Source organism: Mariniflexile gromovii (genome assembly GCF_017814435.1).
GTDB classification, from domain to species: domain Bacteria; phylum Bacteroidota; class Bacteroidia; order Flavobacteriales; family Flavobacteriaceae; genus Mariniflexile; species Mariniflexile gromovii.
Map to the genome: position 1 here is coordinate 1 of NZ_JAGJCB010000008.1, position 57,671 is coordinate 57,671.

The following is a 57,671-nucleotide window of genomic DNA, read 5'->3' on the forward strand; positions in this document are numbered from 1 at the left end:
AAGTCTTAAAGAACAATCAAAACTCATAAAGAGTGTTCCAGGTGTTGGTAAGGTTCTATCTTGGTATATGCTAGCTAAAACCGAAGGGTTTACCAAAATAACAGAACCAAGAAAAATGGCCTGTTTCTCTGGGGTAGTCCCTTTTGAGCACCAATCGGGAAGCTCGATTTACAGAAAACCAAAAGTGTCATTCTATGCTGATAAATCAATTAAATGCATTCTGCATTTAGGGGCTTTGAGTGCTATAAGGCTTAAAAATGATTTGGGCAATTATTACCGTAGAAAAGTAAGTGAGGGCAAAAATAAAATGTCTGTGTTAAACGCCGTGAGAAATAAAATCATTCACCGTATTTTTGCTGTAATAAAAAACCAAACTATTTATAAAAATAATTTGGTTTTATCATAGAAATCAACTTGACAAAGTAACTATAATACACTTTTCAGACAGTCTCTTTTATTCAAAGAAAATCAAACGGTATGCACCCATTTTTTCTGCTCATCTTGGGTTAAAAAAGTCCAAGCCACTATTCGAGACAGTTTGTTTCCTTGCCCCATATTAATGGTTTTAATTTCTGTTGCCCCTAACTTTTTTAATGACGCATGCATGCCTTTTACCAATTCTTTTTTAGAAACTAAGGTTGTAAACCAAAAGCACTGTTTCTTAAATAAAGAGCTTTCATATAAATAATTATGAAGAAAAGCCTTTTCGCCGCCTTTATAAATCAATTCATTATGTGTTCCTGAAAAATTCCGAACCACTTCAGTTTTTAAACTCTTCACCCCCTGAAGCTTTCTGGTTGTAGCATTGAAAGCTTCTTCTTCCGATTTGTAAAAAGGCGGATTACACATGGCTGCTGAAAACTTATCGGAACTATTTAAAACATCTTTGAAAATGAATGCTTTATCTTTTTGATGTACTAAAGAAATGGAATTGGTCAGTCCATTTTTAGTTATAATTTGCTGTGCATGCTCTGATGAGTTTTTATCAATATCTACACCTGTGAATTTCCATTGATATTCGGCATATCCTAAAATGGGATAAATACAACTTGCCCCGGTGCCTATATCTAAAACTGAAATATCCCCGGTTATTTTTGAAGCATCAAACAAGTCTGAAAGATGATGAATATAATCTACCCTTCCTGGAATGGGTGGACATAAATTGGTTTCAGGAAATTCCCAAAAATTAATACCATAGTGTTTTATCAACAAAGCCGTATTTAGTGTTTTAACTGCCTTAGGGTTTGCAAAATCTATAGTTTTGGTTGTAAAAGAATTTTCGAATACATAAGATGACAAATCAGGATAAGCTTCACATAAAGCAACGATATCGTAACCAGACTTATGCTTGTTTTTAGAATGAAAATTAGAATTGTTTTTGATAACTGAATTTTTTATGCTCCAATTTACAACCTTTTAATCACACTTTCACGGTTTTCCAATTTCCTTTTTTAAACCAAACAATGGCTATAATAGCAATTAAAACTTCAGCTAAGGTAATGGCCCAAAACACACCCGAAGGACCAAAATTTAAAGTCAGTGCCATAAAATATGCAAAAGGCAATTGCAATAACCAGAAACACACAAAATTTATATAGGTTGGTGTTTTAGTATCTCCCGCGCCATTAAAAGCATTAATTACTACCATACCATAGCCATAAAAAATGTAACCCGAAGCTAAAACACGTAAACATAGACTACCATATTTAACAACATCGGGCGTGGTATTAAATAGGATGATGATTTGATTTGCAAACACCAAGTAAATTAAAGAAACCCCTGCCATAAAAATTGCACAGTACTTTCCTGTTTTCCATACAGATTGCTCTGCGCGGTCTGGTTTTTGAGCTCCTAAATTTTGACCCACTAACGTTGCAGCGGCATTACTCATACCCCAAGCTGGCATTAAAGTAAACATCATAACCCGAATGGCAATGGTATAGCCTGCCAATACTTCACTGCCAAATTCACTCATGATTCGCATTAAAAACACCCAACTAGAAGTACCAATTAAAAACTGACCAATGCCACCCAACGATACCTTGATTAAATTCAGCATCACCTCAATTCGTAAGACTAAATCTTTAAACCCAATTTTTATCTTACTAAACCCATAAAACAAAACTGCCAACTGAAATAATACCCCAATACCACGACCAATAGTAGTTGCAATAGCAGCACCTTCTAACCCATAAGCAGGAACGGGTCCGAAACCAAAAATAAATATGGGATCTAAAACAATATTAATGCCATTGGACAAAATAAGTGTCCACATAGCCACTGATGCATTACCAGCACCTCTAAAAATAGCGTTAATTAAAAACAATAACATAATGGTTACGTTCCCTCCCAAAAGTATTTGGGTATACCCATAACCTTCGGCTATTAAATCGGGTTCAGCTCCCATAAGAGCTAAAATTTCCTTGGGATACATTATACCTATCACACTAATAATAAATGCTACAAATATTCCAAGAAAAATAACCTGCACCGCCGCTTTTGATGCTCCATCCAAATCGTTTTCCCCTACCCGTCTTGCCACTACAGCTGTTGCCGCCATACTTAAGCCTATAGCTACGGCATACACCAATGTAATAACAGATTCCGTTAAACCTATGGTTGCCACCGCATTTACACTCACTTTAGATACATACAAAATATCAACCAAAGCAAAAATGGATTCCATGAGCATTTCCAAAATCATGGGAATGGCAAGCATGAATACAGCACGACGAATACTTCCAGATGTAAACTCCTGTTCTTTACCGGTAACTGCTATCTTAAAATATTGAAAGAATTGTTTTAAAGAAATTTTATTTGATTGCATTTGAAAAACTTTTAATAATAAAACATAGATAAACACCTTAGGTATTTACCTTCCTTTTATCGCTAGAAGTTGCGATAGACTCTTGAATATTATTACTTATACAATCATAGTACAGCAAATATGAAAAATTTATTTATAACTACAAAATAGATTTTTAGGCAGTTACTTTCTATTAATATATCTTCGCAAAAAAATTTTTTTATGTTAAAAGCTGTTATTTTTGATATGGATGGGGTTATCATAGATAGTGAACCTATGCACCACAAAGCCTATCATGACATGTTTAACGAGGTTAACATTTCTGTTTCCAGCGAACTTTACGAGTCGTTTACAGGGCAATCTACACTTAATATTTGCAAACGTTTATGCGCTATTTTTAATCTTGCTGAATCTCCAGAACATCTGGTTTCATTAAAACGAAAACACTATAAACGATTTTTTGAAACTAATTCCGATTTATCACTTATTGATGGTGTTGAAGATTTGATAAAGGATTACCACTGCAATGGTTTAAAATTGGTTTTAGGTTCATCGGCAGCTATGACGAGCATTAACCAAATATTTGATCGGTTTGATTTAAACCAATACTTTGTAGCAAAATTGAGTGGCGCCGATTTAAAAGAATCAAAACCACATCCTGAAATTTTTATCAATGCTGTAAAAGCATCCGGATTTCATGCTCATGAATGTATTGTTATAGAAGATTCAACCAACGGTATTGAAGCTGCAAAAGGTGCAGGTGTTTTTTGTGTAGGTTTTGATAGTTTTCATTCTAAAAACCAAGATTATAGTAAAGCCGATTTAGTGATTAAAAAGTTTGAAGAAATTAACTTCAACAATATAAAACACCTGGTTTAACCAATAGCTTTTAAAAAATCATCTTTTCTGCGCGTTGAAACCTCTATGGTTGAGTTGTCAATTAATGTTACATAACCACCTTTACCTTTGGTGTATTTTTTTATGTAATCTAAATTTATTAAGTGCGAATTGTGTACCCTAAAAAAGTTGCAATTGGCAAGTAAGGCTTCAAAAGATTTTAAGGTTTTTGAAACTAAGATTTTTTTAGCATCTTTAGTGAATATGGTGGTGTAATTTACATCGGCTTCACATCTGATAATATCTGAAACTTCTAAAAACTCCAAGCCCTCAACTGTTGGAATGGTTATTTTTTTATGAACATCGGTTTTTGAAATGTTATTCAATAAAGCATCTACTTTTTTTGAAAAATCCTTGGCTTCAATTTTAGAATTCAGTTTATCAATTGCCAATTTAAAATCATCTTCATCAATAGGTTTTAAAAGATAATCTACAGCACTAAACTTAAAGGCTTGTATCGCAAAAGCTTCAAAAGCAGTGGTAAAAATAACTTCAAAAGCATGATGGTTTACAGATTTTAAAACATCAAAACCTGTTCTATCATGTATTTGTACATCTAAGAAAACAACATCTGGCTTTAAGTTTTCAATGCCTTTGATGCCTGAGTCTACCGTAGAAAAATCACCGATTAGTGTGATGGTATCCTTATACGGTTTCAATAGGTTTTTAATTCTATCTGTACAATGTTGCTCGTCGTCAATTATAATGGCTGTAATCATATTAAAACGCTAATTGTAATGGAAGCATAACCTCTACACGAACACCTTGTTCTTTGTCTATCATTTTCACATCGCCGTTGGTGTTCTTTTTCTTGTTTAGAATATCGATGCGGCTTTTGGTAATACTAATCCCTAACGACTTGTTTTCAGTAGAACCAGTAGCAGCATTTAGTGTTCTTCCTACCCCATTATCATCTACGGTACATACAAGCATATTACCTTCCTTTTTGATACCAATATCTATATGACCTTCCGACTCTTTTTTTGATATACCATGCCAAATACTATTTTCTATAAAAGGTTGTAAAATAAGTGGTGGTACCAGAGTGTTTTCTGTATCAATAGCATCATCTACCTTAATTTTGTAGGTGAATTTGTTTTTTAAACGCATACTTTCAATCTGAAGGTATAAGTCTAAAACCTTTAAATCGTCTTCTAAAGAAATTTCATTTTGATTAGAGTTTTCTAAAGTCTGCCGCATTATTTTGGCAAACTTAGTTAAATACGTGCTGGCAGATTCTACATCGTTTTTTGAAATATAATCGTTCACAGAATTTAGTGAATTGAATATAAAATGTGGATTCATTTGCGCCCGCAACGCCTTAAGTTCGGTATTCGCCACTTTGGTATTAAACTCTGCTTCTTGCTTTTGGGTTACGGCATCGCGTTTTCTTTTATATAAGAACAATCCTGAAATGGCCAATAAAAATAAAACCACACCGCTTATTATTGAGCCTTTTTTTATTAACTTTTGGCGTTCAATTTCTGCATTTGCTAGTGCTTGGTTTTTATCATGTTCAGCCTTAACTAAATCTGCTTTTTTATCGTATTCGTACTTAACTTCTAATCTGGTTATTTCGTCTTTTAGGTCTTGGGATGCCATACTATCTTTTAAAACAGTTGCCACGGTTTTAAATTCTAATGCATTTTTATAATCTCCTCTTAAACCAAATAATTTTGAAAGTGTGTTATTGGCATCTGCTTGAATTTGTAAATTCCCTGTTTCTTTTGAAATTTTATATGCTTGCATTAAATGGTACTCAGCTTTCAGTAAATTACTTTTTGAAGATGGCATTTCTAAAAAAGTTTCCCCTAAATAATACTCAACAATACTGAGGTTATACTTATTACCCAGTTCATTGTAAATAGGTAATGCTTGTTTTAAATAATGAATAGCTTTTTCGTTATCTGGAACTGATGTATAGGCAATCCCTATATTGGTAAGTGCACTTGCCATTCCTGCTTTATAACCAACCTCTTTGCATATATTATATGATTCTTGCTGTAACTCAATAGCTTTAAGTGGCTGCTTCAAATTATCGTATGTATTGGCTAAATTATTAAGCGAATTTGATAATCCTATTTTATAACCAGTTTTTTTAAGAACTTCTACCGCCTGTTCATTATACTTTAAAGCTAGGTTTAATTTATTTCCCATACGGTTATAAATAATACCAATATTGGTTAGCACAATACCATATTCTGTAGTTTCTGTATAATTTTCAGTTTCATAATAACGTAACGCTTTTATAAAAGTTTCAATAGCTTTTGAATATTCATTCGAATACATCTGACAAATACCTATACCGTTTAGCATTTTAGCCATTTTCAAATTATCTTGCTTTAATTCAAAAATTTGAAAACCTTTATTGTAATATAAAATCGCTGTATTATAATCTGCCCAATTTTGGTGAATTCTTGCAATGCCATAAAAAACCTTGGCGCTTCCTTCTAAACTGTTTTTAGAATTAAAAATATCTAACGTCTTGTAATATAATTTTAAAGCTAAAGAATCTTTACCTGCAGAAATATAATTGTTAGCCTTATTTATATAAGCTCTAGCTAACTGCTCTTTATAGTTAAGTTTTTGGGCTAATGCTATGGCTTGGTCCGATACGACTAAACCGTGTTCAGTATTAACAGATTCATAATGATACGATAAACTGTTCAATATATTTAACCTGATAGTATCTAGTTCTTTATGCTTTTTCAATAATTCGTTTAAAGAATCAATCTCCTTTTGCTGCGCACATACAAAAACAGAAAGAAATAGCAACATTACGGTTGGTAGAAGCCTTTTCATAATTACAATTTAATTATGCTATTAATCAAAACTGTAAGAATTGTTTTTTAAAAATAAGTTTTTTTAAAATACAATTTAACTTTTTGAATCAAAAAATAAGTGAACCGTGGCAGAAAATAAGTGTATGTAGTTTTTAAAAGTATGTAGATGTAGTTTTATATATAGCTATTAATCCAGAAAACTTAAAAAAATGAAAAATATCAAACTTCAACTTTTCCTAATTTTTAACATAATACTGGCATCTTGTTCTAGTGATGGAAACGATAATGATAATGAACTTCATAACGGTGAATATTACATCTCATATGAAATAAATGACAATAAAATTGAATATACCACTAGCATATCGGCATACAATTATGATAGCCCATCTATAGGATTATACGGTGTTGGCATGTCTGGGGCATATTCTAATAATGCTTTATTGATTTATCTCTACGACACAGCTAAAATAAGTACAGGTAATTATACAGGTGAATTAATTCCTGGTAAATATGTTTCAGGAGCTATCATAAGTCATGGCACATCTAGTGAGGGATATACATCGGCAGCACCTAATATAAGTAGTGTAGCTTATGCCAATGTAAATGTAACCGAGATAAACGAAACCTATATAGCTGGAAATTTTAATGCAGCTCTAGTTTCAAACTCCGATTATAACACGGTTACACACATCATTAAAAATGGAAAATTCAAATTAAAATTCTTAATACAATAATTATGAAACTATTGTACAAATCTATAATACTGATTATTCCATTCATCTTCTTCGGGTGTTTTGAAAGTGGTCTTTCAGGAACTTACGTTGGGCAAGAAGGTGCTTTTTTCGAAAAATTAACCTTTGTCTCTAACGATAAAGTAGAGCTTACTTTTTTGGGAACAACAACCGAAGCCACTTACACCAAAGAAGGCAAGAAAGTGAAAATTGATAATGCAGGTGAAAACCAAATACTAACCATTACCGAAAACGGCTGTTTAGATGGCGGCGGGTTTATTGGCAAATATTGTAAAGAATAATTTTAAAATAATAATCATTAACACTAAAAATTAAAAAATTATGGGACTATTATTTATTATCATCGGTGGGCTGCTATTCTATTTCGGATACAAATCAAAAACAGGGGATAAAAAACTTAGCGAAATGACACCGAAAGATGCCATTAAAGTCTATCTAAAGTATGCAATGATGTTTGCTGGGGTTGTCTTTTTTATGGGCGGATTTATGATGTCGTGTGTAGGTTGTTAACTCTGTAAAAAATATTAATATAATATATTGTTTATCAAATAATTAAATATCAATTCACCTTCAACTATAAAAGTGAAACAATAACATTACAGTAGGATAAATGCAATTTAAACCAACTAATAGTAATTGATTTTCTAATGAAAAACCATATCATTCTATTCATTAATATTGTTCTACTTTTTGGATGTAAAAAACCAATAAGTGAGCCTCGACAAATATCAACGGATATCGATTCGGTCACTATACATGTTAACAATATTCAAAAGCAGGATGCAAAAGAAATTGTGGAAGACACTACCCGTAATGAAATAACTGAAACATTAAAAAATATAGAACTTTCAATTAATGACAGAATAGAAATCACAACAGAAAAACAGTTAAAAGCGGTTTTAGCTTTCAAAAATTTTCTATTAGCCAAAGAAGGAAAATTAGACCTTGACAGATTAAACAATGTACTTTTTTTTGATATCAATAATGATGGAATTGAAGAAGTTATTTTTGAATATTCAATAATATTATTTCCAGGAACCAATACTTGGGGGTTGAATTTTTTAATTGGAAACATTAAAGACACCAAAATCGCACCTATTATAAACGCAAATATCGGTGGGAAAAATTGGCGACAAATTTGGTTTAAATCCATAGACAATGAAGGTTTATTTTGGTTTGAGACATTATCTTATGATGACGATGATGCCATGTGCTGTCCTTCCATAAAAGGAACTGCAACATATAGAATTATAAATAACACATTTAATGAAATTAAAAATTAACTATTTTGAAAAAAAAGAAAAGTAAATATATTTTGTATGCTACCTTAGTTCTTATTATAGTAATAATTTTATTGTTCCTTTTTAATAAGTGTTGCAACAAAGTAATAGTAGAAAATGATGGCTCTAAACCCTCCATAGCTGTATTAGATACTAAAATTATAAGTCAAGACAATGAAGAAATACGTTTTGCCATTCGTTTTGTAGTTTTTAGGGATTCCAAACACAGTGAAGATAGACTTAAAAGGAAAGACGTACGTATTGACAGTTTAAAACGACCTTCTGTTTTCTTTGAACAAAAACAGTTTAACAAAAAGAGCAAAAAAACAAAAGAACCATTTTCTGCCATATTACTTTTAGATCAAAGTGGTAGTATGACAAGTAATGACCGCGATAAAAAAAGGTTTGTTGCAACTAATATATTCAATGAAAACTTTGGACAAGACAATTATTTAATGCTATGGTCTTTTGGATTAAGGGGTAATGCATTTCAATCATATAGTGACGGTTTTGTAAAAGACACCTTTCTTTTTAAAAAACAGATAAAAGAACTTGAAGCAACAAAAGCCTCTGGAAGCAGTCCTTTGTTCAAAGCTCAAGATTCTACTTCAAAATATTTAAATAAGTATGCACCAACAAAAATTAAAGCTTTGGTATCTTTTACAGATGGTGTAGCTGGAGGAAAAGCAGCATATGAAAATACAATTGCTACATCGCTTGAAAATGAAATACCCCTATACAATATATGTTTATTAAGCAAATCTAAATTACTTAAACAACAGGCATTTGATACACATGGAGCCTATATACAAGTTGATAATTTAAAGCAATTATTGAGTGTTTTTGGAAATCTGGGAGGAATTATTAACGGAACATCAACCACATACTATACGGAGTGGACAGCTAAAAATCTAAAAGGAAAATTCGCTAAAAAAGGCAGATTTAATCATGAAATGATCATACAGTTACCATATCGTGACAAAACGGAAATAAAACTTACGTTTGAGTTGGAATGGTAAATAAAACTTAAAGCACAAATCATGAAAACAAAACATTCAATAAGCATCCCTATATCAGCAATTGTTATCTTAGTTCTTTGCATCTCTCTATGGTCATTCAACACTAAAGATGCAACTCAAACTTCTACAAAGCAGTACTGTGAACTTATATTTGACGAGAGAGTAGATCCTAAAACAGCCTTTAATAATAAACATGAGTACCTCAAATCGAGTTGGGCTAATTATAGTAATTATCCATATGCAGAAACCGAAAACAATATATTAAAAACATTTACCCGTAGAATAGACGCTTTAAATTACCTCAGTGCTAATGGCTGGAAACTAATTGACCATTATCATTTAACTTTTAGTAATGGTTATACTACCCAAGATTTTTATTTAATGGAAAAGTAAATACATAATTACTTTAATACCGCATACCCAAAATTTACCGAGAAAGGCACACACCAAACTATAACATGGTTGTATTTAGTTAAATCTACATTTGCAGGTAAGGCATAATTATAGTTGCCGTCAACCCCTTTTATAGCACCTAATGTTATATAATCTGAACCAGAAGTATTTGTCGCCAAATATATTTCTAATGAAGGACCACTATCGGTTTTAAAATTTGTTAACGATAAAATAGTTTTCTCCGTATTAACAGAAGCTTTTCCTGAAGTTGGGTGGGCACTTGAAACAAAATCACCTTCAAAAGCTGAAGTGTTCATCATATCATCTTCTTCCATTTGCATTTCGTCCTCCATCATTGGGGTATCTGAACTAGAACAAGATTGAAGAGAGAATGCAGCTAATAATAAAATGTAAACGATTTTCATAATGTTGGTTTTAAAATGTTCCTGTTTTGGTCGAACACCATTAAAAAACATTACAAATACCTTTACCCTAAATCCTTCTTTTCCTGATTTGCCTTTTGAATGATAGCTTTTAAACGTTCCTTTCTAAGTTGCTCTTCAGTCTTTTTCTTGTTCTTCTTTTGAACCATTAACTTAGAATGCTTCGCTTTGTTTTTTGTGTTTTTATCTCTGCCCGTTTTAGCCATGAGAAATTACTTTTTATAAAACTTAACGTAACCACGGTATGCAAAAGCACCTATCAACGCCACTATACCAACCGTTATGGCTATGATATTGAAGCTTGCAATTTGTTGCCCCGATTGATAGGAATGTAACCCTGAAAGGTAAAAATTAACGCCAAAATAGGTAAATATGATACTTGAGAAAGCAACAATAGTCATAAGGTTAAAAAACCAACGGCTTCGAAGTCCGGGAATTAATCGCATGTGAATTACAAAGGCATACACCATAATACTAATTAGCGCCCAAGTTTCTTTAGGGTCCCAACCCCAATAACGTCCCCAACTTTCATTCGCCCACATACCTCCTAAAAAGTTTCCTATGGTAAGCATTACTAAACCTACGGTTAACGACATTTCGTTTATAATGGTAAGTTCTTTAATGTTCAAATCCATTTTACTTTTATTCTTTTCAGTTGTAAAAATCATCAACATTAATGATACAAGTCCTAGAATCATTCCTAATGTAAACGGTCCGTAACTTGCCACAATTACCGCTACGTGAATCATTAACCAATAACTATTTAAAACGGGCTGTAAGTTGGCAATAGCGGGATCCATCCAATTCCAATGGGCAATCATTAAAAGCATGGCGGTAACAAAGGCTGTAGATGCTATGGTTAAATCGCTTTTTCTTCCAAAAGCCAACCCGAAAAACATGGTGGCCCAAGCTACATAAATCATCGACTCATAAGCATCACTCCAGGGTGCATGTCCCGAAATGTACCAACGTGTAATAAGCCCCAAAGTATGTAAAATAAACAGTCCTAAAATAACGAACTTAAAAACCGTAATGCTAACATTTAAAGCTTTGCTTTTTTCTTTAAAAATTTGAACAATCAATAATACAAACAGCAAACTTCCTGCGTATAAATACCAACTGAAAAGCTTTTTGAAAATATCGTATTTGTTGTATAGAACCTCCGTGTTAATTTTTTTATCGGATAACATTACTTCTCCACCATGTTGATGCTGTGTTTTTTTGAAAGCATCCAATAATTTGGTAGCATCAGAAAAGTCGCCAGACTGTTTTGCAGCATTCAATGTGTACAAATACATTCTGAAACCATTTCTTATAAAGTTTGCATAAAGCGAATCTTGTACTTTATAATCGCCATGTTTGAATTCATTGGCAGAAATCCATTTGTTATTTTCATCATTTGGAATCGGGAATATTTTTAATGAAGCACCTTCAATGGTGTTGTATAATAAATTAACACGTTGGTCGGCTTCTTTAATTTCCTTTTGATATCCGTTAGGTGCCAAAGCTTTATAAGCATCATCCAAAAATGGCGTTAATTTGTATTCGCCCCTTTCAGTAAAGAAATCGGCAAGCGTTACATATTTTTCTTTGGAATCTACTTGAATAAGATGCCTGATGGTATCTGCTTTTTTAGCGGCTAAATATATAATAGGAACGTTATACCAAAGCATTGGGCTTTCTTGCATGGATAAAAATACTTGGTTGGCATCAAAACCTTCATATTCATCATGCTTGCTTAATTTACGAAGCATTTCAGAGGCATAAGTGTTCACTGGCATCATGCGTCCGCTTAAATCTTGAATTACCAAATGCCCAAAGGCATCGGCATGCTCTTTTGGAGTGATATTAGCTGCTAAAACCGAATCTATTTGCGCCTTGGTAGGTTTGTTATTATGGTTATGCCCGTCATTTTCAGAATGTGTTTGCGCAAAGGAATTCAAACCAAAACACAATATCAAAACACCTAATAATTTTACTTTTTTTGCTTTTATCTTTTTCAATTGACTTTCTAAATCTTTAAAACGAGAGCCTTTTATAAACAAGATAGCCATCATCCCAAAATACAATAAAAAATAACCAATGTACGTGATTAAAGAACCCCAATAATCGTGGTTTACAGATAGAACGGTTCCTTTTTCATCGGGATCAAAACTCGATTGAAAAAAACGATACCCGCGATGGTCTAATATATTATTCATGAAAATTTTATAGTCGAAGCTACCTTTTTCTTCATCAACAACCGTAACTTGACTTGAATAGGCTGAATATCCTTTTTCGGTTCCTGGGTAACGCTCTGCTTCAAAATCATTTAATTTTATGGCAAAAGGCAATTCCAGCACTTTTGAACCATATTTAAAAGCCATATCCAATCCGCCAATTTGTATTTGTTTAAAAGCTTTATTCATGCCTTTTCCTCCCAACAAACCAACACGTTGGGTTTCGCCATTTGTAGTGACTTTTAACACCACGCCGTCCTCATCATTCTTTAAAATTTGGGATTTTTGAACAATATCAAAAACACCTTTAACAACGGGTTTTGGAAACACCATTTGCATATCGCCAATTACATAGCGCGAACGCAACATTAATGGCTGTAAACTATCTTTTACCAAAGTACCTTGTGCCATAGTTGCCATGACCATATACTCACCTTCAAAAGGCGATTGGATGGTAAGCTCATCATTTTGATATGTGATATTGATGGCGCCATCGGTTGGTTTATTCAATGCAAACAACACGTTATGAATACTTTGCACCTCGCCTACCTTTAAAAAGTGGTTATGTGCGCCTCCGCCACCTGCTTCAACTATTTTTAAATACTCATGGCCTTTTTCATCAGGAATAATATCTTCTTCGGCCCCCACTATAAACTTTTCCAATTCAATCGTTACAGGTTGTTCGTGGTATTTCGTTTCAATTTTAAAATCGTTTTCCATGCGTCCTGAAAAATCAACTTCTTTTTCAATGGGCAAACGTTGTGGCACACCATCAATTTTATAGTCACCATCAATATAGGTGGTTATGTATGTTTTTTGTGAAAGAAAGGTGTTTTCGGTTGCGCCTTCGCGAATGGCCATCATGCCTTCAAAACTGATGTAACGGGTGATAAAAGCCCCTAATAGAATAAGTATAAATGCTAAATGCAATACTAAAGTAGCCCACTTTTCTTTTTTATGCAGCTGGTATCTAAAAATATTGCCCACGAAATTGATGACAAAAAACACCATAATAGCTTCGAACCACCATGCGTTATAAATTAAATTTCTGGTGTATGGTGTTGGCGATGTATTTTGTCCTGCATCTAAAAACGTACCTGTAGCCATAGCTGCTGCAAATACTATAAATAAAATACCGGTAAGACGTGTTGAAAAAAGAATTTTGGTGAGTTTATTCTGCATGATGTGAACCCTTTTTTGAGGTCGTGCAAATTTAAGTATTTAAGTTTATTTTAATGTGTTAAAGTTTGTGAAAAAGCTTCTAAGATTTAGAGTTGAAAAGTGACAAGGCTTTAAAGGTTCACGGAGTTTTAAAATTGGGGGCTGAAAAGGACTGAAGACCGAAGACGGAGGATATAATAATTTAAGAATGACGATTAACGATTTTTGATTTTTGAACAATAAAACTAAGTTGCAACTGAAACTGTGACTGTGACTGAAAACTAACCCTGCCTTGCTTCAAAAATTTTTAAATACAGAAAAGTACCCATTTTGCGGGCGCGCTGTTTAGCGTTGTTGGCGTAGTCGCCTTCAAAAAGCTCGTCAATTGTTTGGAACCATAGGTTTAACCACAAGCCAAAATGCATTTCGGTAATACTGTTATTGTTTTCTTTATCCACTTTTACATGCGCTTCCAATGGATTGCCCAAATATTTGGTTTTTAAAAACAAACTGGCTTCCCAAAATGTGGTCAAGTTTTCTAAATGCGCGTCCCAATCTTTAATAACATCGTTAAAAAAAGGGCCTAAAACAGCATCTTTCCTCACTTTTTTATAAAATGAAGACACTAATAAATACACATCTTCTCGGGTTTTTATGTCTTTTTTAATCATATTACAAAGTAACGTTTTTTTGATTGTTTTACAGCCATTTGCCCTGAGCTATTGTAACTAAAAATTGCTCGATAAGCTATAGCTGCGAACAAGCGCGCAAGGGATAGAAATGGAAAGCCCACAGCGACCCCGATACTTCGGGGGAGCGAGGACTTGGAATGGATAGCCCGACCCAAAGGGATGCGCCCTATAAATTTATCATTCTGCATTCGTAATTCATAATACATTAGTACATTTGCCGTATGATTTCAGTAGTAATTCTTGGCGCTGGCAATGTAGCAACACATTTATTTAAAGCTTTTAATAAAGTAGAACAAATTTCTGTTATTCAATGGTATAACAGAAGCACTGACGCCTTAAAAACATATAAAAAAGAGGTAGAAGTTATTGATGATTTATCTTTACTTAAAGAAGCCGATTTATACATTCTAGCCGTAAGCGACGACGCTATTAAACCGCTTTCGTCTAAACTTCCATTTGAAAACAGATTGGTTGTACATACCTCTGGTGCGGTAGGTATTTATGATATTGATAAAAAACACAAACGCGGTGTGTTTTACCCCTTGCAAACATTTAGCAAAACGGCTGATGTAGATTTTGCAAACGTACCCATTTGTATTGAAGCTTTGGAAAGTGTTGATTATCATCTATTGAAAAAATTGGCAATTTCAATAGGAAGCCCTACCAAAAAAGTAAATACGGACCAACGTAAAGTACTACATGTAGCTGCTGTTTTTGTGAATAATTTTACCAATCAGCTTTATAGAATGGCCCATGAAATTACCGAAAGTGAAGGTGCAGAATTCGACTTACTAAAACCGCTCATTCTAGAAACTGCTAAAAAAGTGCAAGATATGTCGCCATACATGGCACAAACGGGTCCTGCAAAACGCAATGATAAAAAAACGTTGAGAAGGCATTTAAAACTTTTAAAAGACCAACACCATACCGATATTTACAACCTATTAACAACCTCTATACAACTCACACATGGAAGAAAAAAGCTATAAAGAATATTTAAATCATATCACCACGTTTATTTTTGATGTAGATGGTGTCCTAACTGATGGCACTGTTTTAGTAACTACATCTGGTGAATTATTAAGAACCATGGGTATAAAAGATGGTTTTGCTATGAAATTTGCCGTAAATGCAGGTTATAATGTGGCTATTATCTCAGCAGGAACTAATGAAGGAGTAAAATTACGTTTAGAAGGTTTGGGAGTTAAAGATGTGTTTCTTGGAGCTCATGATAAAATTAAACAGTTTGAATCCTATACAAAAACCAACAATATTAAACCTGAAAATATTCTTTATATGGGTGATGATGTTGCCGATTACCCAGTTATGAAAGCAGTTGGTTTACCTACCTGCCCCCAAGATGCCATACCCGAAATTAAAGGCATATCCAAATACGTTTCCCATAAAAAAGGTGGTGAAGGTGCTGCCAGAGATGTTATTGAACAGGTATTAAAAGTACAAGGAAAATGGGCGTTTTAAAAAGCTTTAGGCTTTAGGCTTTAGGCTTTAGGCTTTAGGCTTTAGGCTTTAGGCTTTAGGCTTTAGGCAAAATTAATAACTTTGAAGCTCTGGTGCTTTGAAACTTTTTACTTTTAACTTTTTACTTTTAACTTTTTACTTTTGAACTACTTAAACCTTATTCGCTGGAAAAATTTATTAATGATTGTTTTAATACAATTACTTATTAAATACGCACTTTTAGAACCTTTTGGTGTACAAACCAGTTTAACGTCTTTAGGAATTACATTGCTTATTATTGCTACCGTTTGTATAGCTGCTGCTGGAAACATCATCAACGATATTTATGATGTTGAAACCGACTTTATAAACAAACCCGATAAGCTTATTATTGGAACATCCATTTCAGAAAAAACCGCTTATAATTTATTCATTGTCTTCAACGTTGTTGGTGTTGGAGTTGGATTTTATTTATCTCATTTAGTAGGACGAAGTGCCTTTTTCTCTTTATTTGTAATTGTTTCGGTACTCCTATACGTTTACGCCAGCTATCTAAAACAAACGCTGTTAATTGGTAATATGGTTGTTTCAATGTTGGTTGGACTAACCCTTATTATTGTTGGCGTTTTTGAGTTACTTCCTTCAATTACGAGTCTCAATCAACCCACACAACTCACATTTTTCAAAATTATTTTTGATTATGCTGTTTTTGCATTTGCTATTAACCTGCTTCGGGAAATAGCTAAAGACATTGAAGATATAAATGGTGATTATAAAGCAGGCATGAACACCTTACCCATTGCAATTGGTATAGAGCGCGCCTCTAAAGTATTGTTTACGCTTTCTATTATTTTCCTGTTGGCCATTGTTTATTATGTCATTAATTCACTTTATAAAAATCAAATAGCGGTACTTTATTTTCTTGTTTCAATCATCGGGCCACTACTCTACGCTTCCATTAAAATTTTCAGTGCCACAACAAAAAAAGACTTTCACCATATAAGTAATGTGTTTAAATTAGTGATGCTTTTTGGAATGCTTTCACTACTTTTATACAAGTATATTTTATTATAATGCTGAACGAAAAATTAAAAAACCACAACATTATTTTAGCTTCTGGCTCTCCTAGAAGACAAGAGTTTTTTAAAACTTTGGGCTTAAATTTTGAAATTCGTTTAAAACCCATTGCCGAAGATTACCCGACAAGGTTAAGACACTTTGAAATAAGCGATTATTTAGCACAACTAAAAGCTTTGCCTTTTAAAAACGAACTGAAAGAAAACGACATCCTAATTACAAGTGATACCATTGTTTGGCACAACAACAGAGCCTTAGGAAAACCTAGAAATGAAACCGATGCGTTTCAAATTATAAAATCGTTAAGCAATACCACGCACGAGGTGATCACATCGGTATGTTTTACAACGAAAACCTTCGAAAAAACGTTGAATGCCATCACAAAGGTTACTTTTAAGGATTTGACCGATGAGGAAATATCATATTATATTTCAACATGCAAACCGTTCGATAAAGCGGGCGCTTATGGTATTCAAGAATGGATAGGGCAAATTGGCGTTACCAAAATTGAAGGTTCTTATTTTAATGTTATGGGCTTGCCAACACACATTGTTTACAAAACTTTGATCGATATAGTTAATGATTTGTGAAAACTCTAAATGAGCAACTGTATGTTAGCTATCTAATGTATATTTGTTATTCATTCAAATCAAATTATAAATGTTTTTTGAGACTTACAAAAGCGAATTAATTGCAACTGGAATTCTACTTCTTTTTCTACTTATTGTTAGGTTTATATCAACAACACTTATTACAAAAATTTCACGAAAAAACGGCATCAACTTAGCACGTATTCACTTGATTAACAGATATGTATCAGTCACACTCGTTTTAATAGGACTTTTAATTATTCCTTTTATTTTTGGAACACAACCTCGTGAATTGGCTCTTGTTTTCTCATCTGTTTTTGCCGTCATCGGTATTGGTTTATTTGCTATTTGGTCTATTTTAAGCAACATCACTTCAGGTATTATCATGTTCATTTCATTTCCTTATAAAGTAGGAGATAAAATCCAAATACACGATAAAGATTTTCCTTTAGAGGGTATTATTGAAGATATTAGAGCTTTTCAACTACACTTGCGTTTAGAAAATGGCGATTTAGTAACTTACCCAAACAATTTAATGCTACAAAGAGCCGTAACTCTTATTGAAAAAGATGCTATTGATGATGATGCTATAGACGGTATATAAATATTCCTTATATTTATTAAATGGCTAAAAACAGAATTAAAAAGCATCATAAAAAACTGGGGAAAGCTCCCGGTAGTATGATTTATACGGGTAATAAATCTACTAAAAACCTATTTGTTGAAGTTTTTGATTACAATACCGAAAAATGTATTGAAAAAGAACTTTCAACCATTGAAGAAGCTTTTGATTTTAAACATACAGATTCCGTAACATGGATAAATATTAACGGTTTAAACCATGTTGAAGAAATTGAAAAGCTTGGTATTCATTACGATTTACACCCCTTAGTATTAGAAGATTTAGTAAGCATTTCACAACGCCCCAAAATAGATGAATATGACGATTATTTATTTGTGGTGGTGAAAATGTTGTATCCAGATAAGGATGAAACTATAATATCTGAACAAATCAGTTTTATTCTAGGAAAAGGTTATGTATTATCATTTCAAGAATCGGAAGGTGATGTTTTTGATGCAGTAAGAGAACGAATTCGCCAAGGAAAAGGTAGAGCCCGCACTATGCAAGCCGATTATTTACTTTACATTTTGATGGATGCCATAGTGGACCATTACTTTACCATTATAGAAACCTTGGGTGACAAAATTGAAGATTATGAGGATCGTATTTTTTCTGGACATGTAGACAAAAATATCAATAAAGACATTCAAGATTTAAAACGGGAAATTCTAAAAATACGTCGTGCCATATTTCCGCTTCGCGAAGTTATAAACCGCATTGAAAAACACGAAAGCACGCTCATTCTTAAAAAAACAAAAACCTTTTACCGCGATATTTACGACCATTTAATCCAAGTGTCCGAGAACATCGATATTTACCGCGAAATGATTTGGAGTTTAATGGATATGTATATGACTACCATTAGCAATAAAATGAACGAGGTTATGAAAGTGCTTACCATCATGGCATCCATTTTTATTCCATTAACCTTTATTGCTGGTATTTATGGTATGAATTTCGATTACATCCCAGAGTTACATTATAAATACTCTTACTTTATTTTATGGGGAGTTATGATTGCAATGTTTCTTGGTATGCTGTATTACTTTAAGCGAAAAAAGTGGCTATAAACCAAGATTTTATGTCAATTTGACATTTTCTAAAGGCTTGAAATTCCATGAGGCTTTTTGGTATATTTTTTGAAATTATTCAATAAAATAAATTGTTTAATTTTAAAATGTATTTGAAAATGAAAGCACTTAAATTTATTCCAATTTTACTTCTTCTATTTTACAACTGTAACGCACAAACCAAACAAAACAGCGAAGAAAAAGCCTTAAAACCAGAGGAAAACATTCAGGTAAACAAAGAATATGATGAGTTTGGCAATTTAACAAAATACGACTCCATTTATTCTTACAGTTACTCTTCCAACGGCAAATTAAGCGACAGTATCAAACTAAAATTTAAAAATCACTTCAGCAACCACTCTTTTTTTAATGATTCTTTTTTTGATGATTTCTTTAAACAAGATTCCATTACGGGACATTTCAACCCTCGTAACTTTTTTTATGATGGTTTTGTAAATCAAGATGAACATATAAAAAGCATGATGAAACGTATGGACTCCATACAACAACAGTTTTTAAACCAAAACTTCCAAAGCATCATTCCTGCTGAACCCCAAAAAAAAGAATTTAAAAAGATTTAAAGTGGCATTTCCAAACCGTTAAATAAAGATTAAAACCAGCAAAAATGCTGGTTTCTTTTATATATTTGGCTTTTAGCTAACTATAAAAACATGCGGAAAATTCTACTTTCTTTTATATTATCCTTTCTTTCATTTTCAATTTCACAAGCCCAAAAACCAGTAACCCCGTCATCTTCAGAGATTTTTGAATCTATTCAAAAACTAAACTTTTTAGGTTCGGTACTCTATATTGCTGCACACCCCGATGATGAAAATACCCGGTTGATTTCATACATGTCCAACCATGTAAAAGCAAGAACCGCATATTTATCGTTAACACGAGGTGATGGCGGACAAAACCTTATTGGCCCGGAAATACGTGAACTTTTAGGAGTTATAAGAACACAAGAATTATTGGCTGCAAGAGGTGTTGATGGTGGTGAACAACTATTTACACGTGCCAATGATTTTGGCTACTCAAAAGATCCCGAAGAAACCCTAGCTATTTGGAACAAAGATGCGGTTTTAAGCGATGTTGTGTTGGCCATCCGCAAGTTTAAACCAGATATTGTTATCAATCGTTTTGACCACAGAACACCTGGCACAACGCACGGGCACCATACAAGTTCCGCGATGTTAAGTTTTGAAGCTTTTGATTTGGCGAATGATAAATCGGCTTTCCCCGATTTGCTAAAACAAGCCAGTATTTGGCAACCTAAACGTTTATTTTTCAACACAAATTCGTGGTTTTACAGAAGTCAAGAAGACTTTGACAAAGCCAACAAAAACAATAAATTAAGTTTTGATATTGGTGTTTACTACCCCTTAAAAGGCATGTCCAATAACGAATTGGCATCCTTGGCAAGTAGCCAACATTTATGCCAGGGTTTTGGGCGTTTATCGCAACGCGGTACACAAAAAGAATATTTGGAATTTTTAAAAGGTGATGCTTTAACCAATAACGACAATATTTTTGAAGGCATTGACACCTCTTGGAATCGTGTAAAAGGCGGAAAAGCCATTGGTGATATTCTATATGCAGTTGAAAATAATTTCAATTTTAAAAATCCGTCTATCCATATACCACAATTGATGGAGGCTTATAAATTACTTCAAAATATTGAAGATGAACATTGGAAAACCCAAAAAACAAAAGAATTAAAATCGATTATTGAAATGTGTGCTGGTTTGTATTTGGAAGCTTCAGCTGAAGCTCCAACAAGTACTCCAAATCAAACCGTGAAAATTAATATTGAGGCTTTAAATAGAAGCAACCAAAACATTGTTATAGAAAACATTAAACAAGGTGATGGAAAAACAGTTTCAAAAAATTTAGAATTAAAGTATAATGATTCTGAAAAGTTTGAAACTACCTATTTTATTTCAAATAATGAAGCTTACACCTCACCCTATTGGTTAAACAAAAAAGGCACTTTAGGGATGTATAAAGTTGAAAACAGGGAGCTGATTGGTTTACCTGAAACCCCTAAAAATGTGGTTATTGATTTCAACTTAAAAATCAATAATGTTCCCATTACCATCAGTAAACCTGTAATTTATCGCTATTCAAAACCTGATAAAGGCGAATTGTACCGTCCGTTTGAAATCATTCCAGAAGCTTCGGCTAAAATTTCAGAAAAAGTTATCATCTTCAGCAATGACAAACAACGTGATATTCAAGTTATAGTAAAAGCTGGTCGGGATAATTTAGAAGGTTTTGTTGAAATTAACCATCCTAAAGATTGGAACGTTTTCCCCGAAAAGCAAAAAGTGAATATTGTTCATAAAGGAGAAGAGCAAACGGTTACGTTCACCATAATACCTCCTAAAAATCAAAGTGAAGGTTACATAAATCCTGTAGTTCATGTTGATGATAAAACATATACCAAAGAGCTTATAGAAATCAATTATGAACACATCCCTTTCCAAACGGTTTTGCTTCCTAGCGAAAGTAAAATTGTGCGTTTAGACATTAAAAAGAAAGGTGAAAACATTGCCTATATTGCTGGTGCTGGCGATGTAGTTCCTGAAAGTTTACAACAAATTGGTTACAATGTTTTAACCTTAAATCCGGTTGATATCAATGCTGAAACTTTAAGCAGGTTTGATGCCGTTGTTGTTGGTATTAGAGCTTATAATGTGGTTGAAAACCTAGAGTTTAAACAACAAATTTTATTCGATTTTGTTGCCAATGGCGGTAATATGGTTGTGCAATACAACACTAGTAGAGGTTTAAATATTAATAACATAGCGCCTTATCCTTTGAAATTATCTAGCGATAGGGTTACCGATGAAAATACTGAAGTCCGTTTTTTAAATCCCACGCACCCTATTTTAAATTATCCGAACAAAATCACCCAAACAGATTTTGAAGGATGGACCCAAGAACGCGGTTTGTACTTTCCAAATTCATGGGACGCTAAATTCACCCCTATTCTATCTATGAACGATAAAAACGAAAAGCCAAAAGATGGCAGCTTGTTGGTTGCCAAACATGGAAAAGGTTATTATATATACACAGGATTGAGCTTTTTCAGGGAATTCCCCGAAGGTGTATCAGGCGCCTACAGATTGTTTGCCAACATGCTTTCTATTGGAAAAGAAGATTTAAAACCAGCATCTAAACTGAACAATTAACCATGAGTAACGAAAAACAAACCAAACAACCTTGGTTAAAACTGTATTCCATCGTTTTAATAGCCAACGCTGTCTATTTTATCCTGTTTTATCTAATCATGCAAGCCTTTTAATATGCAAACACTAAGCTTGATAGATTGGGTTGTTTTAAGTGCTACGTTGCTTGCTATTGTGGTATATGGCACTTGGCAAACACGGGGAAGTAAAAATGTTCAAGATTATTTAAAAGGTGGGAATACCTCAAAATGGTGGACCATTGGTTTATCCGTTATGGCTACCCAAGCCAGTGCTATTACCTTTCTTTCCACGCCAGGACAAGCATTTAACGACGGCATGGGTTTCGTGCAATTTTATTTTGGGTTGCCTATTGCCATGGTAGTTATTTGCATGGTGTTTATTCCGTTGTACCATAGGTTAAATGTGTACACCGCTTACGAATTTTTAGAAAAACGCTTCGATTTAAAAACCAGAACTTTAACCGCTATATTGTTTTTAATACAACGCGGTTTAGCCGCTGGCATTACCATTTTTGCCCCTGCTATTATTCTATCGGTTGTATTGGGTTGGGATTTATTGACCCTCAACATCATCATAGGTGTTTTAGTAATTGTCTATACGGTTTCTGGTGGTACACGTGCCGTAAACGTGACGCAAAAGCATCAAATGGTGGTGATTTTTATTGGCATGTTGGTAGCCTTCTTTTTAATTGTAGATAAACTTCCGGAAGACATCACCTTTAGCAAAGCACTTTCTATTGCAGGTGCCAATGGGAAGATGGACATATTGGATTTTTCATTCGATTTGAACAACCGCTATACTTTTTGGAGTGGTATTATTGGCGGTACGTTTTTAATGCTCTCGTATTTTGGAACCGATCAAAGCCAAGTACAACGCTATCTTTCAGGGAAATCGGTTAAAGAAATGCAATTGGGACTGATTTTTAATGGCATACTGAAAGTACCTATGCAATTTTTTATCCTTTTGGTTGGGGTTATGGTTTTTGTTTTTTATCAATTTAATAAAGCGCCCATCAACTTCAATCCAACAGCCACTCAATTGGTTTTAAATTCGAAATATGCCGAGGAATTTAAAAGTCTTCAACAAGAACAACAATATCATTTTGAAGAGAAACAGGTACTCATAAAATCGCTGTTAAATTCTGAAAACGAAACAACTTCAGAAGCTATTTCAAAATCCAATAAAGCTAGTGATTCCATTAGAAATAAAGCAAGAAACTTAATTGATAAAGTATCACAAAACCAAAGCATTAAAGTTGAAAGCAATGATAAAGATTATGTTTTTATCCATTTCATTTTAAACAACTTACCACGCGGACTTATTGGTTTGCTATTAGCCGTTATTTTAAGTGCCGCCATGTCTAGCACATCCAGTGAACTGAACGCTTTAGGATCTACAACCACCATCGATTTATACAAACGAAACACTCCTGAAAAGACCGAAGAGCACATGGTTAAAGCATCCAAATGGTTTACGTTTGCATGGGGAATCATCGCCATTGGGGTAGCTTGTATTGCTAATCTTGCCGAAAATTTAATTCAGCTTGTAAACATTATTGGATCTATTTTTTACGGGAATGTACTAGGTATCTTTTTACTGGCATTTTTCTTTAAATTTGTAAAGGGTCAAGCGGTGTTTATAGCGGCATTAATTACCCAAGTTATTGTAATTGCACTGTATTTTCTAGATGTATACAATCATATCAATTTGCCTTTTTTATGGCTAAACTTTGTAGGTTGCGCTATTGTTATTGCCATAGCATGTAGCCTTCAATTAATTATTAAAAATGACGACACAATCCGAAATTAAAAAAATAAAATGGGGCATAATTGGACTGGGCTCCATTGCCAACAAATTTGCAACCGATTTAGCGACCATTGACGATGCTGAATTATACGCGGTGGCATCAAGAGACCAAGAAAAAGCTGATTATTTTGCCGATAAACATAATGCTAGAAAAGCTTATGGCAGTTATGAGGCATTGGCAAACGATTCTGAAATTGATGCTGTTTATATTGCCACACCGCATGCTTTGCATAAAGAAAATGCCATGATGTGTATAGAAAAAGGCATTGCCGTTTTAGGTGAAAAACCTTTTGCTATGAATGCTGCGGAAGTAGACCAAATGATAGCCAAAGCCAAAGAAAAAAATGTGTTACTCATGGAAGCGCTTTGGACCTACTTTTTACCACATTATCAATTTGTTTTAAATGAATTAAAGAACAAAACCTACGGCGATATTTTAAAAATTGAAAGTGATTTTGGGTTTCAACGCCCGTACAATACAAAAGCCAGATTGTTCAACAAAACCATGGGTGGCGGTAGTTTATTGGATATTGGCATCTACCCTATTTTTACAGCCCTTTCTACGCTTGGTTTGCCTAAAAACATGGAAGCATCGGCTACTTTTTTTGAAAATAGCACCGACTCTACCTGCAGTATGGTTTTTGATTATGATAATGGTGCAAAAGCCCATTTAAAAAGTTCGCTGTTAGAAGTGTTACCAACACAAGCCATTTTTTATTGTGAAAAAGGAACTCTTAAAATTGACACCCAATTTCATGCACCAACAACGGTTACTATCATAGCGAATGGCAAAGAAGAAACAAAAGATTTTGGCTATAATACTATTGGCTACAACTTTGAAACCATTCACTTTAACCAACTCCTTAGGGAAGGTAAAACTGAAAGTGATATTATGACTTTTGAATTCAGTAGAAACCTCATAAAAACACTTGATGGTGTTAGAAACATAATAGGATTGGAATATTAAATAAAAAAGCGCCACTATAAAAGTGGCGCTTTTTCATGTATAATAGTTTCTAAACTTCTAGAAATCTAAACCATCTATAACTTACATTCCTGCCCACTCCTTCATCGAGTCGTTATTCATCTTAACATAATCCGCATTTCCTGCTTTTTCAGCAGCAGCTAACGATTTTTTTGCAGCAGCAATAGCACCTTTTTTATCTCCAAACTTTGCATAAATTAACGACTGTTGTCTTAATTGCCAAAACGCTACTTTATCGCCTGCCATGGTAATTGCTTTATCAATCCAAGTTTTAGCTTGCTTAATGTCTTTTCCTTCTTGCAAATAATAAACGGCAGCAGCATAGTAATCGTTTCCGGTTGGTGTTCCATTCATAACATCATTTATATTGGCAAGCACCATATCATCCGTTGGAACTTCTATTGTAACACCTACATAAACACTTTCCCATAGCATTCCTAGCACTGCAGAACTACTAGTTAAATCATCAAAAGTCATAGTAAAAGTTTCTATTTTAACAGGCATTGGGTACACCTCGGCATTAACCATAGCCACCACTTTAGAATCGTCCCACTCTTTAGGCAATCCAGAATTAGAGGCTTCGTTGTAAAACACAACGTTCCAAGAGGTTTCATTTGGTGTTACAAAAATAGCATAGCTACCTGCTTTTAATTTATTATCTCCAATGGTTACATCGGTACTAAACGTAATTTTTGTATTAGCATTGGCACCTAAACGCCAAAGTTTTCCGTAAGGCACTAAATCGCCAAAAATAACCCGATCCCTCATAGATGGTCTGGAGTATTCAAGTACCACATCGGTTAAACCAACTTTTTGTTCTACTTTACTAAATGGACTCGGTTGTGGGGTTTTAATTTGAGCATCAACAGAATAGACTGCTGTTATTGCCATTAAAATCAGTAGTAATTTTTTCATAATCAATATTTTTAAGTTTTTATAAAATTAAGGAATCGTACCTTCTAAATTGTTAACAAAAGCTTAAATTACATGATTTTAAGCTTGTTGTTATTTGTTTAAATATATTTCTATAATTTTTAGTAATTAGTCTAGCAACACTAAGATTGTTTGCGTTATTGCTTCACTAAACACTTTCATTTTCAAATCAAATTAATATTACTTACACATGTTTTCGTTTGTTTGAAATTAAATTTAATTAGTCCTACATATCTGTTGATTTAAGACTTACTTTTGCAAAATCTTAATTTTAAGTTATTCTTTAAAAACAATATGATTCAAAAGATAATAACCATTTTTATATTATTTTCTTCTTTTATTACTACATCACAAACACGATATGTTGATCGGGTTTTTGACAGTATTTCATCTAAAACATACACGTATTCCATACGGGGTAAGGACACTTTAAAATTAGATGTTTACCAACCAAAAAATGATTCCATACTTGGTAGACCACTTTTTGTAATCATACATGGTGGAGGTTTTATGAAAGGTGAACGCAATGAACCTTCCTTAATATATTTGGCCGAAAATGTTGCTAAAAAAGGATTTGTTGTAGCTTCAATTGACTACAGATTAGTTAAAAATAAACTTATTAATTGCAGTTATCCTGCTAACGATAAAATAAAAGCGTTCTCAAACGGAGCTGAAGATTTACTAAATGCGTTGCAATTTCTTAAAAAGTATAAGAATACATTTTTAATAGACGATAGTAAAATAATATTGTTTGGTGTTAGCGCTGGTGGTGAAACAGCTTTAAATATAGTTTATAACAGAGATTTTGTTATAAAAAACAAAGAACTTTATAAAGATATTAAGCCAGCAGCAGTAATTTCACTTTCCGGCGCGATATTTAAACCCGATTTAATAACCAAAGAAAATTCAATTCCTACGGTATTGTATCATGGTGTAAATGATAAAGTGGTGCCTTACAATACCAGTTCCCACCAATCTTGCTTGCCAACTTCTCCAGGCTTTCTGTTTTTAAGTGGTTCTAAAATTATTTCAGAAAAATTAGAGCTTAACAATACTAGTTTTCTATTATACAGTTACTTGAATAAAGGACATGATATTTTTAATTTACCCATTGACGATTTTTACCAAGCATTTGTGTTCGTTAATAAAACGGTATTCAACAACAAATTCTACCAAGCTAAAATTACGCAATAGCATCATTAATTAGATGTTTCGCTATTACTCATAATCTGATGTCATCTCTAGCTCACATTCAGTAATTCATATATATATTTTGCTTTTCGTTACTGTATTTAATAATGAAATTGTTATGACAATAAATTTTTGTTTAATATTTATAATAAAACATTAAACATTTTATATATTTGTATAAAACATATTACCTGTTATAGCCAGAGGTATTTCTAATAGAGACTATTTCTAAGCAAGTGCAAAAACTTTTTATAAGTAAAGTTAGAAGCGTTTTATCTAAGATAATCTGTCGATGACATTAATACCCTCAAAATAAAACACGTTAAAATCAATGGTCTAGGTGCTTATTTTTATTCGAAACTTAAAACAACATTAATTTAACAACACCTAAGAAAGATATAGGAAACCAAATCATAAAACATGAAAATTCTAGTTACAGGCGCTACCGGTTATATAGGAAAACGATTAATTCCTTTATTAATTAATGAAGGACACCATGTAGTTTGTGCTGTAAGAGATGCTTTAAGGGCAGATAAAACGTATTTGGAAGACGAACATATTAGCATTGTTGAAGCCGATTTTTTAAAACCTGAAACCTTAAATAATATTCCAAAAGACATAGATGTAGCATATTACCTTATACATTCCATGTCTAATACCTCAAAAGATTTTGAAAAGCTGGAAGCTGAATGTGCCAAAAATTTTAAAATTGTTTCTGAAAAAACCAAAATAAAACACGTTATATATTTAAGCGGCATCACAAACGAAGAAAACCTATCAAAACATTTACAGTCCAGAAAAAATGTGGAAAATGTTTTGGCTTCAAAAAAATATGCGCTTACCGTATTTAAAGCCGGCATTATAGTAGGTTCTGGCAGTTCTTCTTTTGAAATTATTCGCGATTTGGTTGAAAAACTACCTGTAATGATTGCCCCAAAATGGTTAAACACAAAAACACAACCGTTGGCAGTTCGAGATGTTTTATCTTTTCTTTCAAAAGCAAAAAGTAATGAAATACTTTACAATAAGAGCTACGATATTTTTGGTCCAGAAATACTAACTTATAAACAGATGTTGTTAGAATTCGCCAAAATCAGAGGGTTGAAACGCTACATTTTCACTGTTCCTGTAATGACGCCAAAACTATCATCTTACTGGCTATACTTTGTAACCTCTACATCCTATAAATTAGCATCAACGTTGGTGGATAGTATGGGTGTTGAAATTGTTGGAAAACAAAGTGACATCAACAAAATTTTAGGTATCGACCCCATAACCTACGCCGAAGCTGTACAACTAGCTTTTGAGAAAATTGAACAAAACAGTATTGTATCTAGTTGGAAAGATTCTATGGTAAGTAGCGGACGCTTAAGCAATAGCCTTCACAAATACATTAACGTTCCTAAATATGGTTGTTTTAAAGATTACAAACAACGAAACATCATAGATGAAGAAAAAACCATCAATAAAATATGGTCTATTGGTGGCTCTACGGGTTGGTATTACGGAAATCATTTATGGAAAGTTAGGGGTTATTTAGATAAACTTTTTGGAGGTATTGGATTAAGACGAGGAAGAACACACCTTACCGAATTAAATGCTGGTGATGCCTTAGATTTTTGGCGTGTGATTTTTAGTGATAAAAAAGAAAAAAAACTATTGTTATATGCCGAAATGAAACTTCCTGGTGAAGCTTGGTTGGAATTTAAAATTGAAGACGGAATTTTAAAACAAACAGCCACATTTAGACCTCGTGGTCTTTGGGGTCGTTTATATTGGTACAGCGTACTGCCTTTTCACGGAATAATATTTAAAGGTATGATAAACAAACTAGTTTCATAACAAAACTGAAAAACATGGATACAATTGCAATTATTGGTGGAAGTAAAGGTATTGGAAATGCCATTTTAAAAAGCTTGGTAGAAACCCACAAAGTTATAAACATAAGCAGAACAGCTCCTGAATTAAACCATGTTAATTTAACCCATTATTCTTGTGATATTTTAAAGGATGAGTTACCCGAAATTAATTCATTAAACGGGTTGGTTTATTGCCCTGGAAGCATCAACTTAAAACCTATTTCCAGATTGAGCTTGGATGAATTTCGTGATGACTTTGAAATTAATGTTCTTGGTGCCGTAAAAACTATTCAGAAATATCTAGAATCCCTAAAAAAGGGAAACAAACCCTCTATAGTATTGTTTAGCACGGTAGCTTCTAAACTTGGCATGCCTTACCATGCAAGTATTGCCACTGCAAAATCGGGTATTGAAGGTTTGGTGAAATCGTTAGGCGCAGAACTTGCCCCAACTGTTCGTATTAATGGCATTGCTCCAACAGTTACCAATACAGACTTAGCTTCAAAATTATTACGAAACGATAAAATGACAGAAACCATTACAGAACGCCATCCTCTTAAAAAAATATTAAACCCTGAAGAGGTTGCTCAAATGGCTATATTTTTACTTTCAAACAAAGCCGCTTCATTTTCTGGTCAAATTTTCCAAATGGATTGCGGCATCGTTTCATTTAAAATATAAATACATGAAAAAACTAATTTTATTAAGCCTTATGTTATCATTTTTTTCTAAATCTAAAGCGCAAACAGAACCTTCTGAATCTATTTTCAATATCAATATTAATAGTTTACAGGAACAACCCATTGATTTGTTACTTTTTAAAGGCAAACACATCTTATTTGTAAATGTGGCTTCAAAATGTGGTTTTACGGGGCAATATGAAGATTTGCAAAAATTACACGAAACTTATAAAGACAAACTAGTAGTTATAGGTGTTCCGTGTAACCAATTTGGTGATCAAGAACCAGGAACTTTTAAAGAAATTGAAACATTTTGTAAAGCCAATTACGGAGTTACTTTTTTAATGACCGAAAAAATAGATGTTAAAGACACAAACCAACATCCATTATACCAATGGCTTACAAAACAATCTAAAAACGGAAAAACCGATTCATCTGTTAAATGGAATTTTTAAAAATATTTGGTGAGCCCTAAAGGGCAACTGGTAGATTATTATTTTTCAGTTACCAAACCATTAAGCGAAAAAATAACAAAGCATTTACAATGAAAACCTTAAAATACTTCTTCATTTTTTTAATCATCAATTTTGCCGCATTAGGTATTGGTGTTTTGCTTATGAAAAACGGTCCGCAAACCGAATGGTACCTGCAACTTAACAAAGCACCTTGGACCCCACCTGGTTGGGTTTTTGCTGCCGCTTGGAACAGTATCATGCTATGCTTCTCAATCTATATGGCATACCTATACAAACTACTTCCTAATACTAAGGTAAAAACACTTTTTACCATACAGTTTATTTTAAATGTTGGTTGGAATTATGTGTTTTTTAATCAGCATCTCATCACTTTAGGGCTTATCGTTATTTTATTGTTAACAGCCAATATCTCTGTTTTTCTATATGATTTTAAAAAACTATTATCGTACAAAACACTTTTCATACTCCCTTATTTTCTATGGCTGTGTATAGCTACTTCTTTAAATCTTTACATACTTCTTTACAACTAAACCATGAAAATCTACACGCTCCATAAAAAACAAAATCTTCCCATTTCCATACAGGAAGCTTGGGATTTTTTATCAAACCCCAGAAACCTAAAAAACATTACACCAGATTATATGGGGTTCCAAATACTTTCTGGCGCAGATAAACCCATGTATTCAGGACAAATAATCCAATATATTGTAACCCCCGTTTTAGGTATTAAAACCAAGTGGGTTACCGAAATTACGCATGTTGTAGATAAATATTATTTTGTAGACGAACAACGTTTTGGTCCCTATGCCTTGTGGCACCATAAACACTTTTTAAAAGAAATAAATGGAGGTGTAGAAATGGAAGATATTATTGATTACAAAATACCTTTTGGAGCCTTAGGGCAATTGGTGCATCCCTTTTTAGTAAAACCAAAATTGGAAGAAATTTTTAATTACAGAACAAAAAAACTTGAAGAATTATTTGGTAAATATTAAATGAAACAAACAATGAACATATTTTGGTTTCGTCGTGATTTACGATTGGACGATAACCTCGGCCTATTTGAAGCTTTAAGTGGGAACCAACCCGTACTTCCTATTTTTATTTTCGATACGGAGATTTTAGAGAAGCTCCCAAAAGGTGATGCTCGGGTTACCTTTATTCATCATTCATTACAAAACATCAGAATAACACTTAGTGAAAAATACAATAGCGGTGTTGCAATCTATCACGGAAAACCATTGAATATTTTTAATCAACTGATTGAAGATTATAACATCAATTCGGTATATACCAATCATGATTATGAACCATATGCCAAAGCACGCGATTTAGAAATTGAATCTTTTTTAGCTAAAAACGATATTGAATTCAAAACCTTTAAAGACCAAGTTATTTTTGAAAAAGATGAGATTGTAAAAGCCGATGGCACCCCATATATGGTTTACACGCCGTATATGAAAACGTGGAAAGCCACTTTTAAAGCCAAAAATTTAGAAACATTTGACACCAAACCACTTCTAAACAACCTCATTAAAAACCAAGATTTAGCCAATTTAAATTTATCGGATATCGGGTTTACCAAGTCCAATCAAACCATTGCAGACTTTACAGTAACCCCACAATTCATTAAAAACTACGAAGCTACACGAAACTTCCCTTCAAAAGACACGACATCAAAATTAGGGCCTCATTTGCGTTTTGGCACCGTAAGTATTCGAAAAATGATGCAAAAAGCCACTGCAGAACAAAACCAAACTTTCTGGCAAGAACTCATTTGGCGCGAATTTTTTATGATGATTCTTTGGCACTTTCCGCATACAGTAACAGAAAGTTTTAAGCCCCAATACGACCGCATTGTATGGAGAAATAATGAAGACGAATTTAAGTTATGGTGCGAAGGCAACACAGGTTACCCGTTGGTTGATGCGGGTATGCGCGAACTTAACCAAACAGGTTTTATGCACAACCGTGTACGTATGTTAGTTGGTAGCTTTTTATGCAAACACTTGCTTATAGATTGGCGCTGGGGCGAAGCTTACTTTGCTGAAAAACTACACGATTATGAACTTGCTAGCAATGTAGGTAATTGGCAATGGGTAGCCGGTTGTGGCGTAGATGCTGCACCTTATTTCCGAATATTTAACCCAACCACACAAATTGAAAAGTTCGATAAAAACTTGGAATACATTAAAAAGTGGGTACCTGAATTTCAAGAACTCACCTACCCAACGCCTATAGTAGATCATAAATTTGCTAGAGAACGTTGTTTAAGGGTTTATAAAGAAGCTTTTAAATAATTTTATTTCATAAAAACTCCATTATTATACATAATCAATTAATATTTAGAATATTATGTCTAAAAAAACATAGTGTTACAGTTTATTAAATGTTAATGTTTATTTAATAATGTCTGTTAAAAGCCCAAAACGTTAATAGCTTTAGTATATTGCGAAATCCTGATAACTAAGGTTATCACAAGTTTATTATAATACATTTAAATTCATGGAAATTATTAGTAACGCTTTAGAGTTCGAACAAAGAAAACAAACTTTTAAAACAACAAGCGAACGCATAGAAGCAGCAAGAGAAGTAAAGGACCTTATATTAAGTTTAAATACAATTTATAAAAAGGAAAAAGATCCCAAAATTATGGATCTTATGAAACGCTTAACAAGTATTAAGCAAAAAATTGAAAAACGACTAAAAGGAAGACCTTAGCTAAGGTTTATTTCTTATTTAAAAAGCCTCTATTTTAAAAATAGAGGCTTTTTATATTCTTAAAAGTGTTTGTTATGATTGCATTGAAACTTTATCAAAAAAAATACGTACTAATGCTTATTTTTTTTAATCTATTTAAGTTCTATATTTGACATAATCCATTCAAATCCAATAAACTATGATACGTCTGCATTTAAAATCAGCTATACTTAAAAGTCTAAATTTTAATAAAAAAGACAAAACTTTAGAAATAGAATTTAAAGACGGTATTAAAACTACAGATTGTATGGATATTCCAATTTCAATATTGGAAGACTATGTAAACTCTATAAAACAAAATGGTGGTTTATGTATTGACGAAGACCACCGTTCCAATTTAAAAATTGTCTATTCTAACTTTGCTTCTTAAAATTTATTCTATTCTTTCAATTTTAGCTCCAATAGCACGTAAGCGTTCATCAATACGCTCATAGCCCCTGTCAATCTGTTCTATATTCTGAATAGTTGATGTTCCTTTTGCAGATAAAGCGGCTATAAGTAATGATACACCCGCACGAATATCAGGAGAAGTCATATTAGTTGCTTTTAAAGTCGATTTATAATCATGGCCAATTACGGTAGCTCTGTGCGGATCGCAAAGAATAATCTTCGCTCCCATATCAATCAACTTATCAACAAAAAATAAGCGGCTTTCAAACATTTTTTGATGAATAAGAACACTGCCTCGGGCTTGTGTAGCTACCACCAAAATAATACTTAATAAATCGGGCGTAAATCCTGGCCAAGGAGCATCAGAAATAGTTAATATAGAACCATCTATAAAACTTTGTATTTCATACCCATCTGTATGGGCAGGAATATGTATATCATCACCACGCTTTTCAACCGTAATACCTAATTTTCTAAAAACTGCTGGTATAATACCTAAATCGTTCCAAGATACGTTGGTAATGGTCAGTTCACTTTTGGTCATGGCAGCAAGACCTATCCAGCTACCTATTTCAATCATATCGGGCAACATGGTATGTTCTGTACCACCTAAACTATCAACACCGTCAATAACTAATAAATTAGAGCCTACGCCACTAATTTTAGCACCCATACGGTTTAGCATTTTACATAGTTGCTGTAAATACGGTTCACAAGCAGCGTTGTAAATAGTAGTACGCCCTTCGGCTAAAACCGCAGCCATCACTATGTTGGCAGTTCCTGTAACCGAAGCCTCTTCTAAAAGCATGTAAGCACCTTTTAGTCGTTTTGCTTCTACACCATAAAACTGTTCTTCTTTGCTATATCTAAATTTAGCCCCTAAATTAATAAGACCCTCAAAATGAGTATCTAAACGACGACGTCCAATTTTATCGCCACCTGGTTTTGGAATGTACCCTCTACCAAAACGTGCCAATAACGGACCTACAATCATGATAGAACCTCGCAAACCACGTCCGTCTACCTTAAATTCATCCGATTCTAGGTATTTTAAGTTAACATCATCCGCTTGAAACGTATAAGTACCATGTGCTAACTTTTCAATTTTAACACCTAGTTTTTTAAGTAAATTAATAAGCTTGTTAACATCAACAATATCTGGGATGTTTTTAATGGTAACCAATTTTGGCGTTAATAAAACAGCACATAAAATTTGTAATGCCTCATTTTTTGCACCTTGTGGCTGTATACTCCCTTTTAGTTGGTGGCCACCTTCAATTTTAAATGTTCCCATATAGTTTAGAAGCGTTTTCTTTTATAATTAGAAGCGTTTTTTTTATGATGTCCGCCTTTTTTGTTGCTCGTATTACTGTTGCTGTTAGAAAATTTCGTTTTACTGCGCATTAAACTTGTTGCGTCCGATAAATCTTCATCCGAATTTTTCAAATTTATTTTACCTCCAGAAAGTTCATATAAATGTCCATAAATCACATCATCTTCCACGGTGTCTTTGTTCCAATTTAAAAAACACTTTTTCATGTGGTTGGCAATGGTGTAGGTTAAAGCTTCTTTTAATTCGCCATCTTCCCAAGTATTTGCCACATCAATCATGGTTTTAATATTATTTCCATAAAAACGGTATTTAGGGAAATTCTGTGGGTATTTTAAAGGCTCTGGGTGTTCTTCCAAAAGTTCCTTTGTGGGCTTATCATAAGGAGAATCCACATCCAATTCAAAATTAGACATGATGAAAAGTTGATCCCAAAGCTTGTGTTGGAAATCTGGAACATCTCTTAAATGCGGTTGCATGTTTCCCATTACCGAAATAATGGCTTTCGCAACTTTATTACGTTCTTCCTTTGTATCGCGGGTTTTGGCGTAATTAATCATTTTCTGCATATGGCGTCCATATTCAGGTATAATTAAATGTTCACGCTCTGTGTTGTATTCTAAATCGTCTATTGTCAAAATAATTTGTGTAGAGTTAATGTTTGGGCATGTAGTTGTTATGCCTGTGCAAAATACAAAAAAAAACTAAAGACTTATTACGCCTTCTACTTTTTCTGCTACTTCTTTGTACTTTTCTATAACAACCTCAGGGCTTTTCAACAAAACATTTACAGAAATGCTCGTGTATTTGCCGTTTTTAGACTCAATGGTGTTAATAACAGCCCCCATATTATCAAATATAGATTCTACCTTAGCAATATTGGAAACATCCGATTTAATAATAAACTTATATAAATATTCCGATGGCCAACTAGCTGTATCGTATAATTGCGCTCTTAATTTTTCGTAAAATTCATCAGAATTTGGAGGTGTACTCATAGTGTATTTATCTACTGCAAATATACATTTAGTAAGTGTATTACAAAAAAATAAAAACACTTAAAATTTGGGCGTTTCCCTCCTCCCTCGGGTCGGGCTATCCGCTATATCTTTTTAAAAAGTTTTCGCCTGTACAAAGAACAAACCAATCTACTTATTTGCGCTAAGTACCATCATTTTGTTTCATTAATTTTTAAAAAGGATACCGCTTCTATCCCTAACGCACCTACCCGAAGTAAAATTTCAAACGCAGCACCCATCAAACCTGTAATTGTAAATTCGTAATTCATAATTGTTAATTCGTAATTCTTCATTCGTAATTCATAATTGTTAATTCATAATTCATAAATTTACAGCTTAAAATTTCTCTATTGAACACTAAAAAAATTGTAATAACTGGAGGCCCAGGCACAGGAAAATCCACTTTAATAAACGAGCTCATCAAACGTGGTTACACCTGTCTTGAAGAAATTTCGCGTCAAATTATTCTAGACGCTAAAAAAAAAGGCATAGACCAATTGTTTTTAACCGAACCTTTACTGTTCAGCGAAATGCTTTTAAAAGGAAGAAAACAACAATTTGAAGACGCCAACAAACTAGAATCCGACCTTGTTTTTTTTGACAGAGGCGTTCCCGATGTACTGGCCTATATGGATTTTATTGGAGACACATATCCGCTACATTTCATCAACACCTGCAAAAACACCGAATACGACACCGTTTTTATCCTTAAACCTTGGGAAACCATTTACACCAGCGATAACGAACGCTATGAAAGCTTTGAGCAAACCCTGGAAATACACGACCATTTGCTAAATACCTACCAAAAATTCAACTACAAGTTAATTGATGTGCCCTTTGGTACCGTAGAAAACCGAACCGATTACATTTTAAGCCTATTAAAAGCATAAATGGAACAACCCATAAACATACTGGAACGTTATTGGAATTTCACCGAATTCCGCCCCGAACAAGAGGCCATTATAAACGCCGTTATTGAAGGGGAAGATACGTTTGTACTCCTACCAACAGGTGGTGGTAAATCCTTATGTTTTCAAATTCCGGCATTGGCAAAAGAAGGTATTTGCGTGGTTATTTCGCCATTAATCGCTTTAATGAAAGACCAAGTCCAACAGTTAAACGATAAAGGCATTAAAACCATGGCACTCACCAGTGGCATCACTTACAGCCAGTTGGATACGCTTTTGGATAATTGTATTTATGGCAATTACAAGTTTTTGTACCTCTCGCCCGAACGTTTACAACAAGAGCTTGTACAAGAACGCATCAAACAAATGCATGTTAATTTAATTGCGGTAGATGAAGCGCATTGCATCTCGCAATGGGGTAGCGATTTTAGGCCTGCCTATAAAAACATTGCGTTGTTACGTCAACTACAACCCACCGTAAATGTAGTAGCCTTAACAGCATCGGCAACCCCAAAAGTGGTAGAAGATATTATAAAGGAACTCGATTTTATTCAACCTAAAATATTCAAACAATCGTTTTCCAGACCCAATTTGGGCTATATGGTGTACCATGAAAACGATAAATACTACCGCATTGAAACCATTTTAAAAAAATACAAAGAACCATCAATCATTTACGTTCGAAATAGAAAATTAACTTTAGATGTGTGTTCTTTTTTAGAATCTAAAAATATTTCGGCCACCTTTTACCATGGCGGTTTGCCCAATATAGAAAAAGACACGAACATGACGCTTTGGTTGCAAAACCAAAAACAAGTGATGGTAGCTACCAACGCCTTTGGTATGGGCATAGACAAACCCGATGTTAAAACCGTTATCCATTTAAACCTGCCCGAAAGCATGGAGAGTTATTTTCAAGAAGCGGGTCGTGTAGGGCGTAATGGCGAAAAAGCTTTTGCTGTTATTTTAAAAAACAATAGTGATGAAGTATCTGTAAAAAACCAATTTTTAAGTGTTTTGCCAACGGTGGATTTTGTTAAGCAAGTGTACCGAAAATTATGCAGCTACTTCCAAATATCGTATGGTGAAGGCGAATACACGACCTTTGACTTCGACTTTAATTCTTTTTGTAAAGCCTACAACTTCAATGCGATTCTAGCGTATAATGCTTTATTGTTGTTGGACAGAAATAGCATCATTACGCTATCTAAACAATTCAAAAATAAAGTATCGGCACAATTTATTGTATCGAGTGCAACACTTTTTAGTTATCTAGAAAACCATACCAATTTCAATCTAATCGTAAAGTCAATGCTTCGTATGTACGGCGGTATTTTTGACCATGATTGCAAAATTGATTTGGGTAAAATTTCTGAAAAAGCATCTACTTCAGAAAACACTGTAACGCAAGTACTTCAAAAGTTAGCAAGCGATGAAGTTATCAACTTGCATCTAGCAAAAACCGATGCGCAAGTTACCTTTATAGAACCGCGGGAAGATGATAAAACCATCAACCGCATTGCCTCCATCATCGAGCAACAGAACGATTTAAAAAAGTATCAAGTTAAATCCATACTAGATTATATTGAAAATGATTCTGTGTGTAAAAGCGTGCAACTCCTCACCTATTTTGGAGAGAAAGATGCAAAACCTTGCGGTATTTGTTCGGTATGTGCAAACACGAAAAAACCAGTAAAACCACAAGATATTAATACCATTAAAAAACGTATTATAGAATTATTGGAAACTGGCGACCAATCATCCAGAAACATGATAGCTGCTTTAAATTGTAGCGAAACCGAATTAAAAAACGTTTTAAAATTACTTTTAGAACATCAAATAATAGCAATAACACCAACAAACACGTATAAATTAAGTCATTTATGAGGAATTTAAGAATTGTATTTATGGGTACGCCCGATTTTGCCGTAGCAACTTTAAAAACTTTAGTTGAAAATCAATACAATGTTGTGGGTGTTATAACCGCACCTGACAAACCTGCTGGACGCGGACAAAAGCTTAACGAAAGTGCCGTAAAACAATACGCCATATCGCAAAACCTAACCGTTTTGCAACCTACAAATTTAAAAAATGACGATTTTTTAAACGAACTAAAAGCGTTAAACGCCAACCTGCAAATTGTTGTTGCTTTTAGAATGTTGCCCAAAGTGGTTTGGCAAATGCCAGAATACGGCACGTTTAATCTGCATGCTTCCTTATTACCTAACTATCGTGGTGCCGCCCCAATTAATTGGGCAATTATCAATGGTGAAACCAAAACCGGGGTTTCAACCTTTTTTATTGATGAAAAAATTGATACCGGAGACATGATTCTTCAAGAATCTATTGATATACTGCCTGAAGAAAATGCAGGCAGTCTTCATGATAAATTAATGGACATTGGTAGCCAATTGGTTTTAAAAACAGTTGAACTTATAAAAGAAGGAACGGTTAAAACCATGCCTCAATCCGAATCATCGGATATTAAAACCGCATACAAATTAGATAGGGATAACTGTAAAATTGATTGGAACGATTCTTTAGAAAACATTTACAACCTAATTAGAGGTTTAAGCCCATACCCTGCGGCGTGGTGTACTCTAATAAATGGATCTGATAATTTAGATGTAAAAATATACGAAGTAGAAAAAGCAACGGAAGCACACAACCAAAGTATTGGCACCATTATTTCAACAAAAAAAGAATTAAAAGTCGCCGTATCAAACGGTTACATAATTATTAAAGAAATAAAGCTTCCTGGTAAGCGTAGCATGGATGTAAAATCGCTTTTAAATGGATACGTTTTTGAAGCAAATGCTAAAATGCTCTAAACCCTTATTCTCATTGAGATAGTTCATTTTATCGATAAAACATGTATTCTTTATTAACAAAAGCGTTTATTTATCAACAATAATGTGCATTTCCCTTGCTATTACTTGCATGATTGCATAATCCGTATAAATTTGTAGTAGGATTTAACAAAATGTTTAACCAATTTTATTAATATTAAATTTTTTATTATGAACAAAACAGATTTAATCGATGCAATGGCAGAACACGCTGGAATTACTAAAGCAGCTGCAAAAAAAGCATTAGAATGTGCACTTATTGAAATTGAAGGTGCTTTACAAAAAGGTAACCGTGTTTCTTTAGTAGGATTTGGCTCTTGGTCAGTTTCTAAAAGAGCTGCAAGAGAAGGTAGAAACCCACAAACTGGAGCTACTATCAAAATTAAAGCTAAAAAAGTTGTTAAGTTTAAAGCTGGAGCAGATTTATCAAACGCTGTAAACTAAGTATTTACATCTTTCATATTAAAAAATGTCTTCAGTTTTTGAAGGCATTTTTTTTATATTTCACCAAAACAGTTGCTTTTTTAATAAAAAAATATTAGATTTAGTTACTAATTCCTCGATAGTATGGTAACAACAACACCAAAAAAAGGCAATTTGTTAATCGCTGAACCTACCATTATTGGCGATGTTTCTTTTAACCGATCCATTATTTTATTAGCAGACCATTCTTCAGAAGGTTCTATTGGTTTCATTTTAAACAAACCATTAAATTATACCATAAACGATTTGGTACCTGAAGTAGAAGCAAATTTTAAGGTTTACAATGGAGGTCCCGTAGAACAGGATAATTTATACTTTATCCATAAAGTACCACACTTAATTCCTAATAGTATTGAAATTTCTTTAGGTATTTATTGGGGTGGCGATTTTAATAATGTGGCAGAACTGATTGCTAAAGAAATTATAAGCGAAAACGATATTAAATTCTTTCTTGGGTATTCTGGATGGGATGCAGACCAATTAGAGAAAGAACTGAAATTAAATTCGTGGGTAGTTACCGAAAATATTTATAAAAACAGCATCATCGAAAAAAACTACGAAACCTTTTGGAAGGAAAAAATGTTAGAGTTTGGTGACGAATACAGTATTTGGAGCAACGCGCCAGAAAACCCCAACTATAATTAACTTAAACGTAACTTCACATTTAGTTTTTGCAAAATTGATTTTGAAACTTCAGTGTTAAACAACTTCTTGCGGTATTTTAAAACAGGTTGAATACCAACAATAACATTGGTTATGAAAATTTCATCGGCTTTTTGAAGCTCAAATGGCGACACCGATTCTTCTATCAATTCATACTCCGGCATCGTTTTTAAAATCTCCATGATTTGTTTTCGCATAACACCTTTTAGGCAACCATCATTCACCGGTGGTGTTTTTATAACATTTCCTTTTACAATAAACACATTACCGTTTAATGCTTCAATAACATGCTTGTTGGTATTTAAAACCAAACAATTATGCAACTTATTTTCTTTAGCATAAATACTTCCAACTACGTGAAGCGCTTTATTATTCGTTTTTAACGTAGAAAGTAAACTGGGTGACACATAATAATCTTTAAACAAATCAACTTCATAAAAACCATCACTAAACACATAAAAATCATTTTCCATTTGCTTAGCAACTATTGCAAAACTCACATCGTTATCTGTTGGTAAATACAATCCGCCTTCGTTTCTATGAACTAATAACTTAACCCTTGCCGATGCGTTGGTTAAATTGTTGGCATTTAAAGTGTTTTGAATCTGTTCTTCAAGAAATTCCATGGTGAAATTCATAGGAATCTCCATACGCATAATACGCATTGAAGCCATCAATCTAAAATAATGATCTTCCCAAAACAACAATTTTCCATGTGATGCTTTTATGGTTTCAAAAAGAGCATCGCCATAGGCATATCCTCGATTGTTAATTGATATAAATTGATTATCTGCTGTAATAGTTCCGTTAAAATTTGTCATAAAAAAAAGTCCCGAAGTAAATTCGGGACAAATATAATTTAAATAAATTATTTTAGAATTAAGACGAACCTAATACTTGCTTTAAACTAGAAATTTGATTTTCCCAAAGCATTTTAGATTCTTCAACTTCGTCTTCTTCAGCAAAATCGGTGATAATTAACGATACATCTTTAGTAATTTCATCTACCTGAATTTTAATTTCAAAATAGGATGTTTGGTCTTCATCATCGTTCAACCATCTAAATTTAATGCGCTCGCCTGTTTTTTTGCTTATCAATTTCGCTTTTTCCTCGCTATCATCCCAAATAAAAGTAAACAATTCACCTCTAGAATTCACATTATCTGAAAACCATTCCGATAAACCAGAAGGCGTAGATATATATTGATAGATTAATTGAGGTGATGCTTGTATTGTAAATTCAATTTCAAATTTAATTTTTTCGTCCATAAGTACTATAAAATATTAAGTTCCCAATATATACATTAATTAATAAGTACCGTAATAAATTTTAATAATAATTTACTTAAGTAATGTTTGCAGACAATAATTTTGTTTTTATATTTGCAGCCTTAAATTAGGCGAGGTAGCTCAGTTGGTTAGAGCGTCGGATTCATAACCCGGAGGTCGGGGGATCGTGCCCCCCTCTCGCTACCAGTGATAACAAGGGTTTCAAGAGATTGAAACCCTTTTTTTATTCCACAAAATAGCGTGGGTACAACATAGGTACAACATTTATATTTTTTATAGCAACTCATACTAATTGTCTTTAATTGACTTTTTTTGATGTTAAAAAATATTATTTACCTGATTTCTTAATAGCAAATTAAGTTTTTACAGCTTTAAATCCGATAATCTAAAAATTGTTAGTCAATTAAATTCATCCGCTTTTAAATTCTTTCTTTAAGTATTTATTTGGATTTTTCATTGTTAATAACTCCACTTCTACTCAAAAACTATCCTTTTTAGGTCATTTAATTTATTATTAAACATTATCAATTCATACCAATTAAAATGCATTGACTTCTAAGGTCATAAAAATTAGTTTATTTCAATTTAATATGTTGTTTTTCAGTATTTTGTGAACAAATAATTGATTTTATCTTTTCTTTCAACAGCCACGTTTTATACCTTTATTACCATAATCCCTTAAGGGAAAACAAAAGCGCTTTTGTTCATTTTATTAATCTATAAAACAATAAAAATGGACACTATTTTAATACTGGAACGATTAGATCGTTTAGAAAAACTACTCATAGGGAGCAAAGAAGTATTAACCTTTGATGAAGCCAGTGATTATACGGGCATATCCAGAAGTTATCTATACAAACTCACAGCTTCAGGAAAAATTCCACACTCCAAACCCAACGGTAAGATGCTCTTTTTTGACAAAAAGAAGCTTGTGGAATGGCTACTTCAAAATAAGCGCCAATCACAACAAGAACTCCAAGATGAAGCTTTACCTAATACCTTACACCATAAAGTTAACTAGGTAACACTTTCATTCAACTATTTATTAACGACACCTTAATTTTTAATTAAGTTGCTAAACAATTACTATGAAAAATATACCCTATATACGTGTCGGCACGTCCTATTACAAACGTGTCAAGGCTCCAACCATTGCAGGGCACTTTAACGAAATCCTGGTACACTGGAACATGGAGACCATCAAACAGGACCATGGCAAAGACCACTTAAGCAAAATCCCAAAATATGATGGCTTTACCTGTATTCCAAGCCATGTAGATTTCAAACAGGAATATTTAGGGTTCTATAACATCTATTCCCCTTTGGGTAAAGCGCCCAAAGAGGGAAATATTACGTTGTCCCTCAAATTCGTAAAACACATTTTTGGAAAGCATTACGAACTGGGATTGGACTACCTCCAATTGTTATATCTAAAACCCATCCAGGTACTTCCCATATTATGTTTGGTCTCCAAGGAACGCTCCACGGGAAAAAGTACCTTTTTAAAATGGCTCAAGGAAATCTTTGAGAACAACCTGACCTATTTGACCAATGACAGTTTTAGCAGCCAGTTCAATGCCGATTGGGCAAACAAGCTGTTGATATGCATCGATGAAGTTCTGTTCAATAAGGAGGAACTCACGGAGAGGATCAAATATCTAAGTACCACCAATATCAATAAATTGGAGGCCAAGGGCAAGGATAAACGCGAAGTTGAGTTCTTTGGTAAGTTTATCCTGTGCAGTAACAATGAAGAAAGCTTTATAAAGATAGATGCCAATGAAACCCGATTTTGGGTAATCAAAGTGCCCGTTCTGGAAGAAGAAGAGACCAACTACCTGGAGAAATTGATTGAAGAGATTCCCGCATTTCTTTATTATCTGGCAGACCGAAAGCTACATTCAAAACACCTAACACGCATGTGGTTTACGGCGCAACAGATAAGAACCAAGGCATTGGTAAAACTGGTACAGAACAATCGCAACAGGGTTGAAAAGGAACTGGCAAGCATCCTGATGGGTGTCATTGAAAAATTTGATTTGGAAGCCGTAGACCTTTGTCCCATGGATGCCCTGTTGGCATTGAACAGGACACGGGTAAAAACGGATCTGACCCAACTGCGGAGATTGCTGAAAAAAGATTGGAAACTGAGCAATAGGGACAACTCGAACAGTTACCAAAAATTTGTGATTTGGACGGACGGGGATATGACCTTGGTAGATGCCAAAGGGCGCTATTTTACCGTTGGGAAATCTTTTTTAACCGAAAATTTTGATGATTTGATGACAGAATAGAAAACCTGCCGTATTTGTTGGGCTAAAGCTGTCATCATTATATCATCATTTAGTCATCAAAAAAATAATGATGACAAAATAGAGATATAAAAAACCAAGAATGATGAATTGATGATATTTTGATGACTAAACAAAGCTACTGTTTATAGGGCTTTACAGATGAAATCATCAAATCATTAAAAAAACAACCTAAAACACATTGGCTTATGAAAAGAAAAATAAATTGTGAAACAGCCCGTAATTTTTCAGTGGAAAAGGCACTGGAAAAATTAGGGCACTTTCCCAAAAGGACAACGGAACAAGAAGCTTGGTTTCTAAGTCCATGGCGGTCAGAAACCCAAGCCTCTTTGAAAGTGTCCAGAACCAAGAACCGATGGTACGACCACGGCGAGGGCATAGGAGGCAATGTGATCGATTTGGTATGCAGGATTTTAAGATGTACTATAAAAGAAGCTCTGTCCTTTTTAGATAATAATAACTCTATTGGTTCCATCAAAAGGCAACCCTTTGACAATACCTTGGAATCCCTGATTCAAATTATAGAAGTGAAGGAATTGGAACATTCTGCCTTGCTCCAATATATAAGCTTAAGGGGTATCGCCAAAATGGTTGCCAAAACCTATTGCAAAGAAGTATGGTACCGCTATAAAGAGAAAATCTTTTTTGCTGTGGGCTTAAAGAACCATAAAAATGGCTGGGAATTAAGGAATAGGCTTTTTAAAAACAGCAGCAGCCCAAAGTCCTATACCTACATCCAAAACAAAAGCAAACAACTCATTCTATTGGAAGGAATGTTCGACCTATTGTCATTGGCCATGTTGGATGCAGAACTTTTGAACACCTCGGATATACTCGTTTTAAATTCCCTGGCTTTTATTAGGGACGCTGAAAAATATTTTGAAACATATAATTTGGTACACCTTTATTTGGATAGGGATGCAGCTGGACTTAAGGCTACCAAGTATATAATTGATAGGCACAAACATGTTTTGGATAAAAGTAATAGATATGAAAACCATAAAGATTTAAACGACTTGTTAAACCATGAAAAAGGAAGATGAGAATGATTTTTATTTTAAAGATGAACCGAAGCAGATTCTAAAGATTCCTACTGAAGTAATCGGTCAATCAGATAGTTTGGAACTTGATCTGGAAAAGGATCTATCGGAAAACGAAAAGCTTGTGGGTAGGAATTCGAGATGTGTGCCTGTGGACACATTCTCGTTTGCTCCCCTTGGTCGCAAAGGAAAAAAAGTGTTTAAGGGGAAGGGAGACCTCGTTAAGTTTCGCTGTTCCGTTTATGAAAAGAAACTTTTGAAAGTGAAGGCCAAAAGAACAGGTTTGACATTAAGCGAATATATAAGACGTAGCCTATTTCAAATAGAAATCACGGAACGGTTTACTGATGAACATATCCAGAATTATAAAATGCTCATTAAATACCATAACAATTTTAAGTCCATTGGAAACATGTACAAAAAACGAAATCCAAAGCTTACCCAAGAGGTATATGACCTGGCAAACGAGATTAAAGCACATCTTAAAAAATTCCAACCATGATAGGCAAAGGCAAAAGCATATCGCACACCATGGCATCCATGTCCTATGGATGGAACCAGGAAAAGGATGCAGAAATTGTGCTGAAGGAATTTCTACATGGTGATACACCAAAAGAAATCACCAAAGAGTTCAAAATGCTCCAGGAACAAAATTACCATTGCACCAAAAACACATTGTCCTTTGTAATCAGTCCAACCATTGAAGATGGCAAACGGTTGGGAAAGGAAGAGCTGCATGCCATTGCCAAACGCTTTATACATGAAATGAAATTGGGCGAACGGCAAGCCATCGCATTTGTACATCAGGATAAGGAGCATAAGCACATCCATCTATATGTCAACCGTATTGATTTTAGAGGGGCTGCCTATAACGATAGCTTTATTGGGAAACGGAGTCAGCAAGCTGCTGAAAAGGTAGCGGAACACATGGGACTGACAACGGTAAAACAGATCCAATTTGAAAAGGAGTTCAATCTAAAGGAAATCCGAACGGAAATAAAGCGGCGGCATGATCTGGCCATGAAACAGTTCCAGCCCAAATCCTTTGATGATTATGTAAAAGCCATGCAGGTAAATGGCGTTAAGGCCATCCCGACCATTAATAACCAAAACAAGCTACAGGGCTTTCGGTTTGAATTTGATGGTCATAACCTGAAAGGTAGCGAAGTGCATCGCAATATGTCTCTTGGTAATATTGGAAAACAGATATCAGGTATCCACGGTGCAAGAATATTAAAGGAAAACAATGTAAATATCAAACTAGCTTGTAAGGTGGTTGATTTGACACCGAGCTTAGCCCTGAAGATTACAAAGTTCATTATTAAAAAAGCCATTAATAAAGGAATAGATATAGGATATTAAATTAAAAACAGCAACTATGACAAAACTTGAAGAACTGACCACATTATTGGTCAACGAGCTCAATGACTTTAACAAGGGCATTGAAAGACTGGAAAAAATCAGTGTACAATTAAAAGACACCAAAATTAAGATGGATGTAGCGGAATATAAAGCCATTATTGAAGAGCATCAAAAAGAAATGGCATCTCAATTAAATAGCATTGAAGGTTTTAAAAAGCGGTTTAATGATAAGATTGAACAGGCTAAGATATATCCCAATTGGGCGGTGGTTGTTTTTATAGTTTGTATTGTAGTTACCTTAGCTCTAGTTTCTTACATATTTCTAAAATGATAAACTAATAGTAGAGTGATAATACCATTTTATTTTAGCTCTTTCAACATAGCATTAACGTCATCCAAAAACTCACCTTCATCAAAACGGCAATAATTTATTGGCCAACTCCAACGTTTTGCGAATATCCATACCATGATCCTTGATATGAGGTGGACAATAGGAATCACCTTGAGTCGCCAATATACTCACATTGATTAAGGCTGCAATAATAGTAAACAAATCAAGATACCCTTCAAACTGTAAATACTTAGCTTTAAATTTATCCTTTTGAATATCGGAAGGTTGTAATGTTTCTAATTTATACTTTGCTGATTTTATTAATTTCTTGAGCTTTTTCTTTTCTTTTTTCATAGCTATTGAAGTATTAGAGTTCTACTTTCTAAGGATTTTTGTAATCTCATCTAAGGCAACCATTTGTTCCCTAGGCAATAGATTGATGATGAATTCCAATGCTACTATAACATTAGACTTAGGATTAGCATTGGAAAGTGGAGATAATGAAAAGGTGGCTTCTCCCTCAAGTGCCAATACGCAGGTTTTCAGTAAACAGGATATATTGAATAGAAGTTCGTCATTGTCACCTATTGGAAATTCGCCTTTCATCATAGGTTTATGGTTGCATGAATATCCAGTAGGCTTCAAAAGTCCATCTCTATGTGATAATGCTCCTTGAATTCTTTTCAATGTTTTTTTATGTTTCTTTTTTTCTTTCATCAGCTGTTTGTTTCTGTTTCTAAAGCCAAATACCTAAGTGTGTCCAATAGTTCCATTTCGTTATGGGGTATCATGCTCAAAACATACCCTAATACTTCTCTAATATTATGTTCTGGCTCAGGAATAGAATGCGTTGAACAGTACTCCGCTTCCATGGCGATGATACATACCTTTAGTAGATTAGATATCATAAATGAGATATCTAAATAGCCTTCAGTAACAATTCCAGTAGTGTATAGTCCTTTTTTAAAGGGATAGGGTTTTAAAGCGGAAAAATCCTTTTCGGATAGGGATTTAATGAAATTGGAAATTTCTATGTCATTTGGTGGAGAGCATTGCGCTTTAGGAATATTGATTTCTTTTGGATTTGCCACGAGTTTTGAGCAAGCATCCAACCTGTTTTTAAATAAAAAGGTTGTTATAGATTCAATTTTATTGGCTTTCTCTTTTATCTTATGGATTTGTTCTAAGTTGATATGGTAATTGTTTTCATAGCGGGTACCTATATAAGCATCATCCAATAATTTCAGAAGGTGTTGCTCCTCCTCTATTTCTGTATTGAAAAGGTTGCCAAAGTCTGGAGCAAAAGGTTTTATATAGGTTTGAAGCTCCTTAATACAATGGCTTTTACGCTCCTTGCCCATTGTAAAAAGGGCTGCATGTCGAAACCACAGTTCTATATACTGGTGCAGCATATATGCGGCATGGGACAGGTTATTCTTTTCGATAAAAAAGGAAGCACCATCCATAAATGATTCAATTTTACTGCGTTCCTTTTCAAAAGCGGATTGTAAGTTGCTTAGTGTCTTATCGGGTATTTGGTATTCATGAAAAATGTTCAATTCTGCATCTAGATTATGAAAAATCACATTCCCCCAAGTGCATCCTTGTACAAAAAATAGGTTTTCTTCTTTTAGCTGTTGCAAGGCATATTCAAAAGAGAATATCCGGTATAAGAAATCCGTTTCTTCCTGAAATATTTTGGCTATCATGGATGATAATTCTTTTGTCAAAGAAGAACAGTTTTCTTGAAGTATTACAATTAGCAAAGGCTTGAATATGCCCGCTGTTTCAACTCTTGATTCATAAACATACTTAATTTCCAAAAGCGAGTTTAGTCTGTTTATAATCTGGTTTTGTTTATTGTGAATTTCATCATCCATAACTGGTGCTTTTAAATATTAGATTTCTTAATATTCCTTTAGATTGTCTAAACAAATCTATATATAATCTATCAAAATTCAAAATAAAACTTTAGAAATTCTACATTTTTATATATTCAAAGTATATTTATCTGTAAAAAATCGAAATATTTATGACATCGTTAGGGTTATATTTTACTAAAAAATCCGTGAATAGAGCAATGGTATCTAGGCGTACTGGCATCAGCCAGGCTAGGCTTTCTCAATTGAGTTCTAATGAATCAACTAAACTTCGGGCAGATGAACTATACTTAATTGCTTTAGCAATTGATGTCGATCCTGGTGAGTTACTAAAGGAAATTTATAAAAACCTTGAATTGACTAGAGCATGATTTTATTTAATTATTGAGTTTGTAATAATATATTATGAAAATATTTTTTTGATTTATTAAAGGTTTTATGTCTAATAATTATTTTTTAAAAAAACTTAAAGCAATTGATTTCTTTTGCTCTGGAGGGGGTATGAGTTATGGTTTGCAGGAAGCAGGGATTCAGATTCTAGCTGGAATTGATTTTGATAAAAACTGTAAAGAAACTTATGAATCAAATATAAAAGGAGCAGAATTTATTCACGCCGATGTTTTTGATTTAAAGGAGCAAGAACTTGAAGAGAAGTTATCGTTAAATAAAAATGATGATAATTTAGTACTTATAGGGTGTAGCCCATGCCAGTTTTGGAGCATTATAAACACTACAAAAGAAAAATCAAAACGTTCAAAAAATCTATTGATTGAATTTCATCGATTTGTAGCTTACTTTAATCCTGGCTATGTCGTTGTTGAAAATGTCCCTGGTGTTTTAAGGAAAAAAGAAGAAAGTGGTCTTAATGAGTTTATTTCTTGGTTAGAAAACAAAGGGTATAAAGTTCATTTTAAAGTTCACGAAGTAAGTAATTATGGTGTACCTCAACATAGAAAAAGATTTACATTAATCGCAAATCGGATTACTGAAAAGGAATTAGAGCCTATTTTAGTTAATGGAAAGAAAATAACCGTTAGAGATGTACTCGGAGAAAAAAATGGTTTTCCTAAAATCAGTCAAGGGCATAAAGATGAATCTGAATTTATGCATTCAGTGGCTGGCTTAAATACTCTAAATTTAGAAAGACTAAGTTTAACACCACATAATGGAGGAACTCGAATGGCTTATGTTAATGATGAACGATTAGCTCCTCCTTGTCATTATAAAAAAACGGACGGATTTAAAGATATTTATGGTAGAATGTGGTGGGATAAACCCTCCCCAACAATTACTACAAAATTTTTCAGTTTTTCTAATGGGCGTTTTGCACATCCAGAAGAAGACAGAGCTATTTCTATAAGAGAAGGTGCAACTTTACAATCTTTTCCTAAAACATATAAATTTATTGGCTCAAGTACTTCGAACATTGCTAGGATGATTGGTAATGCTGTACCACCAAAATATGCAACTGCCATTGGTAAGGCATTAATTGAAAATCATATCAATGCAGTTTAGAACAAAAGCTAGAGCCGTAGATTTATTGGGTAAAGGACAAATTGCTGATTTACCAACAGCCATTACCGAATTATGGAAAAACGGTTATGATGCATATGCTGACAATTTAACTGCGGAAATTTTTAAGGCTGAATTTAGAAATTTACCTTCTTCATTGTTTTTACTTACTGATGATGGAAAAGGAATGTCTAAAAAGGATATTTTGGAAAAATGGTTGGTATTAGGAACAGATTCAAAAAGTCGAGCTGAATTAGAACAATTAGAGGATGAAGAAACACTTTGGAAAAGACCAAGAATTAAAGCAGGAGAAAAAGGTATAGGTAGGTTGTCTGTTGCATACCTAGGACATCCGATGCTGATGATTACCAAAAAGATTGGACATCCTGTCCAGTTATTATTTTTTGATTGGAGAGTACTCGAAAACTTTAATTTATTTTTAGATGATATATATATTCCTGTTGAAGATTTAGTTTCTATTTCAGAATTAAAAGATACTTTTTATAAACTAAAAATTTCATTTCTACAAAATTTCAAAAAGAGAAAAGATAGCGAAGGAAATCTGATTTGGGAAAATAAACAACAGGAACTCAGATGCAAAATATTAAAATCTGTTTTAAATGCTCGTTTAACAGATGAAATGATTGACACATTGTTTTCCAGCTTCCTTGATATAAAAGAAAGTCACGGCACAAAGTTTTTAATATTTGAGCCAATTGATCAAGTTTTAGAATTGGCTGATGAGAATAAAGAAGAATATAACAGTGAAGGAAGAGAATTTACAATATCTAGTTTATCTGGATTTGTAAATCCATTTAAAGAAAACAATCATCTTGTAAATACTTCTTTTTATATACACGAGGTTTTAGGCCAAGATAAAGAACTTATAAACGGAGAAGGAAATTTTTTTACGGCAGATGATTATAAGACTGCAGATGTTCTAATTGACGGTAAATTTGATGGTAATGGTAATTTTAAAGGAATTTTAAAAATTTATGAAAAATTAATTCCATATGAATATAAAACCACTCGGAGAAAATTTGTGAAAAAATTTTATGGAGCAATACCTATTAAACTAGGTTATAGTCAAGGTGACAGAAAAGACTCTATGCTTGGCGATAATGCTTTCAAAAAAATAAACGATAAGGTAACCAAAAATGGTGGTCTGTATATTTTTAGGGATGAGTTCAGAGTATTGCCATATGGACGACCTAACGCGGATTTTTTAAAATTTGAAGAGCGTAGAAATAAAAGAATTGGTACCTATTATTTTTCCTACCGTAGAATGTTTGGTTATTTAGAATTGAGCCGAAGAGAAAACCCTGACTTGAAAGATAAATCCAGTCGTGAAGGATTAATTTCCAATGATCCGTATAGAGCATTCGAAGCAGATTTAATTGCATTCTTTATTCAAGTGGCAAAGGACTTTTTTTCGGATAAGGCTGAACAATCGATTTTCTTAGATCAGAAAAAAATACTAAATGAACGAAATAGGGCTATAGAATCGGATAGAAAGCGAGAAACGGAAGAAAAAAAAGCATTTAGCAGATCGTTAAATGCTTATCCAAATAAATTTAAAGAATACGAAAAAGAATATTCTTCCTTATTAGAGCTATTAGCTCAAAAAATTAAAGACACTAATGTTGCTTTTTCAGAAATAGAAAATATTTTGGAAAGGTTACACAGATTAGATGTTGAATTTGAGAACCTTCTTCCTTCAATTCCTAAAAGATATGAACCTACTGATTTACAATTGGATAGGTTAAATAAATATGAAGATCAGATTCATTCATTTAATAATAATGTTAAAAAGAATAGTGCGGATTTGATGGTTAAAGTTGCTGAAAAAGCCGAGTTAAGAGATTTGAAGATAAATTTTACAAAAAATATTGATGTTTATAAGGCAGAATTGGAAACACTTATTTATGATAATTTTGAAATTTTAAAGTCAAAGGTAAACTCGTTAATAGCGGAATATAATAATCGCTCCGAATCAATATTGGATGAGTTTGGAGTTGCAAAGAAAACTGCTTTAGATTCAATTTTTTCAAAGAACGAGATTCAGAAACAATCTGAAGGAATTAAGAAGAAATTTGAGGAATTAAAAAAGACTTTAAATGAAACATTAATCCCTTTAGTAAATCACGTCAATAGAATGAGTTTTGATATTGATGAAGAATTATTGCAGGGTGCTTATAAAGCAGAGTATGATAGAATGAGAAATCAATGGAACCAAGTTCAGGACACTGCACAATTGGGAATTGCCGTTGAGATTATTGATCATGAATTTAATGTACTATACTCCAGAATAAATCGATTATTTCAAAAATTGGATAGAGAAAATGGAATAGCCGAAAATTCCGAATACCAACTTTTGGAAAAAACGTTTAGAAGCCTTGAAGATAAATATGATTTATTGTCTCCTTTATACAGAATTAATTCCGCTATAAGTAAGGATATAAGATGCTCTCAAATCATAACATATATAAAGGACTTTTTCGACAGAAAACTAACGGAAGAAAAAATAAATATTGTGGTAAGTGATTCTTTTGAAAATCATATTATTCGTATTAAAGAACCGGTATTATATACTGTTATAATAAATATAATTAATAATGCTGTTTTTTGGATGAAAAATGCAGAAAATAAAGAAATACATTTTGATTATCTCAAAGAGAAAAATGAAATTCTCATTCTTAATTCTGGACAAAAAATAGAAGCACACAGATTACCTAAGATTTTTGATTTATTTTATTCAAATCGTCCTAGTGGCAGAGGTATAGGGTTATATCTGGCAAAAGAAAGTTTAAATGAGTCTGGATTCAAAATTTATGCAACCAATGAAAACTCCTATAATAAATTAAACGGAGCTTGCTTTGTTATAACACCTAATTCATAATAGTATGACTTTTGAACAACGAGCACATACAATTTTAAAAGATGCAATAAAATCAGCCATATATATTGATGAGAAAGCAAAAGCTTTCTATCAAGAGGATTCAATTCCTGAAAACCTTATAGAGGAAGAACTTTCGCAAAATTTATATAAAAACTTTAAGGAGAATGGGATATCACTAGAGATCTACAAATTTGAAAGTGGTTCTGAAAACGATTCAAAAGAATTACAATTTATTACTGATAATCGGGATTTTGTAATACTAGATTGGAAGCTTAATGGGAAGAATGGAGAATTATTGTCATTAAAAATATTAGAGGAGGTAATAAATACAAAGCACATTAACTTTTGTTCTATTTATACGTCTGATAATGATTTAGATGATGTATTACTTCATTTAATCTCATTTTTTTCAAACCATAACAAAGATTATTACGAAAGAGTAAAAGAAGAAATAGAGCTTGAAAAATATCCTTCCGTATTATATGATATTTTCCATCAAATTAACATTAACAGATCAAACTTACAGGAGGTTAAAAAATTAAGAGGAGAAATATATAAACAAGATAAGGAAATAATAAAAAAATTAATTGAAATTACAGGTGAATCTGATCATACTTGTGCAATAATTAAATCTTCTATAGCTCTATTGTCAACTCATAAATCAGAATCAGAGTTATGCTGTCCAAGTTATATTAATCCTCAGAGTAAAATAATAGTGATTAATAATACTATCATTACTATTTTGAATAAAGATAAAAATCAAGCTGATGTCCTTTTAGATAATTTTAAAACTCATATTATCAGTGGTGTAGATAGTTATAATCAATTATTGGGAATAGAACTTTACAATCATCTATTCAGAACAAGTGCGATAACAAATGATTCCATAATGTCCTTTTCAAAAGATGCTTTAGTTCATCATCGAAGAAAATTAAAAAAAGATAATACTGGACATTTTTTTAACAGTTTCATGGATGAAATTTTACTTGAAAAAATTTCTTTATCATTAAGAAATAGAAATTCACTTCTTTTAGAGGATACTTTATTAAATTCTTTTGAAAAAGAATTAGATGTCAATTACAATGATGAATTTGCACTCCATAAAATGAATGTATTTTATAACTCATATTATTTGGACAAGAAAAATCAAACTATAAATTTTGGAGACGTATTTTTAATGCAAGAAAATGAAAATCATAAAAGCAAGACCAAATATTTAATTTGTATTACGGCATTATGTGACTGCTTAAGACCCCAAGATAAAATTAAAGGAAATTATTATTTCGCAGAGGGAGAGCCAATCAAAAAAGATAAAGCACTGTCTTTGGGAGACGGAGCATTTATTAGTTATCTTCATAATGATATAACTATTTTATGGACCGATATTGCTTTAAATGAACTAAACCAAAAGTATGGCCCAGTTTATATTAAACCATTGCAATATAAAGTATTTGAAGACTTTAATAAAATAGATGAAGATAATAAGATTGATGTTCACTATTTAGATAAAAAAGGAAATGTTAAAACAGAAAAGTTAACTTATTTAGGAACCATAAGACCAAACTATACTCAAAGAATAGCAAATCATGCATTTTCTTATCCAATCAGAGTTGGAGTTGATTTTGTTAAAATATAAAAAAATGAGCCTTTTTAATTCGAGTTTTAATTTGGGTTATAATGATATTTCAAATCTAGAGTTGGAAGAAATTTGTTCCGATATTAAAGCATCATCATTTGACTCAAATAAAATTGCAAACTTATCGAATATATTGGCTAAAAGTGGAGAAACTCTTGAGTTCTCTAATTACAATACTGCGGATATTCCTTCGACAGGAGGACCTTCATCATTATCAACAATTATTAGTCCTTTAATTCTCAAAGAGTATTTTGCTGTTCCTAAATTAGGAATAGTAGGAAGACCTGCTGGAGGTATTGATGCTTTAGCTCAAATTGAAGGATATAATCTAAAGCTTTCTAAAAATGAAATCTATGAGATAATTGATAAAACACAATATTGTCATTTTATCTCAAATAATCAATTTGCACCATTAGACAGCAAACTTTTTAAATATAGGAGTGAAAATGGTTTCAAGAATGTTTCGGGATTAGTAATTGCAAGTTTATTATCCAAAAAGGTTGCTGTTGATATAAAAAATGTATGTTTAGATATTCGTTATTCACATTTTGGCAATTTTGGAAGTTCTTTGCAGGAAGCAAAGAGGCTTTCTGATAATTTTAAGCAAGTAAGTCATTTACTGGGAATAAACAGTACGTTTTATTTTTCAGATAATACAAAATTGTTTCAGCCTTACATTGGACGAGGAGAATCCTTATTGGCAATTCATGAATATTTTTCGGGCAGTAATAACAATTGGTTGAACCATCATATTGAGTTTGAATGTTGTGAAATGGTTCGAACTCTTACGAATAATAAGATAGAACCATCAGGATTAAAAAGGATAATTATAAAAAATTTTACGGAAAATATCGTATTTCAGGGAGGAAGTGTAGCCTCTTTTGAAAATGTTTCGAAAAATATTAAGGACTCTCATATATACGAGTTCTCAGCTAAAAAATCAGGGATGTTGATAATAGATATGATGAAAATGAGGGATACTATTGTCAAAATTCAAAATAAATATATAGACACTGATGCTGAGTTTCCAGATCCTTGTGGGTTAATTTTCCTCAAAAAACAAAATGAAAATATTTCACAAAATGAAACGGTACTGACTTTTAGAGTTCCTAAAGATGATTTGGAATATTTTAAGAACGAATTAAATAATTTTATTACAATTGACTAGTAATGGATAAATATTGTTGTTTTAACTGTCCTCAAAAAGACTATTCTGAAAAAGAATTGTCTGATAAATGTCCTAAATGTGGTATGAATTACGGCTTTCCCCTTGATTTGCTTCCTACTGAGGTTAATGGATTTAAATTAGAAAAATCTATTGCGAGAGGATTTTACGGAGCAACATATATTGCAACTTCTAAAGAAAGAATACCCAAAAAGAGAGTGTTGAAGATTATTCCGAAAGGAATTTATGAATTATTCGGTAAGAATTTTGAAAATGAATGCAACCAACATTCACAGCTCGAAAATGAACATATAGTTGAGATTCATGATTATTTTGATGAAGATGTTGATTTTAACGGAACTATTATTCCTTGTCATGTTTGTATACTTGACTATGTTGACGGAAGTCCTCTAAAAAAAGAAATGGAATCAGATATTTCTATTGAAAAATTGACTCAAATAGTCATAGATTTATTAGAGATCCTTGAAGTATTAAAAAATAATGGAAAAAGCCATAATGATTTACATCCAGGAAATATTTTGGTTTCAAATCTTAGTCATGGAACCAAAAGGGTTGACCAAATTGACAACTCAATAAGATTAATAGTTATTGACTTAAATTCAACTTCTGACGGAACACAAAGTTCCGAAATGAGATTAGGAGATATAAATTGGATAGGTAATAGCATCTTGGGATTATCCGAAAAATTTATAGAAAGAAAAGAGCAAAATAAAGAAGAGCTTACCGATAAAGAGAATCGTATCCTTTCTCATTTCGAAAACTATGGGAAACTACTTATTCAAAAAGTAACTAATACAAGAATACCAAATTTCGGAGACCTTATTTATGACATAAAGAATACTTATCGTCATGTAGTTGATTCATGGAATGAAACGTTTACTTTACAAAGTTTTGATTATGCATACAATGCTCAGACATTAAAACCGAATTATGTACCTGCCCTATTTGTGGACCCTAACAATAAGTTTTTTAATGAATCCGTAAAACCTGGACCTCTTATTATATATGGAATGAGAGGGTGTGGAAAAACATTACTCCTACTAGGTTTATCATTTTATTCCCGAATTAGTTCATTAAATGCTGATAGATATTCAAAAAAGGGTTCTTTAGGCATTATTGAAAGAATTAAAAATGATGGTTTTATTGGTTTATACATCAATTCGAATAGATTATTAGATCCAGCGGGTAAGAAAACTGAAATAATATTTAAGCCCTTAGAAAGAATTTATCTAAGGTTTTCGTTGGAGGCATTAAGAACTTTAAGAACATTAAAAAAAATTGATGACCACTCAGTCGTAGATCTTTATTATGAAATATTAACAAATGAAATAGTCTCTAAGGTTAGCAATATTGATATACCTGAAGTCAAATCAGATAAGGAGTTAGATGATATACTTATTAAAAAAATAAA

Annotated in this window: 61 protein-coding genes, 1 tRNA gene and 1 pseudogene (1 of these 63 running past the window's edge); 45 read left to right on the forward strand and 18 right to left on the reverse strand. The window is 33.1% G+C overall.

Annotated features, from left to right (window positions below; translation table 11 throughout):
* On the forward strand, positions 1–406 hold a 406-nt coding region (locus J8H85_RS09605; RefSeq protein ID WP_209654984.1), incomplete at its 5' end, for a transposase.
* Between the two features lie 62 nt (positions 407–468).
* Here the strand turns inward: J8H85_RS09605 and rlmF are convergent.
* Complete coding sequence (gene rlmF, locus J8H85_RS09610; protein ID WP_317194996.1) at positions 469–1,398, reverse strand: 23S rRNA (adenine(1618)-N(6))-methyltransferase RlmF; 930 nt, start codon at positions 1,396–1,398, stop codon at positions 469–471.
* A 22-nt stretch (positions 1,399–1,420) separates the two neighbouring features.
* Positions 1,421–2,827 (reverse strand): MATE family efflux transporter, encoded by a 1,407-nt coding sequence (locus tag J8H85_RS09615; RefSeq protein WP_209654985.1) that lies wholly within the window; start codon positions 2,825–2,827, stop codon positions 1,421–1,423.
* Between the two features lie 201 nt (positions 2,828–3,028).
* Between J8H85_RS09615 and J8H85_RS09620 the strand changes: the two genes are divergently transcribed.
* Complete coding sequence (locus J8H85_RS09620; protein WP_209654986.1) at positions 3,029–3,685, forward strand: HAD family hydrolase; 657 nt, start codon at positions 3,029–3,031, stop codon at positions 3,683–3,685.
* Here the strand turns inward: J8H85_RS09620 and J8H85_RS09625 are convergent.
* The gene (locus J8H85_RS09625; protein WP_209654987.1) at positions 3,682–4,422 is read right to left on the reverse strand and encodes a LytR/AlgR family response regulator transcription factor; all 741 of its coding nucleotides are present in this window, start codon (positions 4,420–4,422) and stop codon (positions 3,682–3,684) included. The two genes, J8H85_RS09620 and J8H85_RS09625, sit on opposite strands and share 4 nt — an antisense overlap.
* Position 4,423: 1 nt before the next feature.
* Positions 4,424–6,505, reverse strand: a complete 2,082-nt coding sequence (locus J8H85_RS09630) for a tetratricopeptide repeat protein (RefSeq protein ID WP_209654988.1) — start codon at positions 6,503–6,505, stop codon at positions 4,424–4,426.
* A gap of 190 nt (positions 6,506–6,695) precedes the next feature.
* Here J8H85_RS09630 and J8H85_RS09635 point away from each other — a divergent pair, with 190 nt between their 5' ends.
* From J8H85_RS09635 to J8H85_RS09660, 6 genes are all read left to right on the forward strand, one after another.
* Complete coding sequence (locus J8H85_RS09635; protein ID WP_209654989.1) at positions 6,696–7,223, forward strand: hypothetical protein; 528 nt, start codon at positions 6,696–6,698, stop codon at positions 7,221–7,223.
* Between the two features lie 2 nt (positions 7,224–7,225).
* Positions 7,226–7,522, forward strand: a complete 297-nt coding sequence (locus J8H85_RS09640) for a hypothetical protein (RefSeq protein WP_209654990.1) — start codon at positions 7,226–7,228, stop codon at positions 7,520–7,522.
* A gap of 40 nt (positions 7,523–7,562) precedes the next feature.
* Positions 7,563–7,751: a hypothetical protein gene (locus J8H85_RS09645; RefSeq protein WP_209654991.1), complete on the forward strand. Its 189-nt coding sequence runs from the start codon at positions 7,563–7,565 to the stop codon at positions 7,749–7,751.
* A 137-nt stretch (positions 7,752–7,888) separates the two neighbouring features.
* A complete protein-coding gene (locus J8H85_RS09650) occupies positions 7,889–8,524 on the forward strand; it encodes a hypothetical protein (protein WP_209654992.1) in 636 nt (211 codons plus the stop codon).
* Between the two features lie 5 nt (positions 8,525–8,529).
* Positions 8,530–9,540 carry a vWA domain-containing protein gene (locus J8H85_RS09655; protein WP_209654993.1) on the forward strand — a complete coding sequence of 337 codons (1,011 nt, stop codon included), beginning with the start codon at positions 8,530–8,532 and terminating at the stop codon, positions 9,538–9,540.
* Between the two features lie 21 nt (positions 9,541–9,561).
* A complete protein-coding gene (locus J8H85_RS09660; protein ID WP_209654994.1) occupies positions 9,562–9,933 on the forward strand; it encodes a hypothetical protein in 372 nt (123 codons plus the stop codon).
* Between the two features lie 8 nt (positions 9,934–9,941).
* Here the strand turns inward: J8H85_RS09660 and J8H85_RS09665 are convergent, their stop codons facing one another.
* The 4 genes from J8H85_RS09665 to J8H85_RS09680 form a co-directional block, all read right to left on the reverse strand.
* Positions 9,942–10,358, reverse strand: coding sequence for a DM13 domain-containing protein (locus J8H85_RS09665; RefSeq protein WP_209654995.1), 417 nt, complete (start codon positions 10,356–10,358; stop codon positions 9,942–9,944).
* A 62-nt stretch (positions 10,359–10,420) separates the two neighbouring features.
* Entirely contained in the window at positions 10,421–10,582 is a 162-nt protein-coding gene (locus J8H85_RS09670; protein ID WP_209654996.1) for a hypothetical protein, read from the reverse strand.
* A 6-nt stretch (positions 10,583–10,588) separates the two neighbouring features.
* Positions 10,589–13,777, reverse strand: coding sequence for a cytochrome c biogenesis protein CcsA (gene ccsA / locus J8H85_RS09675; RefSeq protein WP_209654997.1), 3,189 nt, complete (start codon positions 13,775–13,777; stop codon positions 10,589–10,591).
* A gap of 260 nt (positions 13,778–14,037) precedes the next feature.
* Positions 14,038–14,427: a group III truncated hemoglobin gene (locus J8H85_RS09680; RefSeq protein WP_209654998.1), complete on the reverse strand. Its 390-nt coding sequence runs from the start codon at positions 14,425–14,427 to the stop codon at positions 14,038–14,040.
* A gap of 242 nt (positions 14,428–14,669) precedes the next feature.
* Here J8H85_RS09680 and J8H85_RS09685 point away from each other — a divergent pair, with 242 nt between their 5' ends.
* From J8H85_RS09685 to J8H85_RS09730, 10 genes are all read left to right on the forward strand, one after another.
* Positions 14,670–15,437, forward strand: a complete 768-nt coding sequence (locus J8H85_RS09685; RefSeq protein WP_209654999.1) for a Rossmann-like and DUF2520 domain-containing protein — start codon at positions 14,670–14,672, stop codon at positions 15,435–15,437.
* Entirely contained in the window at positions 15,418–15,927 is a 510-nt protein-coding gene (locus J8H85_RS09690) for a KdsC family phosphatase (RefSeq protein ID WP_209655000.1), read from the forward strand. Before J8H85_RS09685 ends, J8H85_RS09690 begins: the two co-directional genes overlap by 20 nt.
* A gap of 141 nt (positions 15,928–16,068) precedes the next feature.
* A complete protein-coding gene (locus J8H85_RS09695; RefSeq protein WP_209655001.1) occupies positions 16,069–16,980 on the forward strand; it encodes a geranylgeranylglycerol-phosphate geranylgeranyltransferase in 912 nt (303 codons plus the stop codon).
* Complete coding sequence (locus J8H85_RS09700) at positions 16,980–17,573, forward strand: Maf-like protein (protein ID WP_209655002.1); 594 nt, start codon at positions 16,980–16,982, stop codon at positions 17,571–17,573. The genes J8H85_RS09695 and J8H85_RS09700 overlap by 1 nt, the downstream gene beginning before the upstream one ends.
* Before the next feature lie 70 nt (positions 17,574–17,643).
* Positions 17,644–18,177, forward strand: a complete 534-nt coding sequence (locus J8H85_RS09705; RefSeq protein ID WP_209655003.1) for a mechanosensitive ion channel domain-containing protein — start codon at positions 17,644–17,646, stop codon at positions 18,175–18,177.
* Between the two features lie 20 nt (positions 18,178–18,197).
* A complete protein-coding gene (gene corA / locus J8H85_RS09710; protein WP_209655004.1) occupies positions 18,198–19,265 on the forward strand; it encodes a magnesium/cobalt transporter CorA in 1,068 nt (355 codons plus the stop codon).
* A gap of 119 nt (positions 19,266–19,384) precedes the next feature.
* Positions 19,385–19,846, forward strand: coding sequence for a hypothetical protein (locus J8H85_RS09715; protein ID WP_209655005.1), 462 nt, complete (start codon positions 19,385–19,387; stop codon positions 19,844–19,846).
* 90 nt (positions 19,847–19,936) lie between these two features.
* Entirely contained in the window at positions 19,937–22,462 is a 2,526-nt protein-coding gene (locus tag J8H85_RS09720; RefSeq protein WP_209655006.1) for a PIG-L family deacetylase, read from the forward strand.
* A 114-nt stretch (positions 22,463–22,576) separates the two neighbouring features.
* Positions 22,577–24,289 carry a sodium:solute symporter gene (locus J8H85_RS09725; RefSeq protein WP_209655007.1) on the forward strand — a complete coding sequence of 571 codons (1,713 nt, stop codon included), beginning with the start codon at positions 22,577–22,579 and terminating at the stop codon, positions 24,287–24,289.
* Positions 24,267–25,253 (forward strand): Gfo/Idh/MocA family protein, encoded by a 987-nt coding sequence (locus tag J8H85_RS09730; protein WP_209655008.1) that lies wholly within the window; start codon positions 24,267–24,269, stop codon positions 25,251–25,253. The genes J8H85_RS09725 and J8H85_RS09730 overlap by 23 nt, the downstream gene beginning before the upstream one ends.
* Positions 25,254–25,334: 81 nt before the next feature.
* Here J8H85_RS09730 and J8H85_RS09735 read toward each other — a convergent pair whose 3' ends face one another.
* On the reverse strand, positions 25,335–26,186 hold the full coding sequence (locus J8H85_RS09735; protein WP_209655009.1) for a DUF2911 domain-containing protein: 852 nt from the start codon (positions 26,184–26,186) through the stop codon (positions 25,335–25,337).
* Between the two features lie 312 nt (positions 26,187–26,498).
* Between J8H85_RS09735 and J8H85_RS09740 the strand changes: the two genes are divergently transcribed.
* From J8H85_RS09740 to J8H85_RS09780, 9 genes and pseudogenes are all read left to right on the forward strand, one after another.
* The gene (locus tag J8H85_RS09740; RefSeq protein WP_209655010.1) at positions 26,499–27,398 is read left to right on the forward strand and encodes an alpha/beta hydrolase; all 900 of its coding nucleotides are present in this window, start codon (positions 26,499–26,501) and stop codon (positions 27,396–27,398) included.
* A 417-nt stretch (positions 27,399–27,815) separates the two neighbouring features.
* Positions 27,816–29,237 (forward strand): SDR family oxidoreductase, encoded by a 1,422-nt coding sequence (locus J8H85_RS09745; protein ID WP_209655011.1) that lies wholly within the window; start codon positions 27,816–27,818, stop codon positions 29,235–29,237.
* A gap of 14 nt (positions 29,238–29,251) precedes the next feature.
* A complete protein-coding gene (locus J8H85_RS09750; protein ID WP_209655012.1) occupies positions 29,252–29,935 on the forward strand; it encodes an SDR family NAD(P)-dependent oxidoreductase in 684 nt (227 codons plus the stop codon).
* Between the two features lie 31 nt (positions 29,936–29,966).
* Positions 29,967–30,482: pseudogene (locus J8H85_RS09755) on the forward strand (glutathione peroxidase).
* Entirely contained in the window at positions 30,479–30,940 is a 462-nt protein-coding gene (locus tag J8H85_RS09760) for a TspO/MBR family protein (protein WP_209655013.1), read from the forward strand. Before J8H85_RS09755 ends, J8H85_RS09760 begins: the two are co-directional and overlap by 4 nt.
* A 3-nt stretch (positions 30,941–30,943) precedes the next feature.
* Entirely contained in the window at positions 30,944–31,405 is a 462-nt protein-coding gene (locus J8H85_RS09765; RefSeq protein ID WP_209655014.1) for an SRPBCC family protein, read from the forward strand.
* Entirely contained in the window at positions 31,406–32,710 is a 1,305-nt protein-coding gene (locus J8H85_RS09770; protein ID WP_209655015.1) for a cryptochrome/photolyase family protein, read from the forward strand.
* A 205-nt stretch (positions 32,711–32,915) separates the two neighbouring features.
* Positions 32,916–33,131, forward strand: coding sequence for a hypothetical protein (locus J8H85_RS09775; protein WP_209655016.1), 216 nt, complete (start codon positions 32,916–32,918; stop codon positions 33,129–33,131).
* Positions 33,132–33,309: 178 nt separating this feature from the next.
* Positions 33,310–33,540, forward strand: a complete 231-nt coding sequence (locus J8H85_RS09780; protein WP_209655017.1) for a hypothetical protein — start codon at positions 33,310–33,312, stop codon at positions 33,538–33,540.
* 3 nt (positions 33,541–33,543) lie between these two features.
* On the opposite strand, the gene murA is transcribed toward J8H85_RS09780, so the two are convergent.
* The 4 genes from murA to J8H85_RS09800 form a co-directional block, all read right to left on the reverse strand.
* Entirely contained in the window at positions 33,544–34,854 is a 1,311-nt protein-coding gene (gene murA / locus J8H85_RS09785) for a UDP-N-acetylglucosamine 1-carboxyvinyltransferase (RefSeq protein ID WP_209655018.1), read from the reverse strand.
* Positions 34,855–34,859: 5 nt separating this feature from the next.
* Positions 34,860–35,528 carry a DUF4290 domain-containing protein gene (locus J8H85_RS09790; RefSeq protein WP_209655019.1) on the reverse strand — a complete coding sequence of 223 codons (669 nt, stop codon included), beginning with the start codon at positions 35,526–35,528 and terminating at the stop codon, positions 34,860–34,862.
* 66 nt (positions 35,529–35,594) lie between these two features.
* Positions 35,595–35,888, reverse strand: coding sequence for a DUF493 family protein (locus tag J8H85_RS09795; RefSeq protein ID WP_209655020.1), 294 nt, complete (start codon positions 35,886–35,888; stop codon positions 35,595–35,597).
* A gap of 173 nt (positions 35,889–36,061) precedes the next feature.
* The gene (locus J8H85_RS09800; RefSeq protein WP_209655021.1) at positions 36,062–36,202 is read right to left on the reverse strand and encodes a hypothetical protein; all 141 of its coding nucleotides are present in this window, start codon (positions 36,200–36,202) and stop codon (positions 36,062–36,064) included.
* A gap of 57 nt (positions 36,203–36,259) precedes the next feature.
* Here J8H85_RS09800 and J8H85_RS09805 point away from each other — a divergent pair, with 57 nt between their 5' ends.
* The 5 genes from J8H85_RS09805 (at position 36,260) to J8H85_RS09825 (ending at position 40,794) form a co-directional block, all read left to right on the forward strand.
* Positions 36,260–36,799 (forward strand): AAA family ATPase, encoded by a 540-nt coding sequence (locus J8H85_RS09805; RefSeq protein WP_209655022.1) that lies wholly within the window; start codon positions 36,260–36,262, stop codon positions 36,797–36,799.
* A complete protein-coding gene (locus J8H85_RS09810; RefSeq protein ID WP_209655023.1) occupies positions 36,800–38,704 on the forward strand; it encodes a RecQ family ATP-dependent DNA helicase in 1,905 nt (634 codons plus the stop codon).
* Positions 38,701–39,648, forward strand: a complete 948-nt coding sequence (fmt, locus tag J8H85_RS09815; protein WP_209655024.1) for a methionyl-tRNA formyltransferase — start codon at positions 38,701–38,703, stop codon at positions 39,646–39,648. The genes J8H85_RS09810 and fmt overlap by 4 nt, the downstream gene beginning before the upstream one ends.
* Before the next feature lie 189 nt (positions 39,649–39,837).
* On the forward strand, positions 39,838–40,110 hold the full coding sequence (locus tag J8H85_RS09820; protein ID WP_117178369.1) for an HU family DNA-binding protein: 273 nt from the start codon (positions 39,838–39,840) through the stop codon (positions 40,108–40,110).
* 123 nt (positions 40,111–40,233) lie between these two features.
* Positions 40,234–40,794 carry a YqgE/AlgH family protein gene (locus J8H85_RS09825; protein WP_209655025.1) on the forward strand — a complete coding sequence of 187 codons (561 nt, stop codon included), beginning with the start codon at positions 40,234–40,236 and terminating at the stop codon, positions 40,792–40,794.
* Here the strand turns inward: J8H85_RS09825 and J8H85_RS09830 are convergent.
* Positions 40,791–41,633 carry an aminotransferase class IV gene (locus J8H85_RS09830; protein ID WP_209655026.1) on the reverse strand — a complete coding sequence of 281 codons (843 nt, stop codon included), beginning with the start codon at positions 41,631–41,633 and terminating at the stop codon, positions 40,791–40,793. The genes J8H85_RS09825 and J8H85_RS09830 overlap by 4 nt on opposite strands.
* Positions 41,634–41,691: 58 nt before the next feature.
* Positions 41,692–42,081 (reverse strand): START-like domain-containing protein, encoded by a 390-nt coding sequence (locus J8H85_RS09835; protein WP_209655027.1) that lies wholly within the window; start codon positions 42,079–42,081, stop codon positions 41,692–41,694.
* A 130-nt stretch (positions 42,082–42,211) separates the two neighbouring features.
* Here J8H85_RS09835 and J8H85_RS09840 point away from each other — a divergent pair.
* The 7 genes from J8H85_RS09840 to J8H85_RS09870 all read left to right on the forward strand — a co-directional run bounded on the left by J8H85_RS09840 (position 42,212) and on the right by J8H85_RS09870 (position 47,147).
* Positions 42,212–42,288 (forward strand) — tRNA-Met (locus J8H85_RS09840).
* Between the two features lie 547 nt (positions 42,289–42,835).
* Entirely contained in the window at positions 42,836–43,123 is a 288-nt protein-coding gene (locus J8H85_RS09845) for a helix-turn-helix domain-containing protein (RefSeq protein ID WP_209655028.1), read from the forward strand.
* A gap of 67 nt (positions 43,124–43,190) precedes the next feature.
* Positions 43,191–44,396, forward strand: a complete 1,206-nt coding sequence (locus tag J8H85_RS09850) for a primase-helicase family protein (protein ID WP_209655029.1) — start codon at positions 43,191–43,193, stop codon at positions 44,394–44,396.
* 206 nt (positions 44,397–44,602) lie between these two features.
* Entirely contained in the window at positions 44,603–45,457 is an 855-nt protein-coding gene (locus J8H85_RS09855; protein WP_209655030.1) for a toprim domain-containing protein, read from the forward strand.
* Complete coding sequence (gene mbpA / locus J8H85_RS18940) at positions 45,441–45,956, forward strand: mobilization protein MbpA (protein WP_245243777.1); 516 nt, start codon at positions 45,441–45,443, stop codon at positions 45,954–45,956. The genes J8H85_RS09855 and mbpA overlap by 17 nt, the downstream gene beginning before the upstream one ends.
* Positions 45,953–46,816: a relaxase/mobilization nuclease domain-containing protein gene (locus tag J8H85_RS09865; RefSeq protein WP_209655031.1), complete on the forward strand. Its 864-nt coding sequence runs from the start codon at positions 45,953–45,955 to the stop codon at positions 46,814–46,816. The genes mbpA and J8H85_RS09865 overlap by 4 nt, the downstream gene beginning before the upstream one ends.
* 16 nt (positions 46,817–46,832) lie before the next feature.
* Positions 46,833–47,147 carry a DUF6730 family protein gene (locus tag J8H85_RS09870; protein ID WP_209655032.1) on the forward strand — a complete coding sequence of 105 codons (315 nt, stop codon included), beginning with the start codon at positions 46,833–46,835 and terminating at the stop codon, positions 47,145–47,147.
* An 81-nt stretch (positions 47,148–47,228) separates the two neighbouring features.
* Here the strand turns inward: J8H85_RS09870 and J8H85_RS09875 are convergent, their stop codons facing one another.
* The 3 genes from J8H85_RS09875 to J8H85_RS09885 are packed head-to-tail and all read right to left on the reverse strand — an operon-like array spanning position 47,229 to position 49,027.
* Positions 47,229–47,501, reverse strand: a complete 273-nt coding sequence (locus tag J8H85_RS09875) for a hypothetical protein (RefSeq protein WP_245243778.1) — start codon at positions 47,499–47,501, stop codon at positions 47,229–47,231.
* 21 nt (positions 47,502–47,522) lie between these two features.
* Entirely contained in the window at positions 47,523–47,834 is a 312-nt protein-coding gene (locus tag J8H85_RS09880; protein ID WP_209655033.1) for a hypothetical protein, read from the reverse strand.
* 29 nt (positions 47,835–47,863) lie between these two features.
* Positions 47,864–49,027 (reverse strand): HEPN domain-containing protein, encoded by a 1,164-nt coding sequence (locus J8H85_RS09885; RefSeq protein ID WP_209655034.1) that lies wholly within the window; start codon positions 49,025–49,027, stop codon positions 47,864–47,866.
* Between the two features lie 152 nt (positions 49,028–49,179).
* Here J8H85_RS09885 and J8H85_RS09890 point away from each other — a divergent pair, with 152 nt between their 5' ends.
* From J8H85_RS09890 to J8H85_RS09915, 6 genes are all read left to right on the forward strand, one after another.
* Complete coding sequence (locus tag J8H85_RS09890; protein WP_209655035.1) at positions 49,180–49,398, forward strand: helix-turn-helix domain-containing protein; 219 nt, start codon at positions 49,180–49,182, stop codon at positions 49,396–49,398.
* Positions 49,399–49,465: 67 nt separating this feature from the next.
* The gene (locus J8H85_RS09895; RefSeq protein WP_209655036.1) at positions 49,466–50,542 is read left to right on the forward strand and encodes a DNA cytosine methyltransferase; all 1,077 of its coding nucleotides are present in this window, start codon (positions 49,466–49,468) and stop codon (positions 50,540–50,542) included.
* Complete coding sequence (locus tag J8H85_RS09900; protein ID WP_209655037.1) at positions 50,532–53,438, forward strand: ATP-binding protein; 2,907 nt, start codon at positions 50,532–50,534, stop codon at positions 53,436–53,438. Before J8H85_RS09895 ends, J8H85_RS09900 begins: the two co-directional genes overlap by 11 nt.
* Before the next feature lie 4 nt (positions 53,439–53,442).
* A complete protein-coding gene (locus J8H85_RS09905; RefSeq protein WP_209655038.1) occupies positions 53,443–55,074 on the forward strand; it encodes a response regulator receiver domain in 1,632 nt (543 codons plus the stop codon).
* Positions 55,075–55,078: 4 nt separating this feature from the next.
* Positions 55,079–56,242: a hypothetical protein gene (locus tag J8H85_RS09910; protein WP_209655039.1), complete on the forward strand. Its 1,164-nt coding sequence runs from the start codon at positions 55,079–55,081 to the stop codon at positions 56,240–56,242.
* A gap of 2 nt (positions 56,243–56,244) precedes the next feature.
* Positions 56,245–57,671: the 5' end (the start) of a protein kinase family protein gene (locus tag J8H85_RS09915; protein ID WP_209655040.1), read on the forward strand. It continues 2,182 nt past the right edge of the window; only the first 1,427 of its 3,609 coding nucleotides appear in the window; its start codon is at positions 56,245–56,247; its stop codon lies beyond the right edge, outside the window.

Bases quoted from the DNA above. Each gene is read 5' to 3' on its own strand.
- J8H85_RS09615 (WP_209654985.1), bottom strand. From the start codon at position 2,827: ATGCAATCAAATAAAATTTCTTTAAAACAATTCTTTCAATATTTTAAG.
- J8H85_RS09620 (WP_209654986.1), top strand. From the start codon at position 3,029: ATGTTAAAAGCTGTTATTTTTGATATGGATGGGGTTATCATAGATAGT.
- J8H85_RS09625 (WP_209654987.1), bottom strand. From the start codon at position 4,422: ATGATTACAGCCATTATAATTGACGACGAGCAACATTGTACAGATAGA.
- J8H85_RS09630 (WP_209654988.1), bottom strand. From the start codon at position 6,505: ATGAAAAGGCTTCTACCAACCGTAATGTTGCTATTTCTTTCTGTTTTT.
- J8H85_RS09635 (WP_209654989.1), top strand. From the start codon at position 6,696: ATGAAAAATATCAAACTTCAACTTTTCCTAATTTTTAACATAATACTG.
- J8H85_RS09640 (WP_209654990.1), top strand. From the start codon at position 7,226: ATGAAACTATTGTACAAATCTATAATACTGATTATTCCATTCATCTTC.
- J8H85_RS09645 (WP_209654991.1), top strand. From the start codon at position 7,563: ATGGGACTATTATTTATTATCATCGGTGGGCTGCTATTCTATTTCGGA.
- J8H85_RS09650 (WP_209654992.1), top strand. From the start codon at position 7,889: ATGAAAAACCATATCATTCTATTCATTAATATTGTTCTACTTTTTGGA.
- J8H85_RS09660 (WP_209654994.1), top strand. From the start codon at position 9,562: ATGAAAACAAAACATTCAATAAGCATCCCTATATCAGCAATTGTTATC.
- J8H85_RS09665 (WP_209654995.1), bottom strand. From the start codon at position 10,358: ATGAAAATCGTTTACATTTTATTATTAGCTGCATTCTCTCTTCAATCT.
- J8H85_RS09670 (WP_209654996.1), bottom strand. From the start codon at position 10,582: ATGGCTAAAACGGGCAGAGATAAAAACACAAAAAACAAAGCGAAGCAT.
- ccsA (WP_209654997.1), bottom strand. From the start codon at position 13,777: ATGCAGAATAAACTCACCAAAATTCTTTTTTCAACACGTCTTACCGGT.
- J8H85_RS09680 (WP_209654998.1), bottom strand. From the start codon at position 14,427: ATGATTAAAAAAGACATAAAAACCCGAGAAGATGTGTATTTATTAGTG.
- J8H85_RS09685 (WP_209654999.1), top strand. From the start codon at position 14,670: ATGATTTCAGTAGTAATTCTTGGCGCTGGCAATGTAGCAACACATTTA.
- J8H85_RS09690 (WP_209655000.1), top strand. From the start codon at position 15,418: ATGGAAGAAAAAAGCTATAAAGAATATTTAAATCATATCACCACGTTT.
- J8H85_RS09700 (WP_209655002.1), top strand. From the start codon at position 16,980: ATGCTGAACGAAAAATTAAAAAACCACAACATTATTTTAGCTTCTGGC.
- J8H85_RS09705 (WP_209655003.1), top strand. From the start codon at position 17,644: ATGTTTTTTGAGACTTACAAAAGCGAATTAATTGCAACTGGAATTCTA.
- corA (WP_209655004.1), top strand. From the start codon at position 18,198: ATGGCTAAAAACAGAATTAAAAAGCATCATAAAAAACTGGGGAAAGCT.
- J8H85_RS09715 (WP_209655005.1), top strand. From the start codon at position 19,385: ATGAAAGCACTTAAATTTATTCCAATTTTACTTCTTCTATTTTACAAC.
- J8H85_RS09720 (WP_209655006.1), top strand. From the start codon at position 19,937: ATGCGGAAAATTCTACTTTCTTTTATATTATCCTTTCTTTCATTTTCA.
- J8H85_RS09725 (WP_209655007.1), top strand. From the start codon at position 22,577: ATGCAAACACTAAGCTTGATAGATTGGGTTGTTTTAAGTGCTACGTTG.
- J8H85_RS09730 (WP_209655008.1), top strand. From the start codon at position 24,267: ATGACGACACAATCCGAAATTAAAAAAATAAAATGGGGCATAATTGGA.
- J8H85_RS09735 (WP_209655009.1), bottom strand. From the start codon at position 26,186: ATGAAAAAATTACTACTGATTTTAATGGCAATAACAGCAGTCTATTCT.
- J8H85_RS09740 (WP_209655010.1), top strand. From the start codon at position 26,499: ATGATTCAAAAGATAATAACCATTTTTATATTATTTTCTTCTTTTATT.
- J8H85_RS09745 (WP_209655011.1), top strand. From the start codon at position 27,816: ATGAAAATTCTAGTTACAGGCGCTACCGGTTATATAGGAAAACGATTA.
- J8H85_RS09750 (WP_209655012.1), top strand. From the start codon at position 29,252: ATGGATACAATTGCAATTATTGGTGGAAGTAAAGGTATTGGAAATGCC.
- J8H85_RS09760 (WP_209655013.1), top strand. From the start codon at position 30,479: ATGAAAACCTTAAAATACTTCTTCATTTTTTTAATCATCAATTTTGCC.
- J8H85_RS09765 (WP_209655014.1), top strand. From the start codon at position 30,944: ATGAAAATCTACACGCTCCATAAAAAACAAAATCTTCCCATTTCCATA.
- J8H85_RS09770 (WP_209655015.1), top strand. From the start codon at position 31,406: ATGAAACAAACAATGAACATATTTTGGTTTCGTCGTGATTTACGATTG.
- J8H85_RS09775 (WP_209655016.1), top strand. From the start codon at position 32,916: ATGGAAATTATTAGTAACGCTTTAGAGTTCGAACAAAGAAAACAAACT.
- J8H85_RS09780 (WP_209655017.1), top strand. From the start codon at position 33,310: ATGATACGTCTGCATTTAAAATCAGCTATACTTAAAAGTCTAAATTTT.
- murA (WP_209655018.1), bottom strand. From the start codon at position 34,854: ATGGGAACATTTAAAATTGAAGGTGGCCACCAACTAAAAGGGAGTATA.
- J8H85_RS09795 (WP_209655020.1), bottom strand. From the start codon at position 35,888: ATGAGTACACCTCCAAATTCTGATGAATTTTACGAAAAATTAAGAGCG.
- J8H85_RS09800 (WP_209655021.1), bottom strand. From the start codon at position 36,202: ATGAAGAATTACGAATTAACAATTATGAATTACGAATTTACAATTACA.
- J8H85_RS09810 (WP_209655023.1), top strand. From the start codon at position 36,800: ATGGAACAACCCATAAACATACTGGAACGTTATTGGAATTTCACCGAA.
- fmt (WP_209655024.1), top strand. From the start codon at position 38,701: ATGAGGAATTTAAGAATTGTATTTATGGGTACGCCCGATTTTGCCGTA.
- J8H85_RS09820 (WP_117178369.1), top strand. From the start codon at position 39,838: ATGAACAAAACAGATTTAATCGATGCAATGGCAGAACACGCTGGAATT.
- J8H85_RS09825 (WP_209655025.1), top strand. From the start codon at position 40,234: ATGGTAACAACAACACCAAAAAAAGGCAATTTGTTAATCGCTGAACCT.
- J8H85_RS09830 (WP_209655026.1), bottom strand. From the start codon at position 41,633: ATGACAAATTTTAACGGAACTATTACAGCAGATAATCAATTTATATCA.
- J8H85_RS09835 (WP_209655027.1), bottom strand. From the start codon at position 42,081: ATGGACGAAAAAATTAAATTTGAAATTGAATTTACAATACAAGCATCA.
- J8H85_RS09845 (WP_209655028.1), top strand. From the start codon at position 42,836: ATGGACACTATTTTAATACTGGAACGATTAGATCGTTTAGAAAAACTA.
- J8H85_RS09850 (WP_209655029.1), top strand. From the start codon at position 43,191: ATGAAAAATATACCCTATATACGTGTCGGCACGTCCTATTACAAACGT.
- J8H85_RS09855 (WP_209655030.1), top strand. From the start codon at position 44,603: ATGAAAAGAAAAATAAATTGTGAAACAGCCCGTAATTTTTCAGTGGAA.
- mbpA (WP_245243777.1), top strand. From the start codon at position 45,441: ATGAAAAAGGAAGATGAGAATGATTTTTATTTTAAAGATGAACCGAAG.
- J8H85_RS09865 (WP_209655031.1), top strand. From the start codon at position 45,953: ATGATAGGCAAAGGCAAAAGCATATCGCACACCATGGCATCCATGTCC.
- J8H85_RS09870 (WP_209655032.1), top strand. From the start codon at position 46,833: ATGACAAAACTTGAAGAACTGACCACATTATTGGTCAACGAGCTCAAT.
- J8H85_RS09875 (WP_245243778.1), bottom strand. From the start codon at position 47,501: ATGAAAAAAGAAAAGAAAAAGCTCAAGAAATTAATAAAATCAGCAAAG.
- J8H85_RS09885 (WP_209655034.1), bottom strand. From the start codon at position 49,027: ATGGATGATGAAATTCACAATAAACAAAACCAGATTATAAACAGACTA.
- J8H85_RS09890 (WP_209655035.1), top strand. From the start codon at position 49,180: ATGACATCGTTAGGGTTATATTTTACTAAAAAATCCGTGAATAGAGCA.
- J8H85_RS09895 (WP_209655036.1), top strand. From the start codon at position 49,466: ATGTCTAATAATTATTTTTTAAAAAAACTTAAAGCAATTGATTTCTTT.
- J8H85_RS09900 (WP_209655037.1), top strand. From the start codon at position 50,532: ATGCAGTTTAGAACAAAAGCTAGAGCCGTAGATTTATTGGGTAAAGGA.
- J8H85_RS09905 (WP_209655038.1), top strand. From the start codon at position 53,443: ATGACTTTTGAACAACGAGCACATACAATTTTAAAAGATGCAATAAAA.
- J8H85_RS09910 (WP_209655039.1), top strand. From the start codon at position 55,079: ATGAGCCTTTTTAATTCGAGTTTTAATTTGGGTTATAATGATATTTCA.